Annotated in this window: 47 protein-coding genes, 2 tRNA genes, 1 rRNA gene and 3 pseudogenes; 26 read left to right on the top strand and 27 right to left on the bottom strand. The window is 67.8% G+C overall.

The genetic code is table 11. The features are described 5' to 3' along the window. The 3 genes from H613_RS0119380 to H613_RS0119370 all read right to left on the bottom strand — a co-directional run. Nucleotides 1–457: transposase domain-containing protein (locus H613_RS0119380; RefSeq protein WP_169732028.1), on the bottom strand; the 457-nt coding region annotated here is incomplete at its 3' end. Nucleotides 458–843: 386 nt separating this feature from the next. Next, complete coding sequence (locus H613_RS0119375; RefSeq protein WP_026925090.1) at nt 844–1,758, bottom strand: NAD-dependent epimerase/dehydratase family protein; 915 nt, start codon at nt 1,756–1,758, stop codon at nt 844–846. Next, nucleotides 1,755–2,153 (bottom strand): hypothetical protein, encoded by a 399-nt coding sequence (locus H613_RS0119370; protein WP_026925089.1) that lies wholly within the window; start codon nt 2,151–2,153, stop codon nt 1,755–1,757. The genes H613_RS0119375 and H613_RS0119370 overlap by 4 nt, the downstream gene beginning before the upstream one ends. 109 nt (nt 2,154–2,262) lie before the next feature. Here H613_RS0119370 and H613_RS0119365 point away from each other — a divergent pair, with 109 nt between their 5' ends. The 5 genes and pseudogenes from H613_RS0119365 (at nt 2,263) to H613_RS31085 (ending at nt 7,681) form a co-directional block, all read left to right on the top strand. Further along, a complete protein-coding gene (locus H613_RS0119365; RefSeq protein ID WP_026925088.1) occupies nt 2,263–2,862 on the top strand; it encodes a TetR/AcrR family transcriptional regulator in 600 nt (199 codons plus the stop codon). Between the two features lie 152 nt (nt 2,863–3,014). Continuing rightward, nucleotides 3,015–4,028, top strand: a complete 1,014-nt coding sequence (locus H613_RS0119360) for a hypothetical protein (RefSeq protein WP_051393578.1) — start codon at nt 3,015–3,017, stop codon at nt 4,026–4,028. A 156-nt stretch (nt 4,029–4,184) separates the two neighbouring features. After that, nucleotides 4,185–5,048, top strand: a complete 864-nt coding sequence (locus tag H613_RS0119355; protein ID WP_026925086.1) for an IS5 family transposase — start codon at nt 4,185–4,187, stop codon at nt 5,046–5,048. A 59-nt stretch (nt 5,049–5,107) separates the two neighbouring features. Then, nucleotides 5,108–5,963 (top strand): annotated as a pseudogene (locus H613_RS30335) (integrase core domain-containing protein); the annotation flags it as partial. A 911-nt stretch (nt 5,964–6,874) separates the two neighbouring features. Beyond that, nucleotides 6,875–7,681, top strand: a complete 807-nt coding sequence (locus H613_RS31085) for an SfiI family type II restriction endonuclease (RefSeq protein ID WP_156926143.1) — start codon at nt 6,875–6,877, stop codon at nt 7,679–7,681. Here H613_RS31085 and H613_RS30330 read toward each other — a convergent pair. Together H613_RS30330 and H613_RS31080 are read right to left on the bottom strand one after the other, a co-directional pair. Continuing rightward, nucleotides 7,637–8,914, bottom strand: a complete 1,278-nt coding sequence (locus H613_RS30330; protein ID WP_084546779.1) for a DNA-methyltransferase — start codon at nt 8,912–8,914, stop codon at nt 7,637–7,639. The genes H613_RS31085 and H613_RS30330 overlap by 45 nt on opposite strands. A 383-nt stretch (nt 8,915–9,297) precedes the next feature. After that, complete coding sequence (locus H613_RS31080) at nt 9,298–9,945, bottom strand: hypothetical protein (protein ID WP_156926142.1); 648 nt, start codon at nt 9,943–9,945, stop codon at nt 9,298–9,300. 99 nt (nt 9,946–10,044) lie between these two features. Here H613_RS31080 and H613_RS0119330 point away from each other — a divergent pair, with 99 nt between their 5' ends. Beyond that, nucleotides 10,045–10,812, top strand: a complete 768-nt coding sequence (locus H613_RS0119330; RefSeq protein ID WP_026925084.1) for a helix-turn-helix domain-containing protein — start codon at nt 10,045–10,047, stop codon at nt 10,810–10,812. After that, complete coding sequence (locus H613_RS0119325; RefSeq protein ID WP_026925083.1) at nt 10,809–11,279, top strand: NUDIX domain-containing protein; 471 nt, start codon at nt 10,809–10,811, stop codon at nt 11,277–11,279. The genes H613_RS0119330 and H613_RS0119325 overlap by 4 nt, the downstream gene beginning before the upstream one ends. On the opposite strand, the gene H613_RS27770 is transcribed toward H613_RS0119325, so the two are convergent. Next, the gene (locus tag H613_RS27770; RefSeq protein ID WP_035738632.1) at nt 11,267–11,833 is read right to left on the bottom strand and encodes an HD domain-containing protein; all 567 of its coding nucleotides are present in this window, start codon (nt 11,831–11,833) and stop codon (nt 11,267–11,269) included. The two genes, H613_RS0119325 and H613_RS27770, sit on opposite strands and share 13 nt — an antisense overlap. A 244-nt stretch (nt 11,834–12,077) precedes the next feature. Beyond that, complete coding sequence (locus tag H613_RS0119315; protein ID WP_169732027.1) at nt 12,078–13,001, bottom strand: replication-relaxation family protein; 924 nt, start codon at nt 12,999–13,001, stop codon at nt 12,078–12,080. Between the two features lie 509 nt (nt 13,002–13,510). On the opposite strand from H613_RS0119315, the gene H613_RS31075 reads away from it, so the two are divergent. After that, nucleotides 13,511–13,660 (top strand): hypothetical protein, encoded by a 150-nt coding sequence (locus H613_RS31075; RefSeq protein ID WP_156926140.1) that lies wholly within the window; start codon nt 13,511–13,513, stop codon nt 13,658–13,660. Next, nucleotides 13,657–14,712, top strand: a pseudogene (locus H613_RS32820) (recombinase family protein); the annotation flags it as partial. The gene H613_RS31075 and the pseudogene H613_RS32820, both read left to right, overlap by 4 nt. Before the next feature lie 33 nt (nt 14,713–14,745). Here the strand turns inward: H613_RS32820 and H613_RS0119310 are convergent. The 5 genes and pseudogenes from H613_RS0119310 to H613_RS27765 all read right to left on the bottom strand — a co-directional run. Continuing rightward, on the bottom strand, nt 14,746–15,027 hold the full coding sequence (locus H613_RS0119310; RefSeq protein WP_026925081.1) for a hypothetical protein: 282 nt from the start codon (nt 15,025–15,027) through the stop codon (nt 14,746–14,748). Between the two features lie 247 nt (nt 15,028–15,274). Next, nucleotides 15,275–15,347: transfer RNA gene (locus tag H613_RS0119305), tRNA-Trp, on the bottom strand. 80 nt (nt 15,348–15,427) lie between these two features. Next, nucleotides 15,428–16,258, bottom strand: coding sequence for a MetQ/NlpA family ABC transporter substrate-binding protein (locus H613_RS0119300; protein WP_026925080.1), 831 nt, complete (start codon nt 16,256–16,258; stop codon nt 15,428–15,430). A 32-nt stretch (nt 16,259–16,290) separates the two neighbouring features. Further along, on the bottom strand, nt 16,291–16,944 hold the full coding sequence (locus H613_RS0119295; RefSeq protein ID WP_026925079.1) for a methionine ABC transporter permease: 654 nt from the start codon (nt 16,942–16,944) through the stop codon (nt 16,291–16,293). 44 nt (nt 16,945–16,988) lie between these two features. Beyond that, nucleotides 16,989–17,705: pseudogene (locus tag H613_RS27765) on the bottom strand (methionine ABC transporter ATP-binding protein); the annotation flags it as partial. Nucleotides 17,706–17,931: 226 nt separating this feature from the next. Between H613_RS27765 and H613_RS0119285 the strand changes: the two are divergent. From H613_RS0119285 to nudC, 3 genes are read left to right on the top strand one after another with little or no spacing between them, the layout of a single operon-like run. Beyond that, on the top strand, nt 17,932–19,233 hold the full coding sequence (locus tag H613_RS0119285; protein WP_035738631.1) for a M16 family metallopeptidase: 1,302 nt from the start codon (nt 17,932–17,934) through the stop codon (nt 19,231–19,233). Continuing rightward, complete coding sequence (locus H613_RS0119280) at nt 19,230–20,540, top strand: M16 family metallopeptidase (RefSeq protein ID WP_026925077.1); 1,311 nt, start codon at nt 19,230–19,232, stop codon at nt 20,538–20,540. Before H613_RS0119285 ends, H613_RS0119280 begins: the two co-directional genes overlap by 4 nt. Then, entirely contained in the window at nt 20,537–21,418 is an 882-nt protein-coding gene (gene nudC / locus H613_RS27760) for an NAD(+) diphosphatase (RefSeq protein WP_035738630.1), read from the top strand. Before H613_RS0119280 ends, nudC begins: the two co-directional genes overlap by 4 nt. On the opposite strand, the gene H613_RS27755 is transcribed toward nudC, so the two are convergent. Beyond that, nucleotides 21,415–22,365, bottom strand: a complete 951-nt coding sequence (locus tag H613_RS27755; RefSeq protein WP_035738628.1) for an EamA family transporter — start codon at nt 22,363–22,365, stop codon at nt 21,415–21,417. The two genes, nudC and H613_RS27755, sit on opposite strands and share 4 nt — an antisense overlap. A gap of 284 nt (nt 22,366–22,649) precedes the next feature. Then, on the bottom strand, nt 22,650–23,201 hold the full coding sequence (locus tag H613_RS0119265) for an ArsR/SmtB family transcription factor (protein WP_035738627.1): 552 nt from the start codon (nt 23,199–23,201) through the stop codon (nt 22,650–22,652). Nucleotides 23,202–23,297: 96 nt separating this feature from the next. On the opposite strand from H613_RS0119265, the gene H613_RS0119260 reads away from it, so the two are divergent. Continuing rightward, the gene (locus tag H613_RS0119260; RefSeq protein WP_026925075.1) at nt 23,298–23,960 is read left to right on the top strand and encodes a hypothetical protein; all 663 of its coding nucleotides are present in this window, start codon (nt 23,298–23,300) and stop codon (nt 23,958–23,960) included. A 64-nt stretch (nt 23,961–24,024) separates the two neighbouring features. Here H613_RS0119260 and H613_RS0119255 read toward each other — a convergent pair whose 3' ends face one another. Next, on the bottom strand, nt 24,025–24,270 hold the full coding sequence (locus tag H613_RS0119255) for a mycoredoxin (RefSeq protein WP_026925074.1): 246 nt from the start codon (nt 24,268–24,270) through the stop codon (nt 24,025–24,027). 139 nt (nt 24,271–24,409) lie between these two features. Between H613_RS0119255 and H613_RS0119250 the strand changes: the two genes are divergently transcribed. The 3 genes from H613_RS0119250 (at nt 24,410) to H613_RS31070 (ending at nt 27,848) form a co-directional block, all read left to right on the top strand. After that, nucleotides 24,410–26,581 carry an ATP-dependent DNA helicase UvrD2 gene (locus H613_RS0119250; protein WP_026925073.1) on the top strand — a complete coding sequence of 724 codons (2,172 nt, stop codon included), beginning with the start codon at nt 24,410–24,412 and terminating at the stop codon, nt 26,579–26,581. A gap of 695 nt (nt 26,582–27,276) precedes the next feature. After that, the gene (locus tag H613_RS0119245; protein ID WP_026925072.1) at nt 27,277–27,636 is read left to right on the top strand and encodes a WhiB family transcriptional regulator; all 360 of its coding nucleotides are present in this window, start codon (nt 27,277–27,279) and stop codon (nt 27,634–27,636) included. Next, nucleotides 27,633–27,848: a hypothetical protein gene (locus tag H613_RS31070; protein WP_156926138.1), complete on the top strand. Its 216-nt coding sequence runs from the start codon at nt 27,633–27,635 to the stop codon at nt 27,846–27,848. Before H613_RS0119245 ends, H613_RS31070 begins: the two co-directional genes overlap by 4 nt. A gap of 565 nt (nt 27,849–28,413) precedes the next feature. Here the strand turns inward: H613_RS31070 and H613_RS27750 are convergent. Next, nucleotides 28,414–29,724 carry an ABC1 kinase family protein gene (locus tag H613_RS27750; RefSeq protein ID WP_342673025.1) on the bottom strand — a complete coding sequence of 437 codons (1,311 nt, stop codon included), beginning with the start codon at nt 29,722–29,724 and terminating at the stop codon, nt 28,414–28,416. A 240-nt stretch (nt 29,725–29,964) separates the two neighbouring features. Here H613_RS27750 and H613_RS31500 point away from each other — a divergent pair, with 240 nt between their 5' ends. Together H613_RS31500 and H613_RS0119230 are read left to right on the top strand one after the other, a co-directional pair. Then, on the top strand, nt 29,965–30,129 hold the full coding sequence (locus tag H613_RS31500; protein WP_169732026.1) for a DUF5679 domain-containing protein: 165 nt from the start codon (nt 29,965–29,967) through the stop codon (nt 30,127–30,129). A gap of 177 nt (nt 30,130–30,306) precedes the next feature. Continuing rightward, nucleotides 30,307–30,831, top strand: coding sequence for a M48 metallopeptidase family protein (locus H613_RS0119230; protein ID WP_026925071.1), 525 nt, complete (start codon nt 30,307–30,309; stop codon nt 30,829–30,831). Between the two features lie 15 nt (nt 30,832–30,846). Here H613_RS0119230 and H613_RS27745 read toward each other — a convergent pair whose 3' ends face one another. Further along, nucleotides 30,847–32,115, bottom strand: a complete 1,269-nt coding sequence (locus tag H613_RS27745; protein WP_051393575.1) for a zinc-dependent metalloprotease — start codon at nt 32,113–32,115, stop codon at nt 30,847–30,849. A gap of 341 nt (nt 32,116–32,456) precedes the next feature. On the opposite strand from H613_RS27745, the gene H613_RS0119220 reads away from it, so the two are divergent. Together H613_RS0119220 and H613_RS27740 are read left to right on the top strand one after the other, a co-directional pair. Then, the gene (locus tag H613_RS0119220; RefSeq protein WP_026925070.1) at nt 32,457–33,428 is read left to right on the top strand and encodes a YlbL family protein; all 972 of its coding nucleotides are present in this window, start codon (nt 32,457–32,459) and stop codon (nt 33,426–33,428) included. A 73-nt stretch (nt 33,429–33,501) separates the two neighbouring features. Beyond that, entirely contained in the window at nt 33,502–36,570 is a 3,069-nt protein-coding gene (locus H613_RS27740) for a UPF0182 family membrane protein (RefSeq protein WP_084546777.1), read from the top strand. Between the two features lie 51 nt (nt 36,571–36,621). Here H613_RS27740 and H613_RS29510 read toward each other — a convergent pair whose 3' ends face one another. Further along, on the bottom strand, nt 36,622–38,241 hold the full coding sequence (locus H613_RS29510) for a protein kinase domain-containing protein (protein ID WP_051393573.1): 1,620 nt from the start codon (nt 38,239–38,241) through the stop codon (nt 36,622–36,624). Nucleotides 38,242–38,376: 135 nt separating this feature from the next. Further along, nucleotides 38,377–38,736, bottom strand: a complete 360-nt coding sequence (locus tag H613_RS0119205; RefSeq protein ID WP_156926137.1) for a hypothetical protein — start codon at nt 38,734–38,736, stop codon at nt 38,377–38,379. A gap of 410 nt (nt 38,737–39,146) precedes the next feature. Here H613_RS0119205 and H613_RS0119200 point away from each other — a divergent pair, with 410 nt between their 5' ends. Continuing rightward, on the top strand, nt 39,147–40,085 hold the full coding sequence (locus H613_RS0119200; RefSeq protein WP_051393572.1) for a helix-turn-helix domain-containing protein: 939 nt from the start codon (nt 39,147–39,149) through the stop codon (nt 40,083–40,085). A 119-nt stretch (nt 40,086–40,204) separates the two neighbouring features. On the opposite strand, the gene H613_RS30315 is transcribed toward H613_RS0119200, so the two are convergent. Both H613_RS30315 and H613_RS0119190 read right to left on the bottom strand, forming a co-directional pair. Further along, the gene (locus tag H613_RS30315; protein ID WP_084546776.1) at nt 40,205–40,378 is read right to left on the bottom strand and encodes a DUF397 domain-containing protein; all 174 of its coding nucleotides are present in this window, start codon (nt 40,376–40,378) and stop codon (nt 40,205–40,207) included. A gap of 121 nt (nt 40,379–40,499) precedes the next feature. Then, nucleotides 40,500–41,435 carry a cation diffusion facilitator family transporter gene (locus H613_RS0119190; protein ID WP_026925067.1) on the bottom strand — a complete coding sequence of 312 codons (936 nt, stop codon included), beginning with the start codon at nt 41,433–41,435 and terminating at the stop codon, nt 40,500–40,502. A 250-nt stretch (nt 41,436–41,685) separates the two neighbouring features. Between H613_RS0119190 and H613_RS0119185 the strand changes: the two genes are divergently transcribed. Beyond that, a complete protein-coding gene (locus H613_RS0119185) occupies nt 41,686–42,159 on the top strand; it encodes a hypothetical protein (RefSeq protein ID WP_156926135.1) in 474 nt (157 codons plus the stop codon). 60 nt (nt 42,160–42,219) lie between these two features. On the opposite strand, the gene H613_RS0119180 is transcribed toward H613_RS0119185, so the two are convergent. Further along, a complete protein-coding gene (locus H613_RS0119180) occupies nt 42,220–42,606 on the bottom strand; it encodes a phage holin family protein (RefSeq protein ID WP_026925065.1) in 387 nt (128 codons plus the stop codon). A gap of 193 nt (nt 42,607–42,799) precedes the next feature. On the opposite strand from H613_RS0119180, the gene pstB reads away from it, so the two are divergent. Further along, nucleotides 42,800–43,687: a phosphate ABC transporter ATP-binding protein PstB gene (gene pstB, locus H613_RS0119175; protein ID WP_245598610.1), complete on the top strand. Its 888-nt coding sequence runs from the start codon at nt 42,800–42,802 to the stop codon at nt 43,685–43,687. Nucleotides 43,688–43,815: 128 nt separating this feature from the next. Here pstB and pstA read toward each other — a convergent pair whose 3' ends face one another. The 4 genes from pstA to phoU form a co-directional block, all read right to left on the bottom strand. Further along, a complete protein-coding gene (gene pstA / locus H613_RS0119170) occupies nt 43,816–44,712 on the bottom strand; it encodes a phosphate ABC transporter permease PstA (protein WP_026925063.1) in 897 nt (298 codons plus the stop codon). Beyond that, entirely contained in the window at nt 44,709–45,695 is a 987-nt protein-coding gene (pstC, locus tag H613_RS27730) for a phosphate ABC transporter permease subunit PstC (protein WP_051393571.1), read from the bottom strand. Before pstC ends, pstA begins: the two co-directional genes overlap by 4 nt. Before the next feature lie 84 nt (nt 45,696–45,779). Next, nucleotides 45,780–46,817: a phosphate ABC transporter substrate-binding protein PstS gene (gene pstS, locus H613_RS0119160; RefSeq protein ID WP_051393579.1), complete on the bottom strand. Its 1,038-nt coding sequence runs from the start codon at nt 46,815–46,817 to the stop codon at nt 45,780–45,782. A 219-nt stretch (nt 46,818–47,036) separates the two neighbouring features. After that, a complete protein-coding gene (gene phoU / locus H613_RS0119155; protein WP_051393570.1) occupies nt 47,037–47,684 on the bottom strand; it encodes a phosphate signaling complex protein PhoU in 648 nt (215 codons plus the stop codon). A 160-nt stretch (nt 47,685–47,844) separates the two neighbouring features. Here phoU and H613_RS0119150 point away from each other — a divergent pair, with 160 nt between their 5' ends. Then, nucleotides 47,845–48,591: a hypothetical protein gene (locus H613_RS0119150; protein WP_026925060.1), complete on the top strand. Its 747-nt coding sequence runs from the start codon at nt 47,845–47,847 to the stop codon at nt 48,589–48,591. A gap of 146 nt (nt 48,592–48,737) precedes the next feature. Here the strand turns inward: H613_RS0119150 and H613_RS0119145 are convergent. Then, nucleotides 48,738–48,810: transfer RNA gene (locus H613_RS0119145), tRNA-Lys, on the bottom strand. A 114-nt stretch (nt 48,811–48,924) separates the two neighbouring features. Here H613_RS0119145 and obgE point away from each other — a divergent pair. Further along, nucleotides 48,925–50,388: a GTPase ObgE gene (obgE, locus tag H613_RS27725; protein WP_035738623.1), complete on the top strand. Its 1,464-nt coding sequence runs from the start codon at nt 48,925–48,927 to the stop codon at nt 50,386–50,388. A gap of 470 nt (nt 50,389–50,858) precedes the next feature. Then, nucleotides 50,859–51,012: ribosomal RNA gene (locus H613_RS0119135) — 16S ribosomal RNA — on the top strand; the annotation flags it as partial.

Below are 51,012 nucleotides of genomic sequence, written 5' to 3'. Positions count from 1 at the left end.
CCCAGACCGCTCCGAGCAGGGCGCGGGTCCCGGCCGCGACCAAAGCGACCAGGCGGATCTGTGGGTATCCGGCCCGGGCATGGCCGCCTGAATGCAGCCCGAACCGTTCGCGGTTGGCATCGGTGTCGGGAACATCGATCCCGGTGCCGTCGATCGCGCACACCAGCAGGCCCCGCCACCGCGCGGCCGCCGCGCCCGGCCCGGCCAGATGGCCGAACAGGGCCCGCAGCGGCGCGGTTCCGAGCCGTTTGCGCGCGTAATACAGCGCCGATCCGCTCGGCCGCGGCCCCGGCCCCAGGCCCGCGGTGAGCTTGTCCCACACCAGGCCCCATCCCAGATGCGCGAACAGCCCGCCAGCCAGCAGCAGATAGACGGTCACCCGAGCCGGGATCAGCCGCGTCCGATGCTGGGTCTTCCCGCACTCGGCGAGCACGGCATCGACCATCTCGAAGGGCACGATCCGGGTCAACTCCCCCAGATGCCCCGGAGCGAAAGCGCCACCAGCGGCACCGATGATGCGGGTTATGGCAGTATGAGAGGACAAGGGGCTCCTTGGAATGATGAACGTGTTGCGACACAACCGTTCTACCAAGAGCCCCTTCCCTCATGCCCACCAGTCAAAGCCAGGCTTGACACCCAGGCCACCGCACTAACTGAACGGCATTGGGCCTAGTACTGCTGCGGCACTTGGCGTTACTGGCTGCGAGGTTGGCTCGTTCTCTGGTCATGGAGGACGTGAATCTGGCTCCTTGGAGTGTGGAGTTCGAGGATCTGATGGGCCGGATCGGTCCGAGGTTCGCCAGGTCGGAGCCGCGTGAGCGGGCCCGGGACTACATCGTCGGGCTAGAGGCTTGCCGCGAGCCCTTCGCGGATCGAGGGGAACGCAGGAGCCCAGTCGAGGTCGTGCCTGGCCTTGGCGTTTGACAGCCTGATCCTGGTGGCGATCATGAGCGCGTGCAGATAAGGCAGGACGGCGAGTGCGGCGGCGGGCAGCGAGCCCGGGGCTGGTGCACCGGCGATCTCGGCCATGGTGCCGACGTAACGGCCGAAGTTGACCGGGTGGTCGTCGGCGATGTTGTACACGTGTCCCGGCCGTCCGCGTTCGAGTGCGGCGACGGTGGCCGAGGCCGCGTCATGCAAGTGAATCGGAGGGACGGTGCCCGCGCCGCGGATCACCGGGAGCCGACGCCGCATGACCAGTCCGAACAGCTTCCTGGTCATGGGTTCGGGGCCGTAGAACATCCCGTAGCGCAGCGCGATGCCGCCGGTGCCCAGGACCTGTTCCTCGTTGGCGCGCATCGAGCGCATGTGCCGATCGATGCCGCGGTGCCCGGTCGGCTCGGCGAAGGGATGCTCCTCGGTCAGCGGCTGCGCGCCATGGTCGCGATAGCCGTATCCGAGGAAGAACGACTGCGTGATGAAGCGCTCGGCCCCGAGAGCGGCGGCGACCCGCAGCAGGTTGGCTGTGCCCCGCTCGCGCAGGTCATCGGTGGCGTAGAGAGAGCGGTGGAACAGCGGCATCCCGGTGATCGCCGTCGCTTGGTGGACCACGGCGTCGGCCTGCTCACCGTCGAGCGCGCGCAGTAGGCCGTCCGCGTCCATCACGTCGGCGATGATGGGCCGGACTCCATTGGCCGCCAATCGGTCGGCGCCATCGGCGGACCGGGTCAGGCCGAGCACTTCGTGTCCCGCATCCCTCAGTTGCGGCACCATTGCGGACCCGATGGCGCCGGTCGCTCCCGCGAGCAAGACCTTCATGCGGAGGCCTCCTCGTCGGCGGGCTTGTTCCGCAGCGCCCGCAGCCTGACCGCCAGGCCGAGCGTGCCGATCGCCGACAGGACCAGCAGTATCCATGCGTCGCTCGCGTTGCCGCCCAAGTCAAGGTCTATCGCGTGGTTGAGGGCGTGGAACGTGTTGGTGAACACGAAGCCCGCCAGCACGACGGCGACGGCATCGCGCCACCACAGGGCGGCGAGCATCATCAGGCCGATGCCCATCTGGAACACGCCTGCGTCATGCAGGAAGTGCACGTGGTTCGGCCAGTTCGCCCACGCGGCGAAACGCTCCGGGGCCAGCCACGCCCATACGCCGGTCACCAGCATGGACAGTGCGGCGATCACGACGGCGAGGCTGACTGGCGGTCGTGTCTTCATGACACTCCTCCTAGGGGAGACGAACCGTATCGGTTCGTCAGCCTACTCCATCTGACGCACCGAGTCGACACGAACCGGTCCGTCTCTCCTTGGCGGTAGCATCGGGCGTATGCGAGCAGAGCGAAGCCCCGATCCCACCCGACGCAATCCCGAGTCGACCAAGGCGATCCTGGAGACGGCGCTCGCGCTCGCGCGGGACGAGGGGTGGTCCAAGGTGAGCATCGAGGGCATCGCCTCGCGGGCGGGAGTGGGCAAGCGGACGATCTACCGTTGGTGGCCCTCCAAAGGCGCGGTCGTGCTCGACGCCTACGCCGCGCGACTCCAAGACACGCCCTATATGAGCTCAGGCGCGACCGGCGACGGCGATCTGCGCGACGACCTGGCGCGCATGCTCAGGGAGACCTGGGACATGGTGAGCGACTCGCTGCCGCTGCTCGTCTCCCTCATCGGTGCGGCCCAGCACGACCCCGACCTGGCCAGTCGGCTCTGGGAGCGTCTCATCGGTCCCTCCAGCGAGCCGGTGCAGGAGCGGATCAAGCGAGCACAGGAGCGCGGCGAGATCGCACCGGACGCGGACCCCTTCCGCGCCGCCGAACTGATCTACGGCCAGATCTACCTGCGACTGCTCGTCACACCGAAGCCGATCGACACGGACTTCCTCGAAGACTGTGTCGATCTGGCGCTCCGGGGGCTTCGCGAACACAGCTGAACCCCCTCCATCCGCACCGAGCGATGCAGGGGCGGCGGGGTGCTCATCCGCTCGCGCAGCCGAACGGTTCGAGCCGGGCTCCCCCGCCCGGGGGAGCCGTATGGCTCGCCGGGGTGAGGACTGAGCATGTGCTGCCCGCAAGACTCGTCGCCATGAGCGACAAGGAGAACGAGCCGGCACTGGTCGGTTCGCACGTGTCACCGCGGCTGGTCCGCACCCGCCTGGTCGCGGGCTTCGCAGCTGCCGGGACGATGTTCCTGTACCTAGCGGTCAAGGTGGCATGGGTCATCGGCGCGCTCGCCGGAACCGTGCCGACAGCGTTCGAGGCGAACGTGCCCGCGTGGATCGCTCTCAACGCCGTCACCATCGGCATGGCCGCGTTCGGCGTGGCGCTGGGCCTGGCGCTCGCGCAGCCGTGGGGAATGCGGCTGCCGGCTGGGCTGGTGCTGCTCTTCGCATGGACCGCAAGCGGATTCCTCGTCTCCCTGCTGCCGTATTCGGCGCTCGCCGCGATCCTGAGCGCTGCCGGTGTCGGATCGGGTGGAGAGGACGGCACCGATACGAGCGGCGCATCGCTCCCCGCTTGGGAGACGGCCCTCATTTCGACCGGCTTCGCGGGCATGGCGATCGGACTTGTCGTCGCTGCCCCGATCTACATGCGTGAACGCTGGCCGCGCGCATTCACCGGCACGACCGCCGATGTCCGCCCGGCGGCGATCCGACCACGGCTGTCGGCGTTCGCACTGGCGGCAGCCGCCGTACCGACTCTGCTGTGGATGTATTGGGCGGCAGGCGGGATCGCCGGACTCAATCCCGCTGCGCGTGAACTGTGGGTGCTCGATTCGAGACTGCTCGTCGGCACCAGTGCCGTCTGGGCCTTGCTCGGGGCCTGGAGCGCTTGGACGTTGTCCGGGCGAGGCCGCCGGAGAGTGCCCCTGGGGCTGCCGATGACGGTCGGCTTCATCGCGTCGGGATCGCTCTTCGCCTGGAACACATGGAGGATCCTCTGGGCGCTACTGCCCATCACCGACCAGGAGCCGCTGCGAACACCGGCCGTCGCCGTCGCCGAGCACGGCACCGCGACGGCGGCAGGCATCGCGATGCTGGTCATCATCGTGCGTGCATACAGGAACAATTCCGTGTCTCCGAATCACCTCTCACGATGACTTCGTGGGAACAGCACGGCAGAGCCGCCGACCAGAACCGGCCCTGTGCCGTACGGCAAATAGGCCTGCCGCATGACCTAGGGCGTGTTTGAGAATTGAGAGAGCCTCCAGTTGGTTTTGTTGTGCTGCAACGAAACCTAATACTGAAGGCACTCAATGTCGAGGGTACCCGCTCATGCCCTACTCACCGACAACCAGTGGGCACACCTGCATCGATGGCTTCCGGCCCCTGCCGCGCTCGGACGCCCGATCACCCGACCACGCCGCGAACTGCTCAACGCGATCGCCTGGCGCGTCCGCACCGGCGCCCCATGGCGGTCCCTGCCAGCCGCTTTCGGGCCCTGGCAGACCGCCTACTGGCGCTTTCGCACCTGGCAGCTTGCAGGCATCTGGCCAATGCTGCTCAAAACCCTCCTGACCCTGCGCCACACCACCGGTCAACTGACCTGGACGGTCAGCGTCGACTCCACGGTGGTGCGGGCACACCAACACGCCGCCGGCGCCGGCCGACGGCCCGTACCCGGCGAGCCGGACGACCACGCCCCAGGCCTGTCGAAAGGCGGCAGGTCCACCAAAATCCATCTGGCCCTCGACACCAGCCAGAGCCCCTTGGCCATGACCCTCACCTCCGGCAGGGCCAATGACAGCCCACAGTTCCAGACCGTGCTCGACCAGATCAACGTCGCACGACACGGCCCCGGACGACCCCGAACCCAACCCACCCAAGTACTGGCCGACCGCGCCTACACCGCCCACAAACACCGGGTCTACCTGCGCGAACGCGGCATCAAGGCCGTGATCGCCGAGAAATCCAACCAGATCGCCGCTCGCAAGAAACGCGGCCGCCACAGCGGCCGCCCACCCGCCTTCGACTCCCAGGCCTACAAAGAACGCAACACCATCGAACGCTACTTCAACCGCCTCAAACGCTTCCGCGCCGTCGCCACCCGATACGACAAACTCGCCGTCCGCTACGAAGCCACCATCCAGATCGCGATCATCCTCGACTGGAAACCATAATTCTCAAACACGCCCCAGAGAACGAGCCAGCCTCACAACCGGTAACGCCAAGTGCCGCAGCAGGCCTAGTGGCACCCACCCCGAAGAAGCGCCCACGCTCCTCCTACATCCGCTTCGAAGCCGCCATGCCGGGCGGGTGCTGGCAGGCTGACTTCACCCACTACCGGCTCGCAGGCGGCGCCGATACCGAGATCCTCACCTGGCTCGACGACTGCACCCGCTACGCACTCTCCGTCACCGCACACGAGCGCGTCACCGGCCCGATCACCCAAGGCACCTTCAAAGCCGCCTGCGATCGGCATGGGATCCCGGCCTCGACTCTCACTGACAACGGCCTGGTCTTCACCACCCGCCTCGCCGGCGGCCGCGGCGGCAAGAATGCCCTCGAACACGAACTCGCCCGCCTCGGCGTCACCCAGAAGAACTCCCGACCGAACCGGCCCACCACCTGCGGGAAAGTCGAACGCTTCCAGCAGACGATGAAGAAGCACCTCGCCGCGCAGGCCTCGCAACCGGCCACGCTCGCCGAGCTCCAGGCACTCATCGACGCCTTCTGCAGCGAATACAACGAGCGCGGGCCCCACCGGTCGCTCCCGCATCACGCCACCCCCGCCGCGATCTACACCACCAGGCCCAAAGCCCCCCGGCGACCTCACCGCAACCACCGCTCCAGGCCGCGTCCGCACCGACACCATCGACAAAGCCGGGTCGGTCACCCTGCGCCACAACAGGAAACTCCACCACATCGGCATCGGCCGCATCCACGAAGGCACCCGCGTCCTGCTCATCGTCGAAAGCCTCGACATCCGCGTCCTCAACGCGACCACCGGCGAAACCCTCCGCGAGCTCACCCTCGACCCGGCCTGTGACTACCAACCCATCGGCCGACCCAAAGGCCCCACCAGACTTGCATAGCAAAACAGGCCGAACCCTCGCAGGTTCGACCTGTTTCCGATGTCTTGATACATCACAATGCAGGCCTCATCGAGGCCTATGGGAACCTGTTTCCGCAGGTTACGGCTCTGCACACCCGCCTGACCTCGCCGACCAGTGCCTAACCTGGGAACTCGGCACTGACTCCACCACCAGGGCTCACCTCACCGCCAGCGGAGCCCGAGAGCATCCTCCCGGCGGCGAACTGTCCGAGCACGTGCTGAGCTGCCCCCGAGGCGGATGGTCGACCAAGCTCAACCGGGCAGTCGACAGAGTCGGGTACCCGCTCGCCGCGACTGTTACCGCCGGTCAGACGCATGACGGCTCGCACATGTTCCCGTTGCTGGAGACCATCGCCGGTCCCCGGCTCGGCGGCGGCTGCGCCCGGTAGCCCCGATCAGGGTCCTCGCCGACCCAATCGCACCTGGCTGCGCAGTAAGCAGATCAAGACGACCATCCTGAACTGGCCGACCAGATCGCCGGACGCCAACGGCGCGGGGCTCAAAGCTTCCGACCGCTCACGTTCGAAGCTGGCCGGCATCGCTGCCGTTCTAGCATCGAACGTGCCATAGCCCATCTCAAACAGCACCGCGTCGTCGCGACCCGGTACGACTGTCCGATACCTGGCCACCGTTCACGTCGTCATCATCAACTGGCTCCGCGATACACAACACGGCCACGTTTCTTACTCTGCTGTACCACCGCGATCCGATCACGGTCGAAGCGGGTTGATTCTGGCCACTTCGTGGTCACCGCCGCCGCCCTGGGTGGCCAGACTGAGCACGCTTGCCACCGGGCTGGGCACGCGTACTCAGATTGAATGAGGCTCGAGTTCTCGGGTATCTTTGAGGAAACTCACTGGCGCGCGGTTTCGAAGACAGGGGCTCCCTAGGGTGATTCAAAACTACCATGAACTCTCTGATCGAGAGCTTGAGATGTTTGAGAAGCAAACGCTTCGAACAATTGTACAAGCTCTACAGCAGTACTCGCGTGAAGCTAAAGATATTTTCGACAATGCTATGGCCTCATCAAGTAATGAGGTGATTGTACTTGCAGAGGACTTGGTCCAATATGCACTCGAGGTTGCCGAAGTTTTTCCAATGAACAAGCGATTTGCCGGATTTATTGATTACAAACGCGCGAGATGGAGTCCATTCGTCTCGGGTCTCATGCCTCAGGTCTTGCTAGTCGATGCGAAGGCTTCGAAGGAAAATAATCGAGACACATTGCAAAGGTCGCAACTTCCAATGGACGCCGAATTTCGAAAATCGGATGGTTCAATTGGGAAGCTCGCCGCAGGAGTTCCTGGTCATCTTGAGATTCCATCGGCGACATCGGAGCCGATATACGCGGTAACCACAACTATTCTAGTTCACTATTATTATAAGGATAATTTGACCGGAATGCCGCCGTTTCGCGATCTACAGTCGATCTATGTGCTGGCAGTTCCACACGGTCGCTTGAAAGATCGATACAATCCCGATCCTGATACCACGTTTTTTGGAGAGGGTAAGCATTCCTCTGCGAGAAATGAAGATCCTCGAATTCGTGTGTACTTCTCTAGATTGAAGAAAGCGTGCCCCTGGAGACTCCAGGAATTGAAATTCCTCCCAGGGCATGATTTCTCCTCCCCCCGGTGGAGAGAAGGTGAATCACTAGAAGAGGAGATCTTGTTGCCTTTCTCGTACCTGCCCCGGTGAAGCAGAAACTCTCAGGTATTCTCTCATATATTCGGCCTTGAGGTCGACACCAATGAAGCGCCCACCAAGTTTGCGTGTTGAGAGTCCCGTGGTTCCACTTCCCATAAAGGGATCAAGACACGAACCGTTGGCGGGGAGTGTTGCTTGGAGTGTGAAGTCCGCAAGCTTCTGAGGCATGACTGCGAAATGGTCTGCACTGGATGCTGCAATTGCCACATCCAATACATCCCCCGGATTCTTCCCCATCGGATGGTTTCGAAAGACGTTGTCTCCGGTTTCAGTCTCCATAGCTTCATCGTATTCATCATCGAGCTCAAGAAGAATCTGAAGCTTTTGCCAAACATCGGGTGGAGGGAGGCGTGAACCGATTCTATCTGTTCGAAAATAGTGGCGAGTTCGCTCAAATGGCAGCTCTAGTTGTTCGGCTACCCATTTGATTGATTTTCCCGTCTCTTTAAGTGCTGCCTTGAGGTATCCCGCAAGCTCTACGGGATCAGGTGCGTTCGGACGTCGTTGAACACTTTTGATTCCATCGATGGTGGCACGATGTCGTGGAGAATTGAGCCATTTGCGTAGCTCGTCTTTGCCTTGGGCCTTGCCTGTCGCGTTACCTGATTCGGCACGGCGACGTTCAATGGAATCATCGGTTTGATGAGGAATCCGGACTCGATCGAGGTTGAAGTAATAGTGCTCTGATTTTGCAAGCAGGAATATCGGCTCCCATGTATTCGTGAGCCTGTCTTTCACGCTGGATGGCATTGCGTTGGTCTTTCTCCAAATCGCCGCGTTGCGAATCCACCAGCCATCTTCCTGTAGTGCAATTGCTACCCGAAAGGGTATTAGAGAAAGTTGCTTGCTTCGCTTCCAGCCTGTCCGTGGGGGTTTCCCGTTAACGGTGACAGAGCGACTATAGTAGCTATCGCCGATATTGAGCCAAGCGGTTCCGTCATCTGCAAGTGTTCTGTAAACTTCCCGAAAGACCTTGACTATTTTCTCCACATAGTCTTCCGCTTCGTCTTCCAAGCCAATCTGATCTGCATGACCATAATCGCGAACGGACCAGTAAGGGGGCGAAGTCAGAACAGTGTTTACACATGAATCTGGAATTTGAGACATCGCCTCGAAGATGTCGGACTCGTAAAGTGCATAATCGTCGCCAGCAAAGGTCGCATTGCTCTTGATGGCGGGCCAGTCATCGAGGCCTGCAGGTTGGCCAAGGTTACGATTACGCATGGTAGGTAGGGTACCCTGCACCCCCGACAACACGTGGCAACGCCTCACCTAGATGTGGGTTTACACTGCCAGTCTGCCTTCCAGGGCTGTGACCTTGCCCGATGAGTTGAAGTAGGGCATCGCTGGACGCACCGAAGCTGGCGGCCGTGCTGGTTAGCGCGTCGAGGGTGGCGTCGTTTTGGGGAAGGGCGTGGCTGCGAACGGACCGACCTTTGGTTAGGTGGTCTGAGATTGTGGTGAGCTTGAGCATCTTTGGCTCCTTACGAAAGTTCGTTGAGTGAGACGGGCGGGACGAGTTGGAGGGATCACGTTCAGCCCGTCGGGCCCACGTCTTGGGGGCGGGGCACGCCGCCCACCCGGCGTGCCCCGCAGAAGGGAGAAAGCTAGAGGCGGCCTTCGGTCGCGGCTTGGGTCAGGATCGCCTCGGACTCGCGCCGCCAGCGGCGCTTGCGGTCTTCAGGCGTCGACTTCCAGCCGGGGCGGGGTGCCAGGCCGCAGATGCGGCCATTCTCGTGGAGGAGATCGGCCACGGGAGCGAGGCCTCCGGTCACGTTGATGACGCTGAGGATCGCGTGCTCGGGTGCGAGCGTTGGTTCGACGGCGAACCGGAAGCCGTCGATGTTGAAGGTGCCGAGGACGCTGGGTGGGAGTTCGGCTTTGAGCGCTGGAGGCTCGCCGGCATGGCGGGCAGCGATGAGTGCCGTGATTTGGCTGCGCTGTTGGGACTTCCACGCGTCGGTTTGCTCGGTCCAGAGGCCCTCCCAGCGGACCTCGCGGACCACCCCTCCTGCGTGGAGTGCGCGACCGATCTTCACCGGCTGGCCGTGGTTCGACAGCCATACGGAGGCGTAGCCGGTTCCTGGTCGGGCCAGCAGCGTGAGTCGGTTTCCATTGTCTGTCAACCACTCTCCGAGCACTTCTGACTTGACCGTCCCGGGTTGTGTTGCGGGTTGCGCCATCATCGGTCTCCCTTCATCCGATCGGATGGTTTCGTCTACGCCGCCCGGCCTTGACCTGGTGAAAAACGGCATACAAAGGATGGTGCTTGACAGACGGGGACGTTAGAACTACACAATGGGACGCGAAAAGACGTCCTCCGCAACTGAACTCGTCCCTGGTCGGGAGTCCTCATGCCGAACGAGAGATTGAAAGACGCCATGCAGGCCGCGGGGGTTACGCCCGAGGCTCTGGCTGAGGAGCTCGAGGTCGATGCCAAGACGGTGCGGCGCTGGATCAGCACGGGGCGGACGCCGTACCCGCGGCACCGTTCGGCCCTCGCTGCGATGCTTGACGAGACCGAGGAGTACCTCTGGCCGAACATCGATACCGCTGAGCGGCAGACGCACGTCTCGCAGTCGGAGGTGATCTGCACCTACCCGCGCCGGTTCCAGGTTCCAAGCGACCTCTGGCGGAGGCTGTTCGACAACGCTACTGAGCGGATCGGCATTCTCGTCTATGCAGGGCTCTTCCTGCCTGAGCATGATCCCGACCTGATCGACGCGCTGAAGGCGAAAGCGGAGGCGGGTACCAAGATCACGGTGCTGCTGGGCGATCCCGACTGCGACGCCGTCGCCACTCGAGGACGCGAGGAAGGCATCGGTGAGGCGCTTGCCGCCAAGATTCGCAACGTCTTGTCCTTCTATGAGAAACTGCGAGAGATCGAGGGCGTCTTCGTGGGGTTCCACACTGCGACGTTGTACAACAGCGTCTATCGGTATGACGACGAGATGCTGGTCAACACGCATCTCTACGGGTTCCCAGCCGCCCATGCCCCCGTACTGCATCTGCGCAGGCTCGCAGGCGGGACCCTGTTCAACTCATACGCCGACAGCTTTGATCGGGTCTGGTCCGCGTCTCGCGATGCCTGGACTGGCGGTCATGGGAAGGTGAGGCCATGAGCCGTATCGACCACATCAACAACCCTGATGCTCCAGAGCCCAACAGCGTTGTGCCGTCAACGGTCGCCTTCGTGACTGATGACGAAGGCCGGGTGCTGCTCATCCAACGCTCCGACAATGGCGACTGGGCTCTGCCGGGTGGCGGCCATGATCTCGGTGAGCGCATCGCGGACACAGCTGTGCGAGAGACCAGGGAAGAAACTGGGATTGACATCGAGGTCACCGGGATCATCGGGTTGTACACCGATCCCGGTCACCTCATCGAGTACGGGGATGGCGAAGTTCGCCAGCAGTTCTCAATCGCATTCCGAGGCAGGCCGATCGGGGGCCAGTTTGCTACGAGTGCTGAATCGGTCCGCGTTGCCTGGATCGCGCCTGAAGAGCTTGACGGTCTCCCGATTAACCCGTCCATGCGGATGCGCATCGCTCATGGTCTGCAGCAGTTGGCGGAACCCTACATCGGTTGAGATGGCGGGAACAGGGCCTCAACCCGCTTCGCCACTTCGTCGAAGGTTCCGGCGCTTCGGTCAATGAATTCCCGAACTACTGAGCTCGGCCCGTAGCGCTCGCGAACCTCCTCGACGCGCTCCTGGACCGAGAAATCCTGGCCATCCGGGCCGGTAGTCAGGTCGCAGAACCACAGCAGGTCAGTAACAGGGGAATCCTCCCGATCAAATTCGGCGAGGAGGTCGGCGTCGAGACCACGCAGCTCAGCTTCTACGACGGCGTTTGTGTGGTGAGCGACGAGCGCCGCTACTCGGTCTTCGAACTTGATCGACCGCAGCCATCGGGCCCCGTCGAGCGGGTGAAAGCCGGTTTCCGTGACCATGGGCGCGTACCCGACGTCATGGAGTACTGCGGCGGCTACGAGGGCGTGTCGGTCGCGCTCAGCGGGCAGCAGCGGGGCGAGACGCTCGGCCTTCGCGGCTACCGCGGTGACGTGCCTCCACCGGCGCGGCAGCGATTCACTCAGCTCCCGCTCGGCGAGCGCCCGCGCTGCGTTGACCAGACCCGTCTGCACCCGCCGATCCTAACCATGGGACCCGGGAATAGGTAGTTCTGGAGAGGATACGAAGCAGCCCAAGGGGAACGGGGAGGTTCCAGTCAGCGGGCCGGACGGCCCACCCCTTTCTTTTTGCCTGGGGGATATGTATATGTCGGGCTGGCCAGTAACCGCGAACTCTGCCATTGACCTGCGCATACGTCGGGCGGTCGGAGTTCGCTAGCGGCTGGGGCAGTCCGCGATCCTGCCTTGGGGTCGACCATCAGGGGTCAACCTCCGGGTCCCAATCCCAAACGATCGGCCGATTCGCGATCTCCTCGGAAATCTCGGGCAGCTCCCCGAGGCTGGCTGGCAGGTCGCGGCCGAGCACGTTCCAGCGCGGGTCGTCGAAGGGATCGGGGAACGTCTCGGGCCTGGTAAACGTACGCTCGGCTGAGGTCGCGGCACTGACGGCGACGGTGAGCTTGCTGAGGCGGGTATTGCGGAGATGGCTCTCATCCCACAGCTCAGTGACCAGCGGCAGGAGGTTCGCCAGTCGGCCGGCGGTAGGAACCTCAATCAGCAGTACCGCCTTTTCGTAGTGATGGTTCGAGACGTGCTGTTTGTAGCTCGAGACCTTGGCGGCCAGGCGTTGCAGCGTCTCGGTGCCCCGGTCGTGCTCGAACCAGAACCAAAGCTGACGTCCGTCGTTCCAGGTGAGGGTGACACTCGCGTCGGAACGCATGCCGCTATAGGCGCTGTATGGCTCGAACTGCCAGTCGACTTCGACATCGCCCCGGGAGCGGGCAGCGCGCATGAGGCGGCAGTAGAACGCGTTGATGCCCTCGGTGTGGGGACGATGCGCGGAGAGGAAGTGCTGTTGGGCCTTGAATGCCGCGTTGGCCTTGGTCGGAGGCTTCTCGTCGGTGCGCATCGCATGGAGGTACTGCCCGCGCCAACCCAGGACGTAGCGGTAGGCGCGGCTGGAGGGATTGCGCCATCGCGACAGGATGCCCATCTCGTACAGGGTCAGAAGGCGAGCTGCCGCTGAGTGGGCTGAGGGGAAGAACAGTGCCTCAAGCATCCCGGCGGTCATGATCTTGTGGCGTGCGAGGGTCTCGATGATCGCGAAGTCACGCTCCATCAACCGACCAGCGATCTCGTCGAAGTCTCCGGTGTTCTTGCCTGGGGTACGCCTAGCGGCCAAGCTGCACCTCCCATCTGCTCGCGCGCTGAGCAATCTCTCGAGTCGACCTGATCAGCGCGGCAGGAGGACTCATAGGGAAAGAACATCGAGTAACCGGTCTTGAGGCGAGCGCCTGCGCACCTGGCGGTTACCGGCGCCGCTGCCTTCGGAAAAAACGTTCGAGGGGCGGTTACTGCCTTGCGATGCTGGGGCGGTTACTGACCGAGCTGCAGCGAACGTGAGCAGTAATTAACTCGGAGTGATTCATGCTGTAAGATGGTTGGTCACCAGAGCTGGATTCGCGATGCCGGTGAGACACCCGTTGTGGAACACCGCACCTCATCACTCGTCTTTTTCCTGCCCTTTTCGCGGCGCTTCCCGCACCTGATCCGGAGTCGGTTCCTCCGTTCGGAGCCCCGTACTCCGGGGTGCTTGATGGCCCCGTGGAGTCGGCCTACCGTGGCATCAACCCGCCGCTACCCCGGTGCCGGGCGGTGACTGCCATGGGTGCCGGAGACATCAGGATTCGCGTGGTCGGAGAACTGCGTGAGGAATTCGACGTTCGATCGCTCGCCGCGACGCTAGTCGACGCTGCCCTTGCGATCGCCGAGCGTGATGACGAGTCCGAACGTGTGGCGGGCTGTACCGATGACGACGATCGGAAGGCCGACGGTTCATGAGTGAAACCAGCAAGAAGAAGCGAGCGGTGCTGTACCTGCGGGTGTCCTCCCGCAGCCAAGTCGACACCGACTATGACCCCGAGGGGAACTCCATTCCAGCGCAGCGCAAAGCCTGCCTGCGGAAGGCTGAAGAGCTCGGGATGGAGGTCGTAGAGGAGTACGTCGAGCCAGGTCGATCGGCGATGACGGTCGATGGGCGACCGAAGTTCCAAGAGATGATGGCGCGAGTCAGGAACAGCAAGGACGTCGATGCGATCGTGGTCTACGCCCGCTCGCGCATGCACCGCGACACCACCGACGCGGCGATCACTCGCCGGGAGCTTCGGAAGCTCGGTGTGCAGTTGGTCTCGATCATGGATTACACCGAGGACAGTTACATCGGCGACTTGGTGGCCGCGATCCTCGACGGCGTCAACGAGTACCAGTCCCGCGCGTCCGGCGCGGACGTCGCCTACAAGATGGCCGCGAAGGCGTCCCGTGGCGGCATCCCCGGTATTGCTCCGCTCGGATATCTGAACGTGGGGGAGAGGATCGACGGCCGCGAAGTGCGGACAGTCGCCGTCGATGCCGAGCGAGCGCCTTTCGTCGTAACGATGTTCAAGCTCTACGCAACAGGGCGCTACGGCTTCAAGGACCTCCAGCGCGCGGTGACGGAGGCGGGGTTGCGGACTCGCCCGAGGAAGGATGTGCCCAACGGTCGGCCGGTGACCATCGAGACCATCGGCCGACTGCTCCGCGACCGGCGGTATCTCGGACGAGTCGTGTTCAAGGGCAAGGAGTACGACGGCCGGCACGAGCCGTTGGTCAGCCAGGAGTTGTTCGACCGGGTCCAGGACGTGCTCGTCAACCAGCGTGGCGCTGGCACTCGTGAGCGCGTCCACGACCATCCGCTGAAGGGGCTTCTGTGGTGTGCAAACTGCCGCACGCGCTTCTACCTCGACACGGTGAAGAACCGGCGCGGCATCGTGTACTCGTACTTCCTATGCAGCGGCAAGGCAGGAAAGCACTGCCAGACGCCCAGGATGCCTGTCGCGAAAATCGAGGCTGCGGTCGCCGCGCACTATGCGACCTTGAATGTCCCGCCATCAACTGCGGCAGAACTTCGGGCCGCTATCGACAAGGCGCTGCGGGAGAAGGGCTCGCTGTCGGCTTCGCTGAGGCGGAACCTGGAGGCCGAACACGACCGGCTGGTCAGCCAACAGGACCACCTGCTCGATCTGGTCGGGAACCCTGAATGGCCGCAGGACCGGCTCGAAGTCAAGATGCGGCGGGTCCGCGATGAGCTGGCGGCAATCGATGAACGTCTGGCTGAGGTTGGCGAAACCAAGGTGGAGCGTGCTGGCGAGGCGATCGCGATACTGCTGCAACTGCTGGATGATCCTCGGCGGCTGCTAAGGACGGTGCCAGAGGATTTCCACAAGACCTTCCACAGGTCCTTCTTCAAACGACTGTTCGTCTACGTCGATGAAGCGACCGGCGAGCCAAAGGTCAGCGCCGATGAGATCCGGTCGCCGTTCACGCCCCTGCTGCCCGAGCAACGCAGTCATTTGGGGCCCGAAATGACGAACACCGGGCCGTTCATCACGGCCCGGTGTTCGGATAATGCTGGTCTTGCAGGGGCGACAGGACTCGAACCTGCAACCCTCGGTTTTGGAGACCGATGCGCTACCAATTGCGCCACGCCCCTTCGCCAGACCCGTTGCCCGGCCTGGCCGCAACCATCTTACGTGTCGCGTCCTGGCCGGTGCAACCGGGTTGGGCCGGGCCTCAGGAGGCCGGGATGACCGATCCGTCGGTGTAGGTCTGCTCGATGAACTGCTTCACCTCGTCGGACTGGAGCAGCTCGGCGAGCTTGAGGACGTCCTCGTTCTCGGCGTTCGCGGCCGTGGTCACCAGGTAGTTCGCGTACGGGTTGCCCTCGGCGGACTCGCTGTACAAAGCGTCCTCGGCCGGGCTCAGGTCCGCTTCGAGCGCGTAGTTGCCGTTGATGACCGCCGCGTCGACGTCCTCGAGCGTGCGCGGCAGCTGCGGCGCCTCGACGGGCACGATCTCGAGGTTCAGCGGGTTCTCGGCGATGTCGTCCTCGGTGGCCACGGTCACGTCCACGCCCTCGGCGAGCGTGATCAGGCCCGCGTCGGCCAAGAGGGCGAGCGCCCGGCCGCCGTTGGAGGCGTCGTTCGGGATCGCCACCTGCGCGCCCTCGGGGAGCGTCTCGAGGGTGTCGACGCTGCTGGAGTACAGCGCGAGCGGCTCGATGTGCACCGGCGCGATCTCGGTCAGGTCGGTGCCGTGCTGCTCGTTGAACTCCTCCAGGTAGGGGAGGGTCTGGAAGTAGTTCGCGGTCACCGAGCCGTCCTCGGTGGCCGGGTTGATCTGCGCGTAGTCGCTGAACTCCTCGATCTCGATCGTGAGGTCGGCGTCCGCGGCGAGTTCGTCGCTGATGAACTGGAGGATCTCGGCGTGGGGGACGGAGGTCGCGGCGACGGTGACCGTCCCGTCGGTCTCGGCCGGCTCGTCCGAGTCGGAGCCGCAGGCGGTCAGGGCCAGCGCGGTGGCGGCGGCGATGGAGGCGCCCGCGAGGGCACGACGAGTGGACATGGTTTTCTCCTTGTGGGATGGGAATTACTGGTTTATCGGCGGTCGAGGGTGCGGGCGCACCGGTCGCCGAGGATCTGGAACAGCTGCACGAGCACGACGAGGATCACCAGCGGCCAGATCATGTACGCGGTCTCGAACCGCTGGTAGCCGTAGCGGTAGGCCAGGTCGCCCAGCCCGCCGCCGCCGACGATCCCGGCCATCGCCGAGTACGAGACGACCGCGACGAGCGTCACGGTGAAGCCCCGGATGAGGCCCGGCGTCGCCTCGGGCAGCACCACGCGCCACACCAGGGCCGTCACGCCCGCGCCCATGGACCGGGCCGCCTCGATGAGGCCCGGCTGGACTTCGAGGAGCGCGGATTCGACCAATCGCGCGTAGAACGGGATCGACGCCACCGCGAGCGGCACGATCGCCGCCTCGGTGCCGATCGTGGTGCCGGTCAGGGCCCTGGTCAGCGGCACCACCGCGACCATGAGCAGCACGAACGGCGCGCTGCGGCCGACGTTGACCGCCAGGCCCAGCGGCGCGTTCACCGCGGCCAGCGGACGGGGCCCGGTCTTGGAGGTGACGTAGAGGACCGTGCCGAGGAGCAGGCCGCCCAGCAGCGTCCAAGCGCCGGAGACGCCGACGATGTGGAGGGTCTCCCAGAACGCCTCGGTGAGGTGCTCGCCGAGCCGGTCGTTCATCGCACGGCCTCCTCGCCGAGCAGGCGCGCGGCCAGGCGCCGCGCCGAAGAACCCAGGCGCGTGGCCGGGTCGGCCAGGAGCTCGGGCACCGGACCGGTCTCGGCGAATCGCCCGGCCTCCATCACCGCGGCGCGGTGGCAGATCCGGGTGATGACCTCGAGTTCGTGGGTGATGAGCAGGACCGTCAGCCCGAGCTCGCGGTTGAGCCGCGCGAGCAGGTCGAGGATCTCGTCGGTGGTGTCGGTGTCGAGCGCGCTGGTGGCCTCGTCGGAGAGCAGCACCGCCGGTTCGGCGGCCAGGGCGCGGGCGATCGCCAGGCGCTGGCGCTGCCCGCCCGAGAGCTGCCCGGGGTAGGCGCGGGCCTTGTCGGCCAGGCCCACCAGGTCGAGCAGTTCGAGCGCTCGGGCGCGGCGCCGGGCGCGGGGGGTGCGCGCCAGGCGCAACGGCAGCGCCACATTGGACGCGGCGTTGCGGTTGGACAGCAGGTTGAAATGCTGGAAGATCATCGCGGTCTTGGCGCGGGCGGCCCGCAGCTCGCGCCCGGACAGGGCGGTGAGCTCGGCCCCGTCGACGCGGACGGTCCCCGCGTCGGGCCTGGTGAGGAGGTTGACGGTGCGCAGCAGCGTCGACTTGCCGGCGCCGGAGCGCCCGAGGATGCCGAAGATCTCGCCCGGCTGGACGTCGAGGTCGACGCCGTCGAGCGCGACGGTGTCGCCGAAGCGCTTGCGCACGCCGGACAGGCTGATGCTGGGCTCAGACATGGGAGGAAGGATCGCTTTCGCTGTGGGTTCGCTGCCGCTTCGGGGCGCGGCGGACGTGGGGGCCCTCAGCGGCCGCACATTCGGCAGCACGAGGCCGCGGCGCGTCGCGCGTCGCGGTGGCGGGTCGTGTGCTGCCTGTTCACAGTTCGCAAGTGAAGCAGGTGCACGCGCGGGATCCAAGTTTCTGTGATCAACAACGCGCGGTCGCGTGAGATAGGGTCTGGCCATGACTGTTGCGACGATTCCCGCACCGGCGTTCGCGATCGAGACGTTCCGCCTCGACAACGGACTGCGGGTGGTCCTGGCCCCCGACCCCGGCGCGCCGGTGGTCGGCGTGGCGGTGGTGTACGACGTGGGCATGCGCTCGGAGCCAGAAGGCCGGACCGGATTCGCGCACCTGTTCGAGCACATGATGTTCCAGGGCTCGCACAACGTCGGCAAGGCCGAGCACATGCGCCACGTCCAGTCCGCGGGCGGCACGTTCAACGGCTCGACCCACATCGACTACACCGACTACTTCAACCTGCTCCCGGCCAACGGCCTGGAGCTGGCCCTGTTCCTGGAGGCCGACCGCATGCGGGGCCCGGCCATCACCGAGGAGAACCTGGAGAACCAGGTCAGCGTCGTCAAAGAGGAGATCAGGGTCAACGTCCTCAACCGCCCCTACGGCGGCTTCCCCTGGCTCAAGCTCCCGCCGGTCATGTTCGACACCTTCCCCAACGCCCACGACGGCTACGGCTCCTTCGGCGACCTGGAGGCCGCCACCGTCGACGACGCGCAGGCGTTCTTCGACGCCTTCTATCCGGCCTCCAACGCCGTCCTCTCCGTCGCGGGCGACTTCGAGCCCGAGACCGCCCGCGCCCTGGTCGAGCGGCACTTCGCGGGCGTCGAGGCCCGCACCGCGCCGGTGCTGCCCTCCTTCGCCGAGCCGGACCTGACCACCGAGCGCCGCGAATCCTACGTGGACGAACGCGCCACGCTCCCGGCCGTCGCCATGGCCTGGCGCGTCCCCGACCCGGTGACCGAACTGGCCGACTTCCTGCCCTACGTCGTCCTCGGCGAACTGCTCACCGACGGCGACGCCTCCCGCCTGGTCGAGCGCCTCATCCACCGCGACCGCACCGCCACCGCCGTCGCCGCCCACGCCACCTTCATGGCCGAGCCGTTCGCCTCCAGAGGCCCCACCGCCCTGCTCATACAGGCGTTCCTGCCGCCCACCGGCGACGCCGACACCGTCATGGCCGCCGTCGGCGAAGAGCTCGCGCGCGTCGCGGGCGGCGTCGACGAGGCCGAGCTCGGCCGCATCAAGGCCCGCGTCGCCGCCCAGCTGCTGCGCAGCGACGACTCGGTCATGGGCCGCGCCCGCCGCCTCGCCACCGCCGAGGTCTTCCACGGCGACGCCCGCTACGCCACCCGGTTCGCCACGCTGCTCGGCGAGGTCACCGCCGAGTCGGTCGCGCGGGCCGCCGAGGCCATGACCCAGAACCGCCGCGCCGTCATCGAAGTCGTTCCCGGAGGAAACCAGTGAGCACCGCCGTTCCCGGCCTCGCACCGGAAGTCCCGCTCGCCCTGCCGACGCCGGTCGAGCGCGTCCTGCCCAACGGCCTGTCGGTGACGCTGGTCCGCCGGCCCGGCGTCCCGATCGCCGAAGTGCGGCTGTCGATCCCCGCCGCGCACGCCGACCTCGCCGTCGCCGACGTCCTGTCCGCGGCCCTGTTCGCCGGCACCGAGTCGGCGACGATGACCGAGATCGCCCAGCGCCTCCAAGGCGTCGGCGGGAGCCTGGGCGCCGGGGCCGACCCCGACCGGCTCGCCGTCTCCGGCACCTGCCTCGCCAGCGGACTGAGCGAACTGCTCGACATCCTCGGCGACATCCTCGTCGCCGCCGACTACCCCGAGGCGCCGCTCGCCGTCGAGCAGTCCCGCATCATCGACGGCCTCTCCGTCGCCGAGCAGCAGCCCGACTTCCAGGTCTCCCGCGCGCTCGACGCCAGGCTGTGGGGCGACCACCCGTACGGCCACCAGCAGCCGACCGCCGCCGAGGTCGCCGCCGTCGTACGCGACGACGTCCGGGCGCTCCACGCCTCCCGCCTCCACCCGGACGGCTCGCGCCTGGTCATCGTCGGCGACATCGACCCCGACGCGGCCCTGGCCGCCGTCGAGAAGTCGCTGGCCGCCTGGAACGGCTCCGGCGAGCCGCGGCACATGGAGCCGCTGCCGAGCCTCGTGCCCGGCCCGGTCGTCCTGGTCGACCGGCCCGGATCGGTCCAGTCCGCGATCCGCATCGCCTACCCGGCCGTCGGGCGCACCCACGACGACAACGCCGCCCAGCACCTGGCGAACCTCATCTACGGCGGGTACTTCACCTCGCGCCTGGTCATGAACCTGCGCGAGACCAAGGGCTACGGCTACTCGCCAAGATCCAGAGTGGACCACTCGCCGGCCGGATCGGTGCAGCTCACCAGCGTCGACGTCGCCACCGAGGTGACCGCGCCCGCGCTCGCCGAAGTCGTGTCCGAGCTGCGCGGCATGGCCGAGCGAGCCCCGGACGAGGCCGAGCTCGACCTGGCCCGCCGCTACGCGCTCGGCTCGGTCAAGCTCGCCACCGCCACCCAGTCCGGCATCGCGAACTACACGTCCGCGCTCGCCGCCTGCGGCCTGCCGCTGTCATGGCTCGCCGAGCACTCCGAGCGGCTGCGCGCGGTCACCCCGGCCGACATCAAACGCGTCGCCGCCGAGCGGATGAGCCCCGACGGCGCGGTCACCGTCGTCCTCGGCGACGGCGCCGAGGTCACCGGGCCGCTGTCCGAGACCGCCGAAATCGAGGTCCTGTGAACCGCCCGCCGTTGGCGGTCGAGGCGCTCGACCGGCACGCCGAGCACCGCTGGGAACCCGACTGGCTCGCCGACGCCTGGACCCGGGCCCAGATCGTCGCCTGCGACCCCGAGGCCGACCGCATCGACGCCGACGAAGACGGCCTGCACTACCACGACGCCGAGACCGCGCCCGAAGGCGAGCGCGTCTACCTCGGCGGCGAGGACCCGCCCGTGTTCGCCGTCATCACGGCCGTCCCCGACGGCCTGCGCACCCGCTGGATCGGCGGCCACTGGGACCGGCGCGACCTCGCGGTCGCCGTCGAGGCCATCGCGATGATGCACTGGCGATCGGCCTACCGCTACCATCCGACGACCGGGGAGGCGCTCGCCCCGGCCCAGGCGGGATGGGAGCTGGAGACCGGTGCGGGCGACCGCGTCTTCCCGCGCACCGACCCGGCCGTCATCGTCCTCATCGACGACGGCGCCGACCGGGTCCTGCTCGCCCAGCACCAGCGCTACGGCGGCGCCAAGCCGCCGCAGGGGTCGGTGCGGCGCGCCGCCCGCTACGCGTGCATCGCCGGGTTCGTCGAACCGGGCGAGTCCGCCGAGGCCGCCGTCCACCGCGAGGTGGGGGAGGAGACCGGCCTCAAGCTCGACCGGCTCGCCTACGTCTCCAGCCAGCCGTGGCCCTACCCGCGCTCGCTCATGCTCGCCTACCGGGCGAGCGCCGACCCGAGCCAGGAGGTGCGCGTCCAAGAGGACGAGATCGTCGACGCCCGCTGGTTCACCAGGGAAGAGGTGCGCCGCATGTGGATCGAGACCGATGAGGACACGCCGAGCGCGATACGGATCTCGGTGGCCCGCTTCCTCATCGAGGGCTGGCTCGCCGAAGGCTAGACCACCGCTTCGGTGAGCTGCTCCTCGGCGGGGGCGCGGCGCTTCGCGACGGCCCGCTGGGCGGTGACGACCCCGGCGACGACGACCAGGCCGCCGACGATCTGCGGCCCCGTCAAAGCCTCGCCGAGCAGCAGCCACGCCGACAGCGCGGCCACGACGACCTCGGCGTACCCGAGCGCCCCGGCCACCGGCGCGGACAGGAACCGCAGCCCGGTCAGGCCGAGCACGTACGCGACGGCGGTGGAGGCGACGAGCGCGACGAGGCTGACCACGCTGGTGGTCTCCAGGCCGCCGAGCGACACCGGCGAGGACAGCGACGCCCAGTCCAGCGCCCACGGCGCGGCCAGCGGCGCGAGGGCGAGGGCCCCGACGGTGAAGCCGACGGCGAGCATGACGCGCACGTCGACCTTCGCGGTGAGCCGCTCGCCGGAGAGGAAATAGGTGGCCTGGCAGGCCGCGGCGGCCGACCCGGCCAGTAGCCCGACGGCGTCCAGCCGCAGGCCCGACCAGACCTCGACGACGATGCACAGCCCCGCGAGGCTGAGCAGCGCGCCGATCACGGCGGCGCGCGGCAGGGGGCTGCGGCGCACGAACCGGACCCACGCGACCACGACGATGGGGCCCATGAACTCGAGCAGGAGGGCGATGCCGACCGGGAGGCGCTCGACGGCGATGAAGTAGCAGGCCTGGACGCCCGCGACGGCGGTGAGCCCGAACAGGACCAGCGTCGCCAGCGGCGGCCTCGTCCCGCCGCGGCGCAGGCGCAGCAGCGGCCAGGCAGCGGCGGCGACGGCGATGAGGCCGACGCCGACGATGCGCAGCCACGTCACCTGGACCGGTTCCAGGCCCGACTGGATGACGGTCTTCCCGAACGGGCCGCAGACGCCGAAGAACACCGACGACAGCATGATCAGGGCGACGCCGAGGGCGGCTCGGGGCGACGACATCGGGCGGCTCCTCATGGCGGGCGGGGGCGACGGCCTTGGCCGGGAACGGGTTCGGGGCGTCCGTCGCGCTGGCGGATCCGGGGCAGAGAAAAGGCCCGGGACGGATCCATCCCGGGCCTGAATGCTTGGCTGCCACCCCTCGAAGCAGCCAAGCAAGCTTGACGACTCAACTATAGAGCATGTTACCGGCTCTGTGTCCTAAACGTGACCATAGTCTCGGCATGTGGCACAAGTCAAGCGCCGGGCTCGACTTTTCCCGCGTCCCGGTGCGCCGCAGCAGGGCCTCACACCCGCGGATCGGGGAAGGCGTACCAGCGCACGACCACCGGGACGGCGCCCTCGGGCGCGTCCTCCGGAGGATGGAGGTAGCGGTGCAGCAGGGCGAGGTACTCGTCGTGGAACGCTTGGAGCTCCGCCTTGGTCGCGTACCCGCCCGAGCGCGAGCCTTGAGCGGCGTCCCGGTCGCGCTCGGCGATCTCGTAGCCGAGCTGCAGCAGTTCGAGGTCCTCGGCCATCATCGAGCGCCGCAGCGCCGCGGCGGCCAGGCGGTCGTCCTCGGACAGCGAGGCCGGAGCGGGCATCCGCCGGTCGCCGCGCACGACGCCCCACCAGCGCTCGCGGCCCTTGGCGCGCTCGGGGATCTCGCGCACCAGCCCCGCGTCGGCGAGCACCCGCAGGTGGTAGCTCGTGGTGCCGGTGCTCTCGTCGACGGCCCGGGCGATCGTGGTCGAGTTCCCCGGCCCGTGGACGCCGAGGTGGTGCAGGATCTTGCGGCGCAGGGCGCTGGAGAGGGCCTTCAAGGCCGCCGGCGAGTGTTCGATGGGCGCCTGGGACATCACTCGATCATAGGCGGACGGCGGAGGCGGGTCGGGCGGCGAAAAGGTTGCAGAAAAATACTTGCATAAAAAATTCTGCAACTATACGCTCGAGGCGTGACCACCAAGAACCCGAAACTCACCCGTGCCGCGGGCGCCTCCCTCGTCCTCGCCCCGATCGGCGTCCTGCTCGGCTGGGCCGCCATGCGCCTCGGCGGCGAAGGCGGCGGCGAACCGTACTGGACCATCGCCCACCTGATCTGGCTGCCCGGCTACCTCATGCTCGTGGTGGGGTTCGCCGGGATCCACCGGACCATCGGCGCCCGCAGCCTGGCCGGGCGCCTCCTCGCCGGATTCGCCCTCGCCTTCACGCTCATCGGCGGTGCCGCCGTCACCGCGCAGATGATCGTCGACCTGTGGAACGGATTCGCCACCGCCACCCCGGCCGAGATGAGCGCGCACTCCGACCAGGTCACCGCCAACCCCCTCGTCGAAGCGGCGGTCTACTCGGTCGTCCCGTCCCTGCTGTTCCTCGGCCTGGTGATCCTGTCCATCCAGGCGGCCGCGCTGCGCCGCGTCCCCGCCCTCACGGCCGTCCTCGTCACCGCCGCCATCGCGATCGGCGCCGGCGAGGCCGCCGTCGAACTGCCCTACAGCGGCAACATGCTCCTCACCGCGATCGTGCTCTGGATCGCGCTCGCCCCCGTGGGGCGCCGGATGCTGCGCCAGGACGAACCCGCTTCGCCCGAAACGAACGCGGCCCCCGCCACCGTGCGGTGACAGGGGCCGATGCGCGTCAGATGTGAGAAAGGGACCGCGTCGATGGGGCGCGGCCGTCCCGGCCTCAGACGCCGAGCGCCGCCTTGATCTGGCTCACACTCGGGTTGGTCAGCGCGAACTCCTCGCCCGACGGGGCGGTCCCCCGCACCGTGGGCACGGTCTGGTTGCCGCCGTTGACGCCCATGACCCACTCGGCGGCCTCCGGATCGTCCTCGATGTTGACCTCCTTGTACAGGACGCCCTCCCGATCGAGCCCGATCTTCAACCGCTTGCAGTAACCGCACCACGTGGTGCTGTACATGGTGATCATGGATCCTCCTTCGTCATGAACCCTAACGCCGTGCGCGCCCGCGGCATTCCGCGCGCAGCCGCGCGAGACGTGGCGGCGCGCACACCCCGCCGCGGACGGGGCCCCGGGTCCTGTCACAGGGCTCTGCGACACTGTCGGGGTGACTTCGCGCGACCGGGAACTCGATCACCTCCTAGCCGATCTCGACCCTGAGCAGCGCGAGGCGGTGACCGCCGACGCCGGGCCGGTGTGCATCCTCGCGGGCGCCGGCACCGGCAAGACCCGCGCCGTCACGCACCGGATCGCTTGGCGCGTAAGGCGAGGCGACCTGCGAGGCCAGCACGTCACCGCTGTGACCTTCACCGCGCGGGCCGCGGGGGAGATGCGCGACCGGCTGCGCGGGCTCGGCGTCACCGGCGTCAACGCCCGCACCTTCCACTCCGCGGCGCTGCGGCAGCTGCGCTACTTCGGCGCCCGGCACTTCCGCGGCGGCATGCCCGAACTGGTCGACTCCGCCCTCAAGTTCGTCGCCATCGCCGCCGCCCGCACCGGACTCAAGACCTCCCGCGCCAAGAACTTCGACCTCGCCACCGAGATCGAATGGGCCGCATCGTCGCTGATCGGCCCGGACGACTACGCCGCGACCATCGCGAAGCTCGGGCGCGACGCCCCCGCCGCCCCCGAGGACGTCGCCAAGGTCTACGCCGCCTACGTCGAGGGCAAGCAGCGGGCCGGGCTGATGGACTTCGCCGACGTCCTCGCCCACACTGCCGACATGATCGGCGAGGACGAGGCCGCCGCCGACCGGATCCGCAGCCAGTACCGGTTCTTCGTCGTCGACGAGTACCAGGACGTCACCCCGCTCCAGCAGCGGCTGCTCGACGCCTGGCTCGGCGACCGGGACGACCTCACCGTCGTCGGCGACGCCAGCCAGACCATCTACTCCTTCACCGGCGCCACCTCGCGGTACCTGCTCGACTTCACCCGCCGTTACCCCGACGCCGCCCTCGTGCGCCTGGTGCGCGACTACCGGTCCACGCCGCAGGTGGTGGGCCTGGCCAACAGCATCATCGGCGAATCGAAGGGCCGCGAGGCGGCGATGCGGCTCGAACTGATCGGCCAGCGCCCGTCCGGGCGCGAGGTGTTCGCCGAGACGTTCAAAGACGAGGCCGAGGAGGCCGAGATGGTCGCCCGGCGCTGCTCGCAGCTCATCGCCGACGGCACCAGCCCCTCGCAGATCGCGGTGCTGTACCGCACCAACGCCCAATCGCAGGCATATGAGGAGGCGATGGCCTCCTACGCGGTGCCGACCGTGGTGACCGGCGCGGCGCGGTTCTTCGACCGGCCCGAGGTGCGCCAGGCCGTGGTGGCCTTGCGTGCGGCGGCCAAGAACGACATCGGCGAGCTGCCGCTGGCCGAGGCCGTCCCGGCGGCGCTGGAGGCGGTCGGCTGGCGGCCGGGCGCGGCGCCCTCCGGTGGGGCGCAGCGCGAGCAGTACGAGGCGGTGGCGGCCCTGGCGGGACTCGCCGATCAGTTCGCAAGGCAATACGAGGCAAGCCGCGAAGACGAGAGCACGGCCGACTCCGAAGGAGAAGACCGAGGCCCGACCCTGGAGGAGTTCTGCGCCGAGCTCGGCCGCCGAGCCTCGGAGCAGCACGCCCCCGCCGTCGAAGGGGTGACCCTCGCGAGCCTGCACTCGGCCAAGGGCCTGGAGTGGGACGCGGTCTTCCTCGTCGGCCTGGCCGACGGGACGCTTCCGACGACGTTCGCCCGCACCGACGAGGCCCGGGAGGAGGAGCGGCGGCTGCTGTACGTGGGCATCACGCGCGCCCGCGAATGGCTGCAACTCTCATATGGGCTGTCGCGCAACCCCGGTGGGCGCGAACGCAAGCTCAGCCGCTTCCTGGCCCCGCTCGGGCTCGGCGGGTTCCCCCGCGCGCCGGAGCCCTCGGCGGCCGGTCCGCGCCAGCGGACCAAGAAGCCCGCGAAGGTGCTCGACTGCTCGGGCTGCGGCAAGCCGCTGACCGACGCGCGCGACCGCAAGCTCGGACATTGCGCCGACTGTCCGGCGACAATGGACGAAGAGCTGTTCGAGCGGCTGCGGGAGTGGCGCGTCACCATCGCCAAGGAAGGCGGCAAGCCGGCCTTCACGGTCTTCACGGATGTGACCTTGATCGCCATAGCGGAGCGCTGTCCGGCATCCGACACTGAGCTCGCCTCCCTCCACGGCATCGGCAAATCCAAACTCGACAAGTACGGCCCCGCGGTGTTGTGCCTGGTCAACGGCGGCACTGTCGAGGAAGCGGTTGCGGTCTCAAGTGACGGGAACTGACACCGATGATCACTTGCAAGAAAATTCTTTGACGACTCCCCGAAAAAGGCGTTGCGCTCCCGAGGCAAGCGGGCGTAGCGTTGCGCATGCCGGGGTGAGGTATGCGCCTCACCAGCGGCAAGAGGAGATGTAGACCCATGACGACCACGGACGAAGGAAGGAGAGGCTGACAGTGTTGCTGACAAATGACTTCCCAGGCACGCGCGCGGAGACGATGCTGCCCACTGGCGCCGTCTATTGCCGGCTCGCACCCGTCCCCGCTCCGGTCCGTGGCATCACTCTGCCCTCTGCCGTCCTCGAACTCACGACGGTCGAGGGCACGACGAATGTCCACAGCACCGATATGGGCGCTGTCGCGTTTATCGGACGCGTTCGGGACGGCTCCGCCGTCGGCATCGCCGACTGGCAGGCCCAGCCGAGCGTCGGCCTCAAGCGCCACGGCGCCACCCGCGGGAGACCGCCTCGAGAACACCTGAGGGGCTTATTCAGAAGCCCCATCGGACCTCTCGAGGCCGCGACTCCCGCCACAGGGATCGCGGCCATTTTTTATGGCATCAGACCAGGTCGCGAAGCCCACAGCAAGGCAAAGAACGAAAACGAGACAGATTGCGAAGCAATTGAGTCCTCAACAAGTACGGACGCGACCGACTTCATCGAGCACGATGCCGATCGAAATGAGAGAGGAGACCGAGTTCATGACCGACACCCTCATCGGACCTGAGCTCCGCGAGCAGGCCTGCGAGACCGGCAGCGACCTGCCCTGCCGCGAATACGACGCGGACCTGTGGTTCTCGGAGTCCCCGACGGAACTCGAATTCGCCAAGTCCCTGTGCGCCGACTGCCCGGTGCGCGTGGAGTGCCTCACCGGGGCCCTCGAGCGCCACGAGCCGTGGGGCGTCTGGGGCGGCGAGATCTTCGAGAAGGGCGCCGTCGTCGCCCGCAAGCGGCCCCGCGGACGGCCCCGCAAGGACGCCGCCGTCATCGAGCAGGCGGCGCAGGCCGAGCTCGACGCGCGGACCGCCGAACTCGCGTTGGCGGGGGTGAATGTGTCGTGACGGTCGATTACCTGAGCCGCCACCTCAAGCGTGACGTCGGCTCCCAGGACTTCGAACTGCCGATCAGGGAGGTCGAGGCAGGTCGGGCCGTGGGCTCGGCGAACCTGCTGTTCGGACGCGTCGGACGCATCCGGATGCGGAGTCTGTGGAAGGAAGCCGGGCATGCTCGAACCGAATTTACGGCTCGCAAGCACCGCCGTGGCAGGCTTTGAAGCCGCAACGAATGCGTTGGCTAGAGGGGTCCATCCCGACAGGGATGGGCCCCTCTCGTTGTATCCGGGCGGCGATCGCCGCAAGGCCCCTGTGGGGCTCGCTGCGCCGACCTCGCCGGTTGGGATGCGGCCGGGCATCACAGGCGGGCGGGGGAAGGCGTTTCGTGTGGGCGGGGGTGTCGGCCCGTCCGGACGGGCCGACACCCCCGCTTCCCCGGGGGAGGGGTCCTCTGCAGGCGCCGCGCGCGGGAGCTACCCGCGCGCGATCTTCTATGGCGGTGTCCGCGGATCCCACTAGCACCGCCGGCCTACAGAGGACGAGTAAAGCCAGTTCGAGGTTTTCGCAAGATCATCACCCGAGTTGTCAAGAGGGCGCAAGGAAAAGTTTTCGGCCTGTGGATAACTTTTGAGGCCAGTGATGTCTTCGCTGGTCAGGACAATAAAGAGAGACCGGAGTGAGTAACTGTCACTCCGGTCGTGCCTGTGGACAACTCCAGGGGGCCCTCCGGTCACGTCTCCAGCGCGGGGCCCGGGATTATGGGCGGATCGTCGACGAGCGCTCGGGTCACGCCTCCAGCTCGGGGGTGTCGTCCTCTTGGCCGGGGTCGGCGAAGCCGGGGAGCCAGGTTTCGAGGATGTCCCGCCAGCGGCCCCGGGCGCCGAGTTGGCACAGCACCCCGATCGAGCCCATCGTCACCCGGTGGATCAGCAGATACGACGGCGGGAAGCTCAGCTGCTTGCCCAGCTTGTACGCCTCCGACTTCTGGTTCGTCAGCCGCGTGCTCTCCTTGCGCAGCCACTCCCGCGAGAACTGGAACTCCTCGACCCCCAGCGGTTCGAGCATCGGCAGCAGGAAGTCCATGATCGCCGGGGCGTCGATCTCCAGGTCCGCGGGGACGAAGCCCTCCCTGCGCAGCCCCTCGACGACCTCCTCGGACTTGCCCTCCAGTGTGAGCTTCGTCAAACGCCCCACCTGGATCGGCATGCCGCCCGGCATCCGCGCCGCCGCGCCGAAGTCGTAGACGATCAGGCGGCCGTCGTCGCCCAGCGCGAAGTTCCCCGGGTGCGGGTCGGCGTGCAGCAGCCCGGCCCGCTTCGGCGCCGAGAAGTGCAGCGTCGCCAGCAGCAGCCCCGCCCGGTCCCGCATCTCGGGCGTGCCCTCGGCGATCACCTCCGCGAGCGGCGTCCCGCTGACCCACTCGGTCACGAGCACCTCGGAGCTGGCGTGGACGACCTCCGGGACGCGGATCTGCCCGTCGCCGCGGTAGGCGTCGGCGAACTGGCGCTGCGCCTGGGCCTCCAGCTCGTAGTCGAGCTCTTCCAGCAGCCGCTCGCGCAGCTCCACGGTGAGCTTCTTGACGTCGAAGTTCGGCTGCAGCACCTTGAACAGCGGCGCGATCCGCGCCAGCTGGCGCAGGTCCGACCGCAGCGCGTCGCCCGCGCCCGGGTACTGGATCTTGACGGCCACCTCGCGCCCGTCGTGCCACACCGCCCGGTGGACCTGGCCGATGCTCGCCGCCGCGGCCGGGGTGTCGTCGAAGGAGGCGAACCGCTCGCGCCAGTCATCGCCGATCTGCCGCGCGAGCACGCCGTGGACGCTGGCGGCCGGCAGCGGCGGCGCCGCGTTCTGGAGCTTCGTCAGGGCCTGCCGGTACGGGGAGGCCAGATGCTCGGGGAGCGCCGCCTCGAAGACCGACAGGGCCTGACCGAGCTTCATCGCCCCGCCCTTGAGCTGCCCGAGCACGCTGAACAGGTGCTCGGCGGTCCGTCGCTGCGCCTGCTCGCCGAGGATCTCGTCCGCCAGGCCGGTGACCCGCTTGCCGAACCCGACGGTTGCGCGTCCGGCCAGACCCAGCGGCAGGGAGGCGAGCTTCATGCCCCGGGAGAAGGCCCGCCGAGGAAGGTCGTCGCTCGAATGGGTGTTTCCATGCCTGTCGCTCACGTTCCCCATGCTCTCACGCCGACACCGTATTTCGCCCCCCGTGCGGGTGAGGCTCGCGTTCGGGGGTACCCCACACGGGTGAAGCGGCGCGGCGGGACTTACAGCTGTGAAATATGTGGCATTCTGAGGCCAGGCGGTCGCACAGCGTGACCGTTGACAGCAAGGGGGATACCAGTGGCTCAAGCTACCGAGACTTACAACGGCTACTGCGTCAAGTGCCGTCAGAAGCGAGACTTCGAGGGCCATGTGGTCGTGTCCGACTCCGGGCGCCGGATGGCCAAGGGGACGTGCCCGAAGTGCGGCACCAAGATGAACCGGATTCTCGGCAAGGCGTCGTGACCACGCTCGCGCGGGTCACCTTAGGACCCGCTGCTTTCGCCAAGGACGCCCTCCCCCTCGCTTCGTCCCGGATACCGGGAAACTGGCGAGGGGACTTTCGTGATGTTTACGGCATGACCCACATAATCTCGACTTTCGTGTTATGCGATTGTCACTCCTAGGGATTAATGTGCGGTCATGGCGCGCAAAGTGCATCCCCCCGTTGAAGTGCGGCGCTCATCCCGGCGCCGTGCCACCGTGGCGGCCTACGAGGAACGAGGCCGCGTCGTCGTCATGATCCCCAGCACCTTCTCGGAGACCGAGGAGCGCGAGTGGATCGACCACATGCTCGAACGACTGCGCCGCCGCGAGGCCCGCGACGGCCGCGCGAGCGACACCGCGCTCAGAGCCAGAGCCGTCAGACTCGCCAGGCGCTACTACCCCGACCACCCCGAGTGCGCCCTCCCCGTCAGCGTCAAATGGGTCGACAACCAGCAGCGGCGCTGGGGCTCGTGCACCCCCGACGACGGCACCATCCGGATCTCGCGCCGGATCACCATGATGCCCTCATGGGTCATCGACTACGTCCTGCTCCACGAGCTCGCGCACCTGGTCCACCCCGACCACTCGCGGCCCTTCTGGGACCTGGTCAGCCGCTACTCCAAGGCCGAGCGGGCACGCGGCTACCTCGAAGGCATCGCCGACGCCGAAGCGTCGGCCTGAAGACCGCTCCGGACGCTACTTCTCGTCGTCCTCGTCCTCTTCGGGCGGCTTCGGGTCGTTGACCGCCAACTGGTCGAATATCGACATGTCCAGGTCGCCCAGCGCCTCGGACACCGTCGCGAAGCCCTCGGGATGCTCCAGATCGACCGCGCTCGGCATCAGATCCGGGTGCGCCCACACCGCTTCGCGCCCCTCGATGCCCCGCGCCTCGGCCAGCGACCTCCACAGCCGCTCGGCCGCCACCACCTTGCCCTGGTCGAGCTGCAACCCCACCAGCGCCTCGAACGTCTGCTCCGTCGGGCCGCCGGTCGCCCGGCGGCGCCTGGCCGACTCCAAGAGCCGATCCATCGTGGGCAGCCGCTCACCAGCGGCGTCGGCGACCACCACGTTGATCCAGCCGGTGATGAGCGCCAGCGTCGTCGCCAGCCGCGACAGCGCCGCCTTCTGCTGCTCGGTGTCCTCGGGCTTGAAGACCTCGCTCAGATCCATCGTGGCCGCGGCCTCGGGATCGGTCGGGTCGATGTCGGCCATGGCCTCCTCGATGGCGGCCTCGTCGATGCGGATCTCCCGCGCGTACGCCTCGAGCGCGCCCAGCAGGTGCGAGCGGAGCCACGGCGTGTGCGTGAACAGCCGGTGCGTCGCGGCCTCGCGCAGCGCGACGAACAGCCGGACCTCCTCGACCGGGAGCTCCAGGCCCTCGGCGTAGGCGGTGAGGTTGCCCGGCAGGATCGCGGCGACGCCGGTCTTCCCCAGCGGCAGGCCGACCTCGGTCGAGGAGAGGACCTCCCCGGCGAGCTTGGCGAGCGCCTGCCCCATCTGGGCGCCGAACAGCGCCGAGCCGACGCCCTTCATCAGGTCGGCCATCGGGCCGAGCATCCCCGACATCTCCTCGGGCACGAGCGTCTGCATCGCCTCGCCCATCTGGCCGGCGAGCGGCTCGGCCAGCTGCTTCCAGGAGTCCTCGGTCTGCGAGATCCACTGCTTGCGCGTCCAGGCGTCGGTGGCCGAGACGCCCGACGGCCAGTCGGTGACGCCGTCGAGCCACAGGTCGGCCAGGCGCACGGCCTCGGAGACCGCGGCCTGGTCGGCCGGGCCGACGGTGTTCTCATCGGCCAGCTCGGACTCGGCGAGCTGCTTGGCCAGCTGCCAGTTGACCGGGCCGGAGGACAGCGACTGCGCCATCATCTGTTGGAGTTGCTGCATCATCTGCTGCACTCGCGGGTCGTTCGGGTCAGGCAGGTCGCCGCCCAGGTTGCCGAAACCGAATGGAATGTCGGAGCCCATGCGCCAACCGTACGTCAGAGACTCCCCTGATAACCACGGCCCGGCAATCTCAGGCGCCTTATGCCGTCCGCTTATAGCGGAATGGGCCGCATCGAATTAGGGAATCGCCACGCTGGGTTTTCCGTGCCTCATGGACGCCATTCCCGCGAGTCCGCTTCGCGGACCTTCCGGCCATGCTGCGCTTCTCGACTTCACGGCCGGAAGCCCACATGGCTGCCGCCATGTAGGTCCCGCCCTCCTGCGTCGGGCGCGAGTCCGCTTCGCGGACCTTCCGCCCATGCTGCGCTTCCCGACTTCACAGCCGGAAGCCCACATGGCTGCCGCCATGTAGGCTTCCGGCCATGAAGAGGCGCGGAATAACAGTCCTCATCGGCGCGGCGCTGGTAGCCCTGCTGACCTGGCAGTCGCTGTCGATGGACGTCGCCTACGTGGTCATGGGCCCCGGCCCCACCGAGGACGTCCTCGGCGCCGTCACCGACGAGGACGACGTCGAACACCAGATCATCACCGCCGACGTCTCGTACGAGACCTCGGGCGAGCTGCGCCTGACCACGGTGCGCGTCAAGCAGAGCGTCACCCTCGCGCAGGCCCTGCGCTACTGGATGTCCGATGAGCACGCCATCATCCCCCGCGACCTCATCTATCCTCCCGACCAGAGCCAGGAGGAGATCACCGCCGAGCAGGAGGCCGACTGGGTCGAGTCCCAGTCCAACGCCGAGCAGGCCGCGCTCGCCTACCTCGACCAGCCCGCCGAGATCCGCGCCGCCGCCGATGGCGGCGGCCTCAGCAAGGGCGACATCCTCCTCCAAGTCGAAGGCACCCCCGTCGACGACCTCACCGATCTCGAAGATTTCGCTGAAGGCGAAACCGAGGTGACCGTCGACCGCGACGGCACCAAGACCACCGTCTCGGCCGCCCTCGGCGAGGCCGAACTCCAACTGAACCGCGAAGACCCCTACGGCATCGAGATCGACACCTCGGCGCTCAACATCGGCGGCCCCTCGGCCGGCATGATCTTCGCCCTCGGCATCGTCGACACCGTCACCGAAGGCGAGCTCACCGGCGGCCTCACCGTCGCCGGCACCGGCGAGATCGACCCCCAGGGCAACGTCGGCGGCATCGGAGGCATCCAGCAGAAGATCATGGCCGCCGCCGACGCGGGCGCCGAAGTGTTCCTCTCCCCGGCCACGAACTGTGCCGACGCCGTCTCGGTCGCACCCGAGAACATGACTATTGTCAAGGTGGAAACCCTGACGGACGCGGTCGCCGCACTGGAGTCCATCACCGCTGGAGAAGCAGTGGCGACCTGTTGAACACCACTCGTCGTTGCGATGAGACACAAAGGAGTTGCTTAGAGTGGCGAATCGGACGCCCACGCCCCCACGGATGAGCCGACGAGGACGCTATGTACTGATCCTCATCGTGGCCGCCATCGTGCTACTGTCGGTGCTCGGTTGGCTGGTCAGCCTCCGCACCAACTACCTCTGGTACGACTCGGTCGGGTACACGGCCGTCTTCTCGACCATGATGTGGACCCGGATCGGGCTGTTCGCCGTGTTCACGCTCGCCATGGCCGCCTGGACCGGCCTCAACCTCTACCTCGCCTGGCGCTTCCGGCCCGACACCTGGCCGGCCACCTCCGAGCAGGAAGGCCTCGAACGCTACCGGGAGATGATCGCCCCCCGCGCCGGATGGTGGATCGGCGGGATCGCCGTCGTCGTCGGCATCTTCGCCGGCATGTCCGCCCAGTCCCGCTGGGAGACCTGGCTGCTGTTCCGCGCCGGAGGCGACTTCGGCTGGACCGACCCGGTCATGCACATGGACGCCGGCTTCTACGTGTTCCGCCTGCCGTTCTGGCAGTTCCTCATCGGCTTCGGCTTCGCCGCCGTCGTCGTCGGCATCATCGCCTCTCTGGGAGCCTACTACCTGTACGGGGCGCTGCGCTTCTCCGGCCAGGGCGAGCGCATGACCAACGTCGCGCGCATCCACCTGTCGATCCTGGTGGCGCTGTTCCTCGGCCTCAAGGCCGTCGCCTACTACTTCGACCGGTTCAACTTCACCACGCAGGAGAACGAGGTCACCAACATCGTCGGCGGCGGCTACACCGAGATGACCGCCCTGATGAACGCGAAGAACGCGCTCATCTGGGTCTCGGTCGTCGCGGCGCTCGTCATCCTCGTGTTCTCCTGGGGTTTCACAAGATCGTTCATCCTGCCCGGGGCCGCGCTCGGCCTGGTCGTGGTCACCGCGATCGCCGCCGGCGGCATCTACCCGGCCGTGGTCCGCAACTTCCAGGTCGAACCCAACCGGCCCCAGCGCGAAGGCCAGTACGCCCAGTACACCATCGACGGCACCCGCTACGCCTACGGCATGGAGGAGCTGGAGCGAGAGACGTACTCCGTCGCCTCCACCCCCGACGCCCAGCAGCTTGAGACCGACACCGGGACGGTGCCCTACACGCGCCTGATCGACCCCTTCATCGTCTCCGACGCCTTCACCCAGCGCCAGCAGCCGCGCAGCTTCTACGACTTCAACGACAAGCTCGACATCGACCGCTACACCTACACCAACGCGGACGGCGAAGAGGTCACCGAGGACTTCGTGGTCGGCCTGCGCGAGCTCAACCCCGACCAGCTGACCGGCGAGCAGCAGGACTGGACCGTCCAGCACACCGTCTACACCCACGGCTGGGGCTTCGTCGCCGCGTCGAGCACCGAGAACTGCAACGGCGGCCCGTACTTCATGAACGGCGTCATGCGCTCCGACGACGCCGAGGCCGGGCAGTGCGAGGCCACCGAGGACTTCCTCGACGTCGACCGGCCCCAGATCTACTACGGGCTGCTGACCGACGAGAACCAGTACGCGATCGTCGGCGTCCCCGAGGGCGAGACGCCGCGCGAGTACGACCGCCCCGCGGACATCGCCGTCACCACCGAGGACAGCGACGACTCCGAGGCCGAGGAGATCGGCTCGGACCGCTACACCACCTACCAGGGCGGCGGCGGGGTCGACATCGGCTCGTGGACCACGCGCCTGCTGTACGCCTGGGAGTTCCAGGAGCCGCGGTTCCTGCTCTCGGGCCAGATCAACGACGAGTCGCAGCTGCTGTACAACCGCAACATCCGCGACCGCGTCCAGGACGTCGCCCCGTTCCTGACCATCGAGGCCGACCCGTACCCGGCGGTCGTCGACGGCGACATCGTGTGGATCGTCGACGGCTACACCACGACGAACGACTTCCCCTACGCCGACCGGACCAACCTGGCCGAGGCCACCAACGACACCTACTCCGGCCAGGGCGTGGCCACGCAGGAGTCCGAGGAGGTCAACTACATCCGCTCCTCGGTCAAGGCCGTCGTCAACGCCTACGACGGCTCGGTCAAGCTCTACGAGTTCGACGACGAGGACCCGATCCTCAAGGCCTGGAACGAGGTCTACGGCGGCGACCTGATCACGCCGAAGGAGGACACGCCGCCGGAGCTGGTCGAGCACTTCCGCTACCCGCAGGACCTGTTCAAGGTCCAGCGCAACATCCTCCAGCGCTACCACGTCGACGAGGCGCGGACCTTCATCGAAGGCGGCGAGGCCTGGGCGACGCCCGACGACCCCTCGCAGGGCAACGGGGTCTCCCAGCCGCCCTACTACGTCTTCGCGCAGTACCCGAACCAGGACAGTTCGCACTTCCAGCTGACCGGCACGTACGTGCCGCGCAACCGCGAGAACGCGCTGGCGAGCCTCATGTCCGGCTACTACGACGAGAACGGCGACCCGCAGCTGGTGCTCTACGACGTCTCGGGCGGTGACGACCAGTCGGTGGGGCAGGTGCACCAGATCATCACCTCCACCACCGACGTCGCCGAGGAGCTCAGGCTCTTCCAGCAGCAGGGCACCGACGTCGAGTGGGGCAACCTGCTCGCGCTGCCGGTGGGCGACGGCATCCTCTACATGGAGCCGATGTACCTGCGCAGGCAGTCGGGCGGCGAGGGCACGACGCTGCCGCTGCTGCGGCGCGTCGCGGTCAGCTACGGCGGCTATGTCGGCTACGCCCAGGAGTTCACCTGCGTCGACCCCGACGACCCCGAGCGCAGCTGCGACTTCGAGGAGACGCCGATCGAGGAGTACCCCAGGGACCAGTTGGGGGCGCTCGAACAGGTCGTGCAGGACTACCTGCAGGGCAGGCCGACCGCCGCCGAAGAGGTCGAGGAGGGTACCGAAGGCGAGGGGACCGAGGAGCCGACGGAGGAGCCGACCGGCGAGGCGCCGTCGACGGAGGCCCCCGCCGGCGGCGAGGAGCCGCCCGAAGTGGCGGCGGCGATCCAGGACGTCCTCGACGCGCAGACCGCCTATGAGGAAGCCCGCGCCTCGGGCTCCGAAGCCGAGGCGGGCGCGGCCCTGGACGAGTTGTTCGCGGCGCTCGACCGGCTCCAAGAGGCGAGGGACGCGGCCGGCCAGTAGGGCCGGACAGTGGCAGAGGGCTCCCGGCCGCGGCCGGGAGCCCTCTGCCGTCTATGGCGTCGGGTCCGTCGGCGGGGGCGTCTCGTCCGACTCGGTCTTGCACGATGCGGCGTCGGCGGCCTTCTGGACGGTGAAGTGCACCGTCGTGCCGGGGTCGGCCTGCGTGTTCGCGCCGGGGATCTGGTTGACGACGCCGCACGAGTAGTCGCCGGTGCCGCTGCTGGGGTCCGCGGCCGCAGTCAGCCCGGCCTCCTCGATCCGCTGGCGCGCCAGCGCCTCGGACAGCCCCGATAGGTCGGGGACGGACACCGGCTGCGGCGTGGGCGAGGGGCTCGTCGCGCTGGGAGACGGCGAGGTGCTGGCGCCGCCGGTGGGCTCGGCGCCCTCGGCCGGTGCCGTGGTCGGCCCCTCGCTCGGTGTCTCGGTCGCCGCGGAGGCCGAGGCCGCATCGGATTCGCCCTCCGGGGCGGGCAGGGCGCCCTCCTCGCCGTCGCCGACCGGCTCGTCGATGTCCTGGCCGTGCACGTCGGTGACCGCGCCGCTCGCGGTGGCGGCCGCGACGCCGGGGCTCGTCGCGTCGTGCCACGGGCTGGCGGCGGCGATCGCCCCGGCAGTGGTGATCACGACCAGCGCCGAAGCGAACGCGACCCACAGCCGCCCGCGGCGCCGCGGTGCTGCGGTGCCGGGCGGGGCCACCGCGGTGGGGGCGGCCGGTGGCATCGGGTGCGCGCCGGTGTGCGGCCCGGTGTGGAGGGTCGGCGCGTTCGGGGGCGTCTGCGGCACCGGCTCGACCGGCGGCGACGGGTGGCGCGGCGGATCCACCGCGGTGATCATCGCGCGGATCTCGTAGCAGGCCCGGGCGAACGAGGCCCCGTCGGGCCAGCGGGACGAGGGGTCCTTCTGCAGGGCCCTGGCGACGATGGCGTCGACCTCGCGGGGCACGTCGGGCGGCAGCGACGGCGGTGCGTTGCGCAGGTGCGCCGAGAGCACGCCGAGCGGCGTGTCGGCCTTGAACGGCGGCGACCCGGCGAGGCACTGGTGGGCGACGACGCCCAGCGAGTACAGGTCCGAGGCCGCCGTGAGGTTCTCGCCCGCGGCCTGCTCGGGCGACATGTAGGTGACGGTGCCGAGGACGACGCCGGTGGTGGTGAGGGTGAGATTGTGGCCGGCGCGGGCGATCCCGAAGTCCACCAGGACGACCGAGCCGTCGTCGCGGACGAGGATGTTGCCCGGTTTGATGTCCCGGTGGACGATCCCGGCGCCGTGGGCGACCTGGAGCGCCTCGGCGACGCCGCCGATGATGCGGAGCGTGTCGGCCGAGCCGAGCTTGCCCCACAGGCCGAGCAGCCGCGACAGCGGCTGGCCGTCGACGAACTCCATGATGAGGTAGGCGATGGCGGCGTCGCCGTCGTCGGTCTCGCCGTAGTCGTAGACCTCGACGACGCCAGGGCCCTTCATGACGGCGATGGCGCGGGCCTCGCGCCGGAAGCGCTCGCGGAAGCCGCGGTCGTCGACGAGGTCGGCGAGCAGGATCTTGACGGCGACGGTGCGCCACAGGACCGTGTCGGTGCCCTCCCAGACGTCGCCCATGCCTCCGCCGCCGACGCGGCGTTCGAGCCGGTACCGCCCGTCCAGGACGTCGCCTGCTTTGAGGTTGCGCGTGCTCAGCATCCGGCGGCTTTCCCCTTCGCGGCGAAGCCGGCCGGCCGTGGACTCGCCTTCGCGGCGACGCTCGGGAGCCGTCTCTTCGCCCAGAGTCGTTTCTTCTCTCAGGGAATAACGACCGTGATCGGCTGAGGCTACGCGCTAGGCGGCGCTCTTTTGCCGCTGCTGCCGGGCGGCGAGCTGCCGTCCTCGCGCGCGGATGGGGGAGGGTTCGCTCATCCGGGACTCGGGGACCGGCCGGGGTCCGGTCGCGCCGCTCATGGGTTCGGCGGCGCCGGGGAGGCCGACGGCCTCGCCGAGCTGGCCGTCCCAGCACGCCCACGAGTGGCAGGGCCAGGCCTGGCCGCAGTGGCCGCAGACCGGCCGCCTGACGCTGCGCTGGTCGAGCGCGGGGGTGTGCCGTCGCCACCATCGAGCCTGGACGCGCCACAGGCTCGGTACCGGCACCCCGCTGGGGGGCTCGTCCGGGGGCGGGTTGTCGAGTGTGTACGGACTTCGCAACGCGGGCTGCCTTTCGTGTCGTATCGGTGCCGGGTCTCGCCTGCGCGAGTGGAACTCGGTGCCGCCCTTCCGGGTGAGGCCGGTCGGTTTCGAGTCGCGGTGTCGAATCGGTACAGTCGGACGAGGCGGATGACCCCTCCGTCAAGTAGAATTGCACATGCAGATTTTCGATGCAAGGGGTATAACCGGATCGGGTGGCGAATTCTTCGTAGTCTGACCTCGGTGACGCCCGCACCGTCGTGAATGTGCGACCACAGCGGACCGCGGCCATGGCGGCCTAGGCGACCCTTGGGGAGCCGCCGTTCCGGCGGACCTGCGAAACCTTAGATTTGTACGACGCACCGGTGAGCGACCAGAAGTCCTCCCCGGCCGGTGCGTCCTCACCGAAACCGGAGGGATCAGGGTGTCAAATGGGAACATCGAACGACGACGCTGACAACGATCTGCCGAAGAGGTTGGGGGGCAAGGCGATGCCTTCAGGCGGCAGTCCCACCGTGCGCCGCAGGCGCGCGGGCAAGATCCTGCGCCAGATGCGCGAGCAGTCCGGAAGGGACGCCCAGGCGGCGGCCGACGCGCTGGAGGTCACCACCTCCACGATCTACCGCATGGAGCTCGGCCGCGTGGGCATCAAGCCGCGCGACGTCATGGCGCTCACCGGCGTCTACGGCGTGACCGACGCCGCGCAGATCGAGGAGCTGGTGCGCCTGGCCCGCGACGGGCGCAAGCGCGGCTGGTGGGCCCGCTACTCCGACACGATCTCCCCGCCGTACGCGACCTATGTGGGCCTGGAGCAGGACGCCTCCAGCCTGTACCTGTACGACGGGCTGATCATCAACGGGCTGTTGCAGACGCCCGACTACGCCCGCGCCACCTTCGACTTCTCGCTGGAGCAGTCGCGGCGGTTCATGGAGGAGCGCATCAACCTGCGCATGGAGCGCCAGGCGCGGCTCCGCGACGATCTGAAGATCTGGAACGTCATCGACGAGGCCGCCATCCGGCGGGTCCTGGGCGGACCGAAGGTCATGATCGACCAGCTCCAGAACCTGCTCGAACTCGCGGCGCTGCCGAACGTGCACCTCCAGGTCCTGCCCTTCGACGGCGGCGCCTATCCCGGCATGCTCTCCTCGTTCACGATCCTGGGCTTCGGCGAGGTCGACGGTGAGGTCGACCCCGGGTACCGGCACCCCGACGTGGTCTACATCGAAGGCCACAACGGCGACGTGTACGAGGAGGGCGATGACGTCGCCCCGTTCCACGAGGTGTTCGGCAACCTCCGCTCGGCGGCCCTGGGCCCGGGCCGGAGCCTGGAGTTCATCGAGCAGCAGGCCGGCCGCCTCAAGGCGATGTGAGCGCCCGAGGCGCCGCGCCGGGGCGCTGAATGGGCTGATCCGCCCGCCGCGTTCCGCGGCACTGACACGATGGCGGGGCGGTCGCGGCGACAGCCGCGACCGCCCCGCCATCCGTCTGGTTACCGGCCTTCTTGGTGCAGCAGCGACAGCCAGTCAGCTTGGCTGGTCCGCAGGATCGGGCTCTGGGCGAGCTTGGTGTCCCTGATCTCAACGACACCTGATGCGAGCCTGACCTCGACGCAGGCGCCGTTCGGGCCTGATCTGCTGCTCTTCCTCCATGTGTGGGTCAACATGGATCTCCTCCTTCCAAGGAGCATTCGAGTCCCCAGGTCGGTGTTTACCATAGTCAACACATCCAATGGCGGACGTCACATATTTGTCACTATCGGCTTCCGGACATGCCCCTGATGAATCTCACCATGCGGGCCGGTCGCACGCGTGGTCGGAGCTCCCCGGTTCTATTTGGACGGTGGTGTGATCGATCCCGAAGCGCGTGGCCAGTGTTTTCTGCGCGTCGGTGAGGACGGCGCCCGGATCGGCGCCCGACCGCAGGGCCAGATGCACCGTGGCCACGTCCATGCCGGAGGTGAGCGTCCAGAGGTGGAGGTCGTGCACTTCTTTCACCCCATCGAGTGTCTTCAGGGCGTCCTCGACCTCCGCCACGCTCACGCGGACCGGCGCGTGCTGCAACAGGATCCGCAGCGCGTCGCGCCCCAGCCGGGCCGCCCGCGGCAGGATGAACAGGCCCACGGCCACGGCGATGACGCTGTCGACGTAGTACCAGCCGGTGAACCAGATGACCAGTGCCGCGGCGATGACGCCCAGCGAGCCGATCGCGTCGCCCATGACCTCGAAGTAGGCCCCGCGCACGTTGATGGACTCGGCCGCCCCCGAGCGCAGGAGCACCAGCGAGGCGACGTTGGCGGCGAGCCCGACGACGGCGACCGCCAGCATCGGCAGCGACTCGACCTCGGGCGGGTCGTCGATCCGCATGACCGCCTGGACGACGACGAAGCCGGCGACGCCGAACAGCAGCACCGTGTTCGCCAGCGCGGCGAGCACTTCGAGCCGGTACATGCCGAAGGTGCGGCGGGGCTTGCGCGCCTCGCCGAGGCCGCCGCGGGCCGCCGCGTCGCGCTGGACGGCCGTGATCGCCGCCAGGGCCATGGCGATGCCGAGAGTGTCGCCGGCGATGTGGGCGGCATCGGAGAGCAGGGCGAGCGAGCCGGTGTACCAGGAGGCGACCGCCTCGACGAGCATCACGGTGACGGCCAGGCCCAGGGCCAGCCAGAGCCGCCCGCGGTGGCGGACGCCGAGGCCGGCGGCGCCGTGCGAGTGGTCGTGTCCCATGTGGGTGTTCCCTTCCCCTGCTGGAGCCGGTGGACCGGTCGGCCGTATGCGGCGAGGCGTGCCCCGCGACGAAAGAATGCTAACATGCGCATCTGTGCATGAGAAGTGCCCCGGAGATGTTCGCGTCAAAGAATCGCCGCAAATGCCGGGAACCGCCCTGGTCTATTTGCGCAAGGGGGATCATGAATGCCCACCGGTAGTGGAATAATATTCGTGAGGGATACATCAACACTGGTCACGGGGGGTGACGATGCAAACCGCCATTGAAGTGGCAATCGCCTCGTTCGGAGCAGTCGTCGCGATCGTCCTCGTCTTCGCCGCCGTTCTCGGACTGCGATCGAGCATCGAGACCAGGAGGCGCCGGAAGGCCCGCGCCAAGGCCGACGCCGAGGCATGGACCAGGCTCCTCGGCAACCAGCTCGCCATCGCGCCGGGCCGCGTCGCCGACGCCGAGGCCGCCGGCGCGCTCGAGCGGGCGCGCAAGCTCCACAGCAACGCCGACGAGATCCTCAAGACGGCCAAGAAGACCAAGCAGTACCTGCGGATCCGCACCTACGCCCTGGCCGGGCTCCACAATCTCAACGTGGTGCGCCAGCGCCTCGGCAAGGCGCCCGGGCCGCAAGGCCCCATGCCCTTCAACGACGCCGCCTACACCGGCCTCGACCGGGCCGGAGACCGCTCCGACATCCAGAAGGACACCTCCGCCGGACTCTACTTCTACTGAGGACGGCGAAGCGCACGCCCCGGGCCTGTCCTGATTCGCGGGACAGGCCCGAGCGGTCCCTCAGCGCCCCGCCCCCTTGCGCCGCGGCAAGATCAGATCCAGCACCCACATCGCCACCCAGACGATGATCGCGCCCCAGAACGCCGCCCAGAACCCGTCCACGGCGATGCCCACCTCGAACTGGTCCGAGACCCAGCCCATCAGCCAGAACATGAGGGCGTTCACCACCAGGCCGAACAGGCCCAGCGTCAGCACGTACAGCGCGCAGCCGATCGCCATCACCAGCGGCTTCACGAAGGTGTTCACCACCGTGAACACCAAAGCGGCCACCACCAGCGACAGGACCTTCGCCCACGTCGAATCGCCGAACACCGTCAGACCGGAGAGCAGCGCCGTCGCGATCCACAAGGCCACCGCGGTGAGCAGCAGACGTATCACAAAACTCATGGCGTCAGTATCGCCGCAAACAGGGCCGGACGTCCAGCGACCCGCGCGACGGGCGCGACCGGGCCCGCGAGACGCTCTCGCGCCCTCGGATTCACCCGCCGTTCACCGAAGAGCGGGCTCACCGCTACCCGCGGCGTCTATCGTCGCCACAGCCCCGACCGCTTCCGGCCAGCTCCCCGCAGAGGAGAAACCCATGACGAGCGACCCGACCATGCCCGGCGCCGGCCCCACCGTCAGCCCCCGCCGCATCGCCGCGGCCCCCGAGGCCGCGCCCCGGCGCGCCCCCGCAGGCATCGACGGCCCCACCGTCTTCGACATCCGGGACGTCAACGTCTTCTACGGCGGCTTCCACGCCGTCAAAGGCGTCGACTTCACCGTCGCCAAGAACGAGATCACCGCGCTCATCGGCCCCTCCGGCTGCGGCAAGTCCACCCTGCTGCGCTCGCTCAACCGCATGAACGACCTCATCCCCGGCGCCCGCGTCCAGGGCACGGTCGCCTACCACGGCAAGGACATCTACGAGGCCGGCGTCGACCCCGTCGAGGTGCGCCGCCGCATCGGCATGGTCTTCCAGAAGGCCAACCCGTTCCCCAAGTCCATCTACGACAACGTCGCCTACGGGCCCCGCATCCACGGCGTCCCCCGCTCCGAACGCGACGGCATCGTCGAGGACGCCCTGAAGAAGGCCGCGCTCTGGGACGAGGTCAAGGACAACCTCAGAAAGAGCGCCCTGACCCTGTCCGGCGGCCAGCAGCAGCGGCTGTGCATCGCCCGGACCATCGCGCTCCAGCCCGAGGTCGTCCTCATGGACGAACCGTGCTCGGCGCTCGACCCGATCGCCACGGCCCGCATCGAAGAGCTCATGGTCGACCTGGCAAAGCAGTTCACCATCGTCATCGTCACCCACAACATGCAGCAGGCCGCCCGCGTCTCCGACAAGACCGCGTTCTTCTCCACCGAGGTCGACGAGGCCAGCGACACCCGCACCGGCGTCCTGGTCGAGTTCGACGACACGCAGAGGATCTTCACCACCCCCGCCGACGAGCGCACCGAGAACTACGTCACCGGCCGCTTCGGCTAGACCGCGACCGCACCGGCAAGGCCCCGCCCGAGCGCGGGGCCTTCGCCGTCCCCGGCAGACGGCGCAACGCCCCCGCACCGGCGAACCGGCGCGGGGGCGTCAGCGCATCGACCGGCCGCGGGGCCCGGTCAGCGCCTGTCGACGGCGAAGCGCGAGGCGATGACCCTCGCCACGATCGTGAACAGGAAGACGATCGCGATCAAGGCCAAGGCCGCACCCCAGGCGCGCTCCTGCGAGGCCTCGAACGGCTGCGTCGCGTTGCGGTAGATCTGCGCCGCCAGCGTCGTGTTCTGCCCGGCGAACAGATCCGGCCGGTAGAGGTAGGTCAGGCCCACGGTGACGATGATCGGCGCGGTCTCCCCGGCCGCGCGCGCCACCGCCAGCAGCGCACCGGACGTGATCCCCGACGAGGCCGTCGGCAGCACGACCGACAGCGTGGTGCGCCACTTGCGCGCCCCCAGCGCCGCCGAGGCCTGGCGCAGCTCATCGGGGACCAACCGCAGCATCTCCTCGGTCGAGCGGATCACGATCGGCAGCATCAGGCACGCCAGCGCCAGCGCCCCGCCGAAACCGGTCCGCTCCTCGATCACCACCACGTACACGACGTAGATGAACAGGCCCATCACGATCGACGGGACACCGGTCATGACGTCGGCCATCGTCCTGATGAACCGCGCCAGCGGCCCGCTCTTGCCGTACTCGTTGAGGTAGACCGCCCCGAGCACGCCGACCGGGATCGCGATGAGCGCGGCCATCCCGGTGATCAGCAGGGTCCCGACGATGGCCGGCCCCATGCCCCCGCCCGCGGTGCGGTAGTTGCGCGGGATCTCCTCGACCAGGAACCCGAGGCTGAGCGCCGAGCCGCCGCGCACCACCACCTGGTAGGCGACCAGGATCAGCGGGAAGGCGGCGACCAGCACGCACAGGCCGATGCCGACGGTGGCGGCGCGGTTCGCCGCCGCGCGCCGCAGCGAGAGGTTCCTGCCCGACAGGTCCGGCGGGGCGCCGTGGTGCACAGTGGTCATGAGTGGGCTCCTCGCATCTTGGTCTCGGCCCGGCGGACGACCCAGCGGGCGGCGAAGTTGATGATGACGGTGATGGCGAACAGCACCACGCCGATGCCCACCAGCGCGTCGGTGTGCAGCCCGGTCGACTCGCCCCACTGCTGGGCGATCACCGCGGCCATGGTGTTGCCGGTGTCGAACACGTTCGCCGAGATGTGGAACGAGCCGCCGATGACCAGCGCCACCGCGATCGTCTCGCCCATGGCCCGGCCCAGACCCAGCATCGAGGCGCCCACCAGTCCCCCGAAGGAGTGGGGGAGCATGGCGCCCTTGATCATCTCCCAGCGGGTCGCGCCCAGCGCGTAGGCCGCCTGCTTGTCGGTCTCGGGGACCGTGTCGAAGACCTCGCGGGCGATCGAGGTGATGATCGGGATCGTCATGATCGCCAGCACCATGCCGGCGGTGAAGTAGTTCCGGCCGGTGTTGGACTCGTCGAAGACCGACGTCAGGACCGGCACCGGTTCGACCAGACCCGCCAGGCCCTGGTACCAGTCGTCGATGAACGGGACCACCACCAGCACGCCGACCAGGCCGAAGACCACCGAGGGGATGGTGGCCAGGAGGTCGACGACGGTGACGATGTACTTGCGCAGCCGCCGGTGGGCGATCTCGGTGGTGAACAGCGCGATGCCGATCGAGACCGGCACCGCGACGACCATGCCGATCAGCGAGGTGACCAAGGTCCCGTAGAGCATCGGGAAGGTGCCGAAGACGTCCTCGTTCGGCGCCCAGCGCGTGCCGGTGATGAAGCCCCACAGGCCCTCCTCGCTGAGCGCGGGCATGGCGCGGAGGGCGGTGGCGACCAGGATCAGGGCCAGCACGACCAGGACCATGAGCCCGGCGAGCGTGACCAGGCCCCTGAAGCCCCGGTCGGCCCCCCGGGCGCGGGAATCGCCGCCGAGGTCGAGGTCCTCGGAGGTCTCGGGTGATGCCGTAGCGGTCAAGATGGAAACTCCGGTTTCGTTCGCGGAACGGCCGAAGACCCCACCGGCGCCAAGGGCGCCGCCGGGGCCGTCGGACACGGATTCCTAGTCGGCAATCGTCTCGTTCAACGCGTCCATGGCCTGCTGCCGCAGGCCCTCGGGCAGCGGCGCGAAGTGGTTGTCGGCGGCCAGCTCCTGGCCGTCGGTCAGCAGGTACTCCACGAAGTCCTTGACCGCCTGGCCGACGGCCGCGTCCTCGTACTCGGTGCGGATCAGCAGATAGGTCGGCGCCGTGATCGGGTAGGCCTCGGGGCCGGCGGCGTCGAGCGGGTTGTACGACAGGTCGTCGTTGACCACGGCGCCCTCCAGGCCCGCCGTGGTGCCCTCCAGGGTCGGCTGGGTGAAGTTGCCGTCGGCGTTCTCGATCGAGGCGAAGACCAGGCCGGACGCGGTGGCGTCGGCCAGGTCCACGTAGCCGATGGCGCCCTCGGTGTCCTGGATGGTCTGGGCCACACCGGTGTTGCCGTCGCCGCCGACCGAGTTGGACGGCCACTCGACGGTGTCCCCGGCGCCCAGGGTCCAGGACTCGGTGGCCTCGTCGAGGAACTTCGAGAAGTTGCTGGTCGTGCCCGAGCCGTCCGAGCGGTGGGCGACGGTGATCTCGACCGCGGGCAGCTCGGCGTCGGGGTTGTCCGCCGCGATCGCCTCGTCGTCCCAGGAGGTGATGTCGCCCTGGAAGATCTGCGCCAGGGTCTCCTGGCTCAGCTGCAGGGCCTCGACCTCGGGCAGGTTGTAGGACACGGTGATCGGGGCGGCCACCGTCGGGAGGTACTGGTAGGAGCCCTCCTCCGGTCCGTCGCCCTCGCCGACCAGCGAGTCGGTGCCAGCGAAGTCGTTCAGACCCTCGCCGAAGTCGGACTTGCCGGTGCCCGAGCCGACCGCGTCGTAGGTGACGATCGCGTCCGGGTTGGCCTCGGCGTAGCCTTCGATGGCCGCGGCATAGAACGCGTCGGGGAAGCTCGCGCCGGTTCCGTTGATCTCCGGGACCGAGTCGCCACCGTCATCGCCGCCGCACGCCGCGAGGCTCAACGCGAGGGCGCCGGCGGTGACCGTGCCGAAGATGGCCCTGCGGTTCAGTTTCATGTTCACAGCTGGTCTCTACTCCGTCTCCCGGTCGCACACCGGGTCACTGCTTCACTGTTCGCGACCAATGAAAACCAGAGCCGGTGTTCACCCGGCGACTTGGAGTTGAACTCGAGGTGAACGCCTGAGCGCGATTCGCGACAACGGCGCGCGCCAGTACGCACACACCGTTGTGAGCAGGAGATGCAATCGGGGCGGCGCCCCGTCGTGACCAGAACGTTATGAACGGTCCAGGTGAACATCACCCGTCACCAGATACACCACCTGATGCGACACGCGCACCGCGTGATCGCCGAACCGCTCGAAGAACCGCGCCAGCAGCGCCGCGTCCACCGCCGCCTGCGGCCCGTACCCGAAACCGGGCAGCTGCTCGTGGATGCGCCGCTGGACCGCGTCCAGCTCGTCGTCGTCCAAGCCCAGCTGCGCCGCCCCGAGCCGGTCGTGCTCGGCGAGGATCCGCACCAGCTTCTCCGAGATCCGCACCGCCGCCCGGCTCATCGCCGCGAAATCCTCGCGCAGCGACTCGGGGATCGCCGCGGCCGGCGAGCGCATGACCACCGTCTTCGACACGTGCTTGGCCAGGTCGCCCATCCGCTCCAGGTCCACCGAGATCCGCACCGCACCGAGAATGAACCGCAGGTCGGAGGCCACCGGCTCGTACTGCGTCATCAGCGCCACGATCCGGTCGTCGACCCGGAACTGGAGCGCGTTGATCTCCTCGTCGGCCGCCACCACCGCCTCGGCCGCCGCCGCGTCGGCCTCCAGCAGCGCCGCCCCGGCCCGCTCCATCGCCGCACCGGCGCGGCGCGCCATGTCGACGAGCAGCCCGTTCAGATCATCGAGGTGCCGGTGAAAGACGTTCGCCATGATGGCCCAATCGCGGGTCGGAGACAGGGCCCCAAGGCCCGTACCCGCACAGTCTAAGCACAACCGGGCACAAGTCCCACTCGCGTTACCAGGCGACACGATGTGGCCGGGCGACGTTACAGTGAAGACGAACCCATGATCGATCCCCGGGAGTGAGCGAATGTCGTACCCCTCTCAGCCGTCCTACACGCCCCCGTACGGACAGCCCCAGCCGCCGCGCCAGAACAACCTCTGGCTCATAGGGGTCGCGGTCATCGTGGTGCTCATCATCATCATGACCGTGACGCTCCTCATCATCCAGCGGAGCGACGACTCCACCGACACCGGCGGCGGCACCGACCCGACCACCTCGGCCGAGGCGGACCCCACCACCGAGGACGAGCCCACCACGGAGGAGACCACGCCCGACGACGGCGGCGACACCGGCGGCGAGTTCGCGGGCTTCACCGAGGAGACCTGCTCCGCCTACGACCTCGCCACCTTCGAAGACGTCATGGGCGAGCCGGTCGACCCCTCGCAGACCTACACCTCGGCGTCCTCGAGCGGCGAGACCGGAACGGTGAGCTGCTACTTCTACACCGAGAGCTACTGGACCGTCTCGATCTACGTCGACGTCACCGACGACCCCGAGTTCAACATCGGCTGGGTCGAGGACGAGCAGGTGACCCAGACCGAGGACGCCAACCTCGAAGTCACGGACTACACCGCGATCGGCGACGCCGGCTACATGTCCATATCCGACGACCCCAGCTACCAGACGATCCTCATCGACGTCGCGGTGAGCAACATCGAGATCTCGGTCGACACCACCATCGACACCGCCCAGCAGGACACGGACGCGGCTGTCGCCATGGTCGAAGACCTCCTCAATCAGTCCTACACGCTGTTCGCCGAATACGAGATCTGACACGGACGACCGTCGACTCGCGGAATGAACCGAGAAACGGCCGGTGCCCACGGGCACCGGCCGTATCGCCGCGCGAGGCCGATCTGCTCGGAGCGGGAAACAGCAAAGAGGCCGGGCGTGAGCCCGGCCTCTGTCTGCATGTGTTGTGCGCCGCCAGGGACTCGAACCCCGAACCCGCTGATTAAGAGTCAGCTGCTCTGCCAGTTGAGCTAGCGGCGCTTGATGATTGAGCAGTTCGGGGCCAACCGGCCCGTGTCGCTCGCACGAGGAGAAACTTTAGCACGTCCCACGGGCTCCCGCTCCAGGGGGCCGACCGGTCGTTACGCTTGGTCAGTGACAAGTTTTGTTGACCGGGTGAACCTGCAGGTCATAGCCGGTAAAGGCGGGAACGGCTGCGTGTCGGTCCACCGCGAGAAGTTCAAGCCGCTGGGCGGGCCCGACGGCGGCGACGGCGGGCACGGCGGCAACGTCGTGTTCGTCGTCGACCCCAACGTCCACACGCTGCTCGACTTCCACTTCCAGAGCCGCCTGCAAGCCGGCAACGGCAAGCACGGGAAGGGATCGAACCGGGACGGCGCCACCGGCGAGACCCTGCACGTCGCCGTCCCCAACGGCACCGTGGTGTACGCGAGCGGCGAGCAACTCGCCGACCTCACCGGCATCGGCACCGAGCTCACGATCGCCAGCGGCGGCCGCGGCGGCCGCGGCAACGCCTCGCTCGTCAGCTCCAAGCGCCGCGTCCCCGGCTTCGCCGAACTCGGCGAACCCGGCGATGAGCTCGACATCACCCTAGAACTCAAGAGCGTCGCCGACGTCGGCCTCGTCGGCTTCCCCTCCGCGGGCAAGTCCTCGCTCATCGCGGCGATGTCCGCCGCGCGCCCGAAGATCGCCGACTACCCCTTCACGACGCTGACACCGAACCTCGGCGTCGTCTCCGCCGGCGAGACGACCTACACGATCGCCGACGTCCCCGGCCTCATCCCGGGAGCCGCCCAGGGCAAGGGCCTCGGGCTGGAATTCCTCCGGCACATCGAGCGCTGCGCCGTACTGGCGCACGTCATCGACTGCGCCAATCTCGAGACCGACCGCGACCCGGTGTCGGACATCGACGCGCTCGAACACGAACTCGCCGAGTACGGCGGCCTGAACGACCGGCCGCGCATCATCGTGCTCAACAAGATCGACATCCCGGACGGGCGCGAACTCGCCGAGTTCGTCCGCCCCGACCTGGAGAAGTACGGCTGGCCGGTGTTCGAGGCCAGCGCCGTCAGCCGCGAGGGGCTGCGCGAGCTGTCCTTCGCCTTCGCGCGGGCGGTGGAGGACTACCGGGCCAAGCAGCCGCCGATCGAGGCGACGCGCGTCGTCATCCGACCGGCCGCCATCGACGACTCCGGTTTCGAGGTCCGCAAGCTGACACCCGCCTACGAGGGCGATGTCGAATTCGTCATCACCGGACAGAAGCCCGAGCGGTGGGTCGGCCAGACGAACTTCGAGAACGAGGAGGCCATCGGGTACCTCGCCGACCGCCTGGCCAATCTCGGCATCGAAGAGGAGCTCGCGAAGCAGGGCGCCGTGCCGGGCTCGGTGGTGCGGATCAGCGAGACCGAGTTCGAGTGGGAGCCGACCGACCCGTCGATCATCGCCACGGTCGGCCCGCGCGGGACCGATGCCAGGTTCGAGCGCACCGACCGCAAGAGCGCGGATGAGCGCCTCGCCGAGCGCAAGGGCCGACGGACCGAGTTGCTCGAACGTGTCGCCAAAGAAGAGGAGGCCCGCGGCAAACGACGCCGCGGCTAGCCTCAATACCGGCATTGAGCTGCGATAATGCGGGGTTTGCAAGGGTGTGGCGCCGGACACGCACCCCCCTTGTAAACCCCGGTTCCGCATCGCGTAAATTAGTTCTTGCCCGCAGGGGAAACGGACAGGAAAGCCGAAAGGCCCTGGACGATCCGAAAGGGCAAAACTCCGAACGAACAGATCGGGGCCGATAACGGCCAAAAAACTGATCTGGTAAGTTTCTGGAGCCGCTCTGATCAGAGCTGGAACATCCAAGATGTTTACAGACTGGTTGTGGCGTGTTGTTTGAGAACTCAACAGGGTGTTTGGATGGTCAGCGTGCGGGCTGGCTGGATTGCTTGGTCTAGGTGCTGGGTGGTTTGGTTGGTACTGTTTTTGACTGTCTTTTCCTTGGGGCTGCTGGTCTGCTGAGATCGGTGGTTCCGGATAATCGGTCAGGGCATGCTTCGACACATACTTGTTTCAAGTTTTGGTTGGAGAGTTTGATCCTGGCTCAGGACGAACGCTGGCGGCGTGCTTCACACATGCAAGTCGAACGGAAAGGCTCCTTCGGGAGTGCTCGAGTGGCGAACGGGTGAGTAACACGTGGGTAACCTGCCCCCATCTTCGGGATAACTGCTGGAA

Source organism: Glycomyces arizonensis DSM 44726, from assembly GCF_000482705.1.
Classification (GTDB): Bacteria; Actinomycetota; Actinomycetes; order Mycobacteriales; family Micromonosporaceae; genus Glycomyces; species Glycomyces arizonensis.
The sequence above is the reverse complement of the archived record's forward strand: the minus strand, read 5'-3'. Positions and strand labels throughout refer to the sequence as shown.

Coding starts and splice junctions, on each gene's coding strand:
- H613_RS0119325 (WP_026925083.1), top strand. CDS start 10,809: ATGAGCCGTATCGACCACATCAACAACCCTGATGCTCCAGAGCCCAAC.
- H613_RS0119375 (WP_026925090.1), bottom strand. CDS start 1,758: ATGAAGGTCTTGCTCGCGGGAGCGACCGGCGCCATCGGGTCCGCAATG.
- H613_RS31080 (WP_156926142.1), bottom strand. CDS start 9,945: ATGCCGTTTTTCACCAGGTCAAGGCCGGGCGGCGTAGACGAAACCATC.
- H613_RS0119370 (WP_026925089.1), bottom strand. CDS start 2,153: ATGAAGACACGACCGCCAGTCAGCCTCGCCGTCGTGATCGCCGCACTG.
- H613_RS27755 (WP_035738628.1), bottom strand. CDS start 22,365: ATGTCGTCGCCCCGAGCCGCCCTCGGCGTCGCCCTGATCATGCTGTCG.
- H613_RS0119295 (WP_026925079.1), bottom strand. CDS start 16,944: ATGAACGACCGGCTCGGCGAGCACCTCACCGAGGCGTTCTGGGAGACC.
- H613_RS0119220 (WP_026925070.1), top strand. CDS start 32,457: ATGAAGAGGCGCGGAATAACAGTCCTCATCGGCGCGGCGCTGGTAGCC.
- H613_RS30315 (WP_084546776.1), bottom strand. CDS start 40,378: ATGTTGACCCACACATGGAGGAAGAGCAGCAGATCAGGCCCGAACGGC.
- H613_RS0119200 (WP_051393572.1), top strand. CDS start 39,147: ATGGGAACATCGAACGACGACGCTGACAACGATCTGCCGAAGAGGTTG.
- H613_RS0119265 (WP_035738627.1), bottom strand. CDS start 23,201: ATGTCCCAGGCGCCCATCGAACACTCGCCGGCGGCCTTGAAGGCCCTC.
- H613_RS0119330 (WP_026925084.1), top strand. CDS start 10,045: ATGCCGAACGAGAGATTGAAAGACGCCATGCAGGCCGCGGGGGTTACG.
- H613_RS0119355 (WP_026925086.1), top strand. CDS start 4,185: ATGTCGAGGGTACCCGCTCATGCCCTACTCACCGACAACCAGTGGGCA.
- pstS (WP_051393579.1), bottom strand. CDS start 46,817: ATGAAACTGAACCGCAGGGCCATCTTCGGCACGGTCACCGCCGGCGCC.
- pstA (WP_026925063.1), bottom strand. CDS start 44,712: ATGACCACTGTGCACCACGGCGCCCCGCCGGACCTGTCGGGCAGGAAC.
- H613_RS27750 (WP_342673025.1), bottom strand. CDS start 29,724: ATGAAGCTCGCCTCCCTGCCGCTGGGTCTGGCCGGACGCGCAACCGTC.
- H613_RS0119150 (WP_026925060.1), top strand. CDS start 47,845: ATGTCGTACCCCTCTCAGCCGTCCTACACGCCCCCGTACGGACAGCCC.
- H613_RS0119360 (WP_051393578.1), top strand. CDS start 3,015: ATGAGCGACAAGGAGAACGAGCCGGCACTGGTCGGTTCGCACGTGTCA.
- H613_RS27745 (WP_051393575.1), bottom strand. CDS start 32,115: ATGGGCTCCGACATTCCATTCGGTTTCGGCAACCTGGGCGGCGACCTG.
- H613_RS30330 (WP_084546779.1), bottom strand. CDS start 8,914: ATGCGTAATCGTAACCTTGGCCAACCTGCAGGCCTCGATGACTGGCCC.
- H613_RS0119300 (WP_026925080.1), bottom strand. CDS start 16,258: ATGTCCACTCGTCGTGCCCTCGCGGGCGCCTCCATCGCCGCCGCCACC.
- H613_RS0119245 (WP_026925072.1), top strand. CDS start 27,277: ATGACCGACACCCTCATCGGACCTGAGCTCCGCGAGCAGGCCTGCGAG.
- pstB (WP_245598610.1), top strand. CDS start 42,800: ATGACGAGCGACCCGACCATGCCCGGCGCCGGCCCCACCGTCAGCCCC.
- H613_RS0119180 (WP_026925065.1), bottom strand. CDS start 42,606: ATGAGTTTTGTGATACGTCTGCTGCTCACCGCGGTGGCCTTGTGGATC.
- phoU (WP_051393570.1), bottom strand. CDS start 47,684: ATGGCGAACGTCTTTCACCGGCACCTCGATGATCTGAACGGGCTGCTC.
- H613_RS0119190 (WP_026925067.1), bottom strand. CDS start 41,435: ATGGGACACGACCACTCGCACGGCGCCGCCGGCCTCGGCGTCCGCCAC.
- H613_RS27740 (WP_084546777.1), top strand. CDS start 33,502: ATGAGCCGACGAGGACGCTATGTACTGATCCTCATCGTGGCCGCCATC.
- H613_RS0119255 (WP_026925074.1), bottom strand. CDS start 24,270: ATGATCACCATGTACAGCACCACGTGGTGCGGTTACTGCAAGCGGTTG.
- H613_RS0119185 (WP_156926135.1), top strand. CDS start 41,686: ATGCAAACCGCCATTGAAGTGGCAATCGCCTCGTTCGGAGCAGTCGTC.
- H613_RS0119365 (WP_026925088.1), top strand. CDS start 2,263: ATGCGAGCAGAGCGAAGCCCCGATCCCACCCGACGCAATCCCGAGTCG.
- H613_RS0119285 (WP_035738631.1), top strand. CDS start 17,932: ATGACTGTTGCGACGATTCCCGCACCGGCGTTCGCGATCGAGACGTTC.
- H613_RS29510 (WP_051393573.1), bottom strand. CDS start 38,241: ATGCTGAGCACGCGCAACCTCAAAGCAGGCGACGTCCTGGACGGGCGG.
- H613_RS0119230 (WP_026925071.1), top strand. CDS start 30,307: ATGGCGCGCAAAGTGCATCCCCCCGTTGAAGTGCGGCGCTCATCCCGG.